Annotated in this window: 55 protein-coding genes (2 of these 55 cut by a window edge); 37 read left to right on the top strand and 18 right to left on the bottom strand. The window is 60.5% G+C overall.

The features are described from left to right. The 4 genes in view from CFA77_RS15015 to CFA77_RS15000 are tightly spaced (at most 38 nt apart) and all read right to left on the bottom strand, a layout consistent with a single transcriptional unit that may run on beyond the window. Positions 1 to 1,096: the start of a DUF4159 domain-containing protein gene (locus tag CFA77_RS15015; protein ID WP_206991376.1), read on the bottom strand. The gene continues 1,769 nt to the left of window position 1, outside the view; the window shows 1,096 of its 2,865 coding nt (coding positions 1-1,096); it begins with the start codon at positions 1,094 to 1,096; its stop codon lies off the left edge, out of view. Continuing rightward, entirely contained in the window at positions 1,093 to 1,953 is an 861-nt protein-coding gene (locus CFA77_RS15010) for a DUF58 domain-containing protein (RefSeq protein ID WP_242517401.1), read from the bottom strand. The genes CFA77_RS15015 and CFA77_RS15010 overlap by 4 nt, the downstream gene beginning before the upstream one ends. Next, positions 1,950 to 2,558 carry a hypothetical protein gene (locus CFA77_RS15005; RefSeq protein WP_206991374.1) on the bottom strand — a complete coding sequence of 203 codons (609 nt, stop codon included), beginning with the start codon at positions 2,556 to 2,558 and terminating at the stop codon, positions 1,950 to 1,952. The genes CFA77_RS15010 and CFA77_RS15005 overlap by 4 nt, the downstream gene beginning before the upstream one ends. Before the next feature lie 38 nt (positions 2,559 to 2,596). Next, a complete protein-coding gene (locus CFA77_RS15000) occupies positions 2,597 to 3,595 on the bottom strand; it encodes a MoxR family ATPase (RefSeq protein ID WP_206991373.1) in 999 nt (332 codons plus the stop codon). 74 nt (positions 3,596 to 3,669) lie between these two features. Here CFA77_RS15000 and CFA77_RS14995 point away from each other — a divergent pair, with 74 nt between their 5' ends. The 4 genes from CFA77_RS14995 (at position 3,670) to CFA77_RS14980 (ending at position 6,643) form a co-directional block, all read left to right on the top strand. Next, positions 3,670 to 4,257: a DUF1285 domain-containing protein gene (locus tag CFA77_RS14995; RefSeq protein WP_242517400.1), complete on the top strand. Its 588-nt coding sequence runs from the start codon at positions 3,670 to 3,672 to the stop codon at positions 4,255 to 4,257. Positions 4,258 to 4,263: 6 nt separating this feature from the next. Further along, the gene (locus CFA77_RS14990) at positions 4,264 to 4,884 is read left to right on the top strand and encodes a CoA pyrophosphatase (RefSeq protein ID WP_206991371.1); all 621 of its coding nucleotides are present in this window, start codon (positions 4,264 to 4,266) and stop codon (positions 4,882 to 4,884) included. A 75-nt stretch (positions 4,885 to 4,959) separates the two neighbouring features. Then, positions 4,960 to 5,445 (top strand): DUF6111 family protein, encoded by a 486-nt coding sequence (locus tag CFA77_RS14985; protein ID WP_034810463.1) that lies wholly within the window; start codon positions 4,960 to 4,962, stop codon positions 5,443 to 5,445. Beyond that, positions 5,432 to 6,643: a CCA tRNA nucleotidyltransferase gene (locus CFA77_RS14980; RefSeq protein ID WP_242517399.1), complete on the top strand. Its 1,212-nt coding sequence runs from the start codon at positions 5,432 to 5,434 to the stop codon at positions 6,641 to 6,643. The genes CFA77_RS14985 and CFA77_RS14980 overlap by 14 nt, the downstream gene beginning before the upstream one ends. On the opposite strand, the gene CFA77_RS14975 is transcribed toward CFA77_RS14980, so the two are convergent. From CFA77_RS14975 to CFA77_RS14965, 3 genes are all read right to left on the bottom strand, one after another. After that, a complete protein-coding gene (locus CFA77_RS14975) occupies positions 6,633 to 7,121 on the bottom strand; it encodes a TspO/MBR family protein (RefSeq protein WP_206991370.1) in 489 nt (162 codons plus the stop codon). The two genes, CFA77_RS14980 and CFA77_RS14975, sit on opposite strands and share 11 nt — an antisense overlap. 74 nt (positions 7,122 to 7,195) lie before the next feature. Further along, a complete protein-coding gene (locus CFA77_RS14970; protein WP_051607399.1) occupies positions 7,196 to 7,450 on the bottom strand; it encodes a helix-turn-helix transcriptional regulator in 255 nt (84 codons plus the stop codon). Next, positions 7,450 to 7,998, bottom strand: a complete 549-nt coding sequence (locus CFA77_RS14965) for a DUF2975 domain-containing protein (RefSeq protein ID WP_206991369.1) — start codon at positions 7,996 to 7,998, stop codon at positions 7,450 to 7,452. Before CFA77_RS14965 ends, CFA77_RS14970 begins: the two co-directional genes overlap by 1 nt. Positions 7,999 to 8,064: 66 nt before the next feature. On the opposite strand from CFA77_RS14965, the gene CFA77_RS14960 reads away from it, so the two are divergent. Together CFA77_RS14960 and CFA77_RS14955 are read left to right on the top strand one after the other, a co-directional pair. Continuing rightward, on the top strand, positions 8,065 to 8,346 hold the full coding sequence (locus CFA77_RS14960; protein ID WP_206991368.1) for a hypothetical protein: 282 nt from the start codon (positions 8,065 to 8,067) through the stop codon (positions 8,344 to 8,346). A gap of 23 nt (positions 8,347 to 8,369) precedes the next feature. Further along, a complete protein-coding gene (locus tag CFA77_RS14955; RefSeq protein ID WP_206991367.1) occupies positions 8,370 to 8,648 on the top strand; it encodes a hypothetical protein in 279 nt (92 codons plus the stop codon). Positions 8,649 to 8,652: 4 nt separating this feature from the next. On the opposite strand, the gene hemF is transcribed toward CFA77_RS14955, so the two are convergent. After that, the gene (gene hemF / locus CFA77_RS14950; protein WP_206991366.1) at positions 8,653 to 9,537 is read right to left on the bottom strand and encodes an oxygen-dependent coproporphyrinogen oxidase; all 885 of its coding nucleotides are present in this window, start codon (positions 9,535 to 9,537) and stop codon (positions 8,653 to 8,655) included. Positions 9,538 to 9,758: 221 nt separating this feature from the next. Here hemF and petA point away from each other — a divergent pair, with 221 nt between their 5' ends. From petA to CFA77_RS14925, 5 genes are all read left to right on the top strand, one after another. After that, the gene (petA, locus tag CFA77_RS14945) at positions 9,759 to 10,298 is read left to right on the top strand and encodes a ubiquinol-cytochrome c reductase iron-sulfur subunit (RefSeq protein ID WP_034810468.1); all 540 of its coding nucleotides are present in this window, start codon (positions 9,759 to 9,761) and stop codon (positions 10,296 to 10,298) included. A gap of 16 nt (positions 10,299 to 10,314) precedes the next feature. Next, the gene (locus CFA77_RS14940; protein ID WP_034810469.1) at positions 10,315 to 11,772 is read left to right on the top strand and encodes a cytochrome b N-terminal domain-containing protein; all 1,458 of its coding nucleotides are present in this window, start codon (positions 10,315 to 10,317) and stop codon (positions 11,770 to 11,772) included. Between the two features lie 18 nt (positions 11,773 to 11,790). Next, a complete protein-coding gene (locus tag CFA77_RS14935) occupies positions 11,791 to 12,783 on the top strand; it encodes a cytochrome c1 (protein WP_206991365.1) in 993 nt (330 codons plus the stop codon). Positions 12,784 to 12,863: 80 nt separating this feature from the next. Continuing rightward, complete coding sequence (locus CFA77_RS14930) at positions 12,864 to 13,742, top strand: S-methyl-5'-thioadenosine phosphorylase (RefSeq protein WP_206991364.1); 879 nt, start codon at positions 12,864 to 12,866, stop codon at positions 13,740 to 13,742. A gap of 74 nt (positions 13,743 to 13,816) precedes the next feature. After that, positions 13,817 to 14,728 carry a hypothetical protein gene (locus CFA77_RS14925; protein WP_206991363.1) on the top strand — a complete coding sequence of 304 codons (912 nt, stop codon included), beginning with the start codon at positions 13,817 to 13,819 and terminating at the stop codon, positions 14,726 to 14,728. Between the two features lie 6 nt (positions 14,729 to 14,734). On the opposite strand, the gene CFA77_RS14920 is transcribed toward CFA77_RS14925, so the two are convergent. After that, positions 14,735 to 16,258, bottom strand: coding sequence for a helicase HerA-like domain-containing protein (locus CFA77_RS14920; protein ID WP_206991362.1), 1,524 nt, complete (start codon positions 16,256 to 16,258; stop codon positions 14,735 to 14,737). A gap of 131 nt (positions 16,259 to 16,389) precedes the next feature. Between CFA77_RS14920 and CFA77_RS14915 the strand changes: the two genes are divergently transcribed. Next, complete coding sequence (locus tag CFA77_RS14915) at positions 16,390 to 17,517, top strand: AI-2E family transporter (RefSeq protein WP_206991361.1); 1,128 nt, start codon at positions 16,390 to 16,392, stop codon at positions 17,515 to 17,517. Positions 17,518 to 17,875: 358 nt separating this feature from the next. Then, positions 17,876 to 22,603, top strand: coding sequence for an NAD-glutamate dehydrogenase (locus CFA77_RS14910; RefSeq protein ID WP_206991360.1), 4,728 nt, complete (start codon positions 17,876 to 17,878; stop codon positions 22,601 to 22,603). A gap of 287 nt (positions 22,604 to 22,890) precedes the next feature. On the opposite strand, the gene CFA77_RS14905 is transcribed toward CFA77_RS14910, so the two are convergent. Next, a complete protein-coding gene (locus CFA77_RS14905; RefSeq protein ID WP_206991359.1) occupies positions 22,891 to 25,614 on the bottom strand; it encodes a M1 family metallopeptidase in 2,724 nt (907 codons plus the stop codon). Positions 25,615 to 25,738: 124 nt separating this feature from the next. On the opposite strand from CFA77_RS14905, the gene CFA77_RS14900 reads away from it, so the two are divergent. From CFA77_RS14900 to mtgA, 3 genes are read left to right on the top strand one after another with little or no spacing between them, the layout of a single operon-like run. Then, complete coding sequence (locus tag CFA77_RS14900; protein ID WP_206991358.1) at positions 25,739 to 26,413, top strand: glutathione S-transferase family protein; 675 nt, start codon at positions 25,739 to 25,741, stop codon at positions 26,411 to 26,413. A 3-nt stretch (positions 26,414 to 26,416) separates the two neighbouring features. Further along, the gene (queG, locus tag CFA77_RS14895; RefSeq protein WP_242517398.1) at positions 26,417 to 27,529 is read left to right on the top strand and encodes a tRNA epoxyqueuosine(34) reductase QueG; all 1,113 of its coding nucleotides are present in this window, start codon (positions 26,417 to 26,419) and stop codon (positions 27,527 to 27,529) included. After that, the gene (gene mtgA / locus CFA77_RS14890; protein ID WP_242517397.1) at positions 27,529 to 28,560 is read left to right on the top strand and encodes a monofunctional biosynthetic peptidoglycan transglycosylase; all 1,032 of its coding nucleotides are present in this window, start codon (positions 27,529 to 27,531) and stop codon (positions 28,558 to 28,560) included. The genes queG and mtgA overlap by 1 nt, the downstream gene beginning before the upstream one ends. Before the next feature lie 9 nt (positions 28,561 to 28,569). Here mtgA and CFA77_RS14885 read toward each other — a convergent pair whose 3' ends face one another. Together CFA77_RS14885 and CFA77_RS14880 are read right to left on the bottom strand one after the other, a co-directional pair. Continuing rightward, positions 28,570 to 30,138 carry a mechanosensitive ion channel domain-containing protein gene (locus CFA77_RS14885; RefSeq protein ID WP_206991356.1) on the bottom strand — a complete coding sequence of 523 codons (1,569 nt, stop codon included), beginning with the start codon at positions 30,136 to 30,138 and terminating at the stop codon, positions 28,570 to 28,572. An 11-nt stretch (positions 30,139 to 30,149) separates the two neighbouring features. Next, positions 30,150 to 31,067, bottom strand: coding sequence for an SDR family NAD(P)-dependent oxidoreductase (locus CFA77_RS14880; protein ID WP_206991355.1), 918 nt, complete (start codon positions 31,065 to 31,067; stop codon positions 30,150 to 30,152). Between the two features lie 102 nt (positions 31,068 to 31,169). Between CFA77_RS14880 and CFA77_RS14875 the strand changes: the two genes are divergently transcribed. The 5 genes from CFA77_RS14875 to CFA77_RS14855 all read left to right on the top strand — a co-directional run bounded on the left by CFA77_RS14875 (position 31,170) and on the right by CFA77_RS14855 (position 33,992). Further along, entirely contained in the window at positions 31,170 to 31,820 is a 651-nt protein-coding gene (locus CFA77_RS14875; RefSeq protein WP_206991354.1) for an HAD-IA family hydrolase, read from the top strand. Beyond that, positions 31,807 to 32,391: a hypothetical protein gene (locus tag CFA77_RS14870; protein WP_206991353.1), complete on the top strand. Its 585-nt coding sequence runs from the start codon at positions 31,807 to 31,809 to the stop codon at positions 32,389 to 32,391. The genes CFA77_RS14875 and CFA77_RS14870 overlap by 14 nt, the downstream gene beginning before the upstream one ends. Before the next feature lie 3 nt (positions 32,392 to 32,394). Beyond that, entirely contained in the window at positions 32,395 to 32,688 is a 294-nt protein-coding gene (locus CFA77_RS14865) for a 4a-hydroxytetrahydrobiopterin dehydratase (RefSeq protein ID WP_206991352.1), read from the top strand. 99 nt (positions 32,689 to 32,787) lie between these two features. After that, on the top strand, positions 32,788 to 33,558 hold the full coding sequence (locus CFA77_RS14860) for an SDR family oxidoreductase (RefSeq protein ID WP_206991351.1): 771 nt from the start codon (positions 32,788 to 32,790) through the stop codon (positions 33,556 to 33,558). A 62-nt stretch (positions 33,559 to 33,620) separates the two neighbouring features. Beyond that, positions 33,621 to 33,992 carry a VOC family protein gene (locus tag CFA77_RS14855; protein WP_034810488.1) on the top strand — a complete coding sequence of 124 codons (372 nt, stop codon included), beginning with the start codon at positions 33,621 to 33,623 and terminating at the stop codon, positions 33,990 to 33,992. Here CFA77_RS14855 and CFA77_RS14850 read toward each other — a convergent pair. Next, positions 33,979 to 35,223, bottom strand: coding sequence for an MFS transporter (locus CFA77_RS14850; RefSeq protein WP_242517396.1), 1,245 nt, complete (start codon positions 35,221 to 35,223; stop codon positions 33,979 to 33,981). The genes CFA77_RS14855 and CFA77_RS14850 overlap by 14 nt on opposite strands. Positions 35,224 to 35,382: 159 nt before the next feature. Between CFA77_RS14850 and CFA77_RS14845 the strand changes: the two genes are divergently transcribed. The 4 genes from CFA77_RS14845 to CFA77_RS17160 all read left to right on the top strand — a co-directional run bounded on the left by CFA77_RS14845 (position 35,383) and on the right by CFA77_RS17160 (position 37,096). Continuing rightward, positions 35,383 to 35,676: a YggT family protein gene (locus CFA77_RS14845; protein ID WP_034810489.1), complete on the top strand. Its 294-nt coding sequence runs from the start codon at positions 35,383 to 35,385 to the stop codon at positions 35,674 to 35,676. A 4-nt stretch (positions 35,677 to 35,680) separates the two neighbouring features. Next, positions 35,681 to 35,977 carry a DUF167 family protein gene (locus tag CFA77_RS14840; RefSeq protein WP_206991350.1) on the top strand — a complete coding sequence of 99 codons (297 nt, stop codon included), beginning with the start codon at positions 35,681 to 35,683 and terminating at the stop codon, positions 35,975 to 35,977. Continuing rightward, positions 35,958 to 36,845, top strand: coding sequence for a bifunctional methylenetetrahydrofolate dehydrogenase/methenyltetrahydrofolate cyclohydrolase FolD (gene folD, locus CFA77_RS14835; protein WP_206991349.1), 888 nt, complete (start codon positions 35,958 to 35,960; stop codon positions 36,843 to 36,845). Before CFA77_RS14840 ends, folD begins: the two co-directional genes overlap by 20 nt. A gap of 86 nt (positions 36,846 to 36,931) precedes the next feature. Continuing rightward, positions 36,932 to 37,096 (top strand): HNH endonuclease, encoded by a 165-nt coding sequence (locus CFA77_RS17160; protein WP_242517395.1) that lies wholly within the window; start codon positions 36,932 to 36,934, stop codon positions 37,094 to 37,096. Here CFA77_RS17160 and CFA77_RS14825 read toward each other — a convergent pair. Next, complete coding sequence (locus CFA77_RS14825; protein WP_206991347.1) at positions 37,093 to 37,833, bottom strand: LytTR family DNA-binding domain-containing protein; 741 nt, start codon at positions 37,831 to 37,833, stop codon at positions 37,093 to 37,095. The genes CFA77_RS17160 and CFA77_RS14825 overlap by 4 nt on opposite strands. Positions 37,834 to 37,996: 163 nt before the next feature. Between CFA77_RS14825 and CFA77_RS14820 the strand changes: the two genes are divergently transcribed. The 8 genes from CFA77_RS14820 (at position 37,997) to odhB (ending at position 48,481) form a co-directional block, all read left to right on the top strand. Beyond that, entirely contained in the window at positions 37,997 to 38,419 is a 423-nt protein-coding gene (locus CFA77_RS14820; RefSeq protein ID WP_206991346.1) for a DUF2141 domain-containing protein, read from the top strand. Positions 38,420 to 38,442: 23 nt separating this feature from the next. Continuing rightward, a complete protein-coding gene (locus tag CFA77_RS14815; protein WP_242517394.1) occupies positions 38,443 to 38,994 on the top strand; it encodes a DUF2306 domain-containing protein in 552 nt (183 codons plus the stop codon). 75 nt (positions 38,995 to 39,069) lie between these two features. Further along, a complete protein-coding gene (locus tag CFA77_RS14810; protein WP_206991345.1) occupies positions 39,070 to 40,242 on the top strand; it encodes an alkaline phosphatase D family protein in 1,173 nt (390 codons plus the stop codon). 37 nt (positions 40,243 to 40,279) lie between these two features. Continuing rightward, positions 40,280 to 41,530, top strand: a complete 1,251-nt coding sequence (locus tag CFA77_RS14805; protein ID WP_206991344.1) for an MFS transporter — start codon at positions 40,280 to 40,282, stop codon at positions 41,528 to 41,530. Between the two features lie 122 nt (positions 41,531 to 41,652). Continuing rightward, positions 41,653 to 42,849: an ADP-forming succinate--CoA ligase subunit beta gene (gene sucC / locus CFA77_RS14800; protein WP_206991343.1), complete on the top strand. Its 1,197-nt coding sequence runs from the start codon at positions 41,653 to 41,655 to the stop codon at positions 42,847 to 42,849. A gap of 6 nt (positions 42,850 to 42,855) precedes the next feature. Next, entirely contained in the window at positions 42,856 to 43,758 is a 903-nt protein-coding gene (gene sucD, locus CFA77_RS14795) for a succinate--CoA ligase subunit alpha (protein WP_034810499.1), read from the top strand. 164 nt (positions 43,759 to 43,922) lie between these two features. Then, positions 43,923 to 46,931, top strand: coding sequence for a 2-oxoglutarate dehydrogenase E1 component (locus tag CFA77_RS14790; protein ID WP_206991342.1), 3,009 nt, complete (start codon positions 43,923 to 43,925; stop codon positions 46,929 to 46,931). Between the two features lie 29 nt (positions 46,932 to 46,960). Next, positions 46,961 to 48,481, top strand: a complete 1,521-nt coding sequence (gene odhB / locus CFA77_RS14785) for a 2-oxoglutarate dehydrogenase complex dihydrolipoyllysine-residue succinyltransferase (protein WP_206991341.1) — start codon at positions 46,961 to 46,963, stop codon at positions 48,479 to 48,481. On the opposite strand, the gene CFA77_RS14780 is transcribed toward odhB, so the two are convergent. Continuing rightward, positions 48,478 to 49,179: a class I SAM-dependent methyltransferase gene (locus CFA77_RS14780; protein ID WP_206991340.1), complete on the bottom strand. Its 702-nt coding sequence runs from the start codon at positions 49,177 to 49,179 to the stop codon at positions 48,478 to 48,480. The two genes, odhB and CFA77_RS14780, sit on opposite strands and share 4 nt — an antisense overlap. A 520-nt stretch (positions 49,180 to 49,699) precedes the next feature. On the opposite strand from CFA77_RS14780, the gene CFA77_RS14775 reads away from it, so the two are divergent. After that, a complete protein-coding gene (locus CFA77_RS14775) occupies positions 49,700 to 50,887 on the top strand; it encodes a mechanosensitive ion channel (protein WP_034810502.1) in 1,188 nt (395 codons plus the stop codon). 151 nt (positions 50,888 to 51,038) lie between these two features. After that, a complete protein-coding gene (locus tag CFA77_RS14770) occupies positions 51,039 to 51,383 on the top strand; it encodes a chorismate mutase (RefSeq protein ID WP_051607406.1) in 345 nt (114 codons plus the stop codon). On the opposite strand, the gene CFA77_RS14765 is transcribed toward CFA77_RS14770, so the two are convergent. After that, a complete protein-coding gene (locus CFA77_RS14765) occupies positions 51,344 to 51,724 on the bottom strand; it encodes an Hpt domain-containing protein (protein WP_206991339.1) in 381 nt (126 codons plus the stop codon). The two genes, CFA77_RS14770 and CFA77_RS14765, sit on opposite strands and share 40 nt — an antisense overlap. Before the next feature lie 187 nt (positions 51,725 to 51,911). On the opposite strand from CFA77_RS14765, the gene CFA77_RS14760 reads away from it, so the two are divergent. Both CFA77_RS14760 and CFA77_RS14755 read left to right on the top strand, forming a co-directional pair. Continuing rightward, positions 51,912 to 52,055, top strand: a complete 144-nt coding sequence (locus CFA77_RS14760; protein ID WP_156947764.1) for a hypothetical protein — start codon at positions 51,912 to 51,914, stop codon at positions 52,053 to 52,055. A gap of 77 nt (positions 52,056 to 52,132) precedes the next feature. Further along, on the top strand, positions 52,133 to 54,238 hold the full coding sequence (locus CFA77_RS14755) for a hypothetical protein (protein ID WP_206991338.1): 2,106 nt from the start codon (positions 52,133 to 52,135) through the stop codon (positions 54,236 to 54,238). On the opposite strand, the gene CFA77_RS14750 is transcribed toward CFA77_RS14755, so the two are convergent. Next, entirely contained in the window at positions 54,239 to 55,132 is an 894-nt protein-coding gene (locus CFA77_RS14750; protein WP_206991337.1) for a DMT family transporter, read from the bottom strand. It lies immediately after the preceding gene. 33 nt (positions 55,133 to 55,165) lie between these two features. Continuing rightward, positions 55,166 to 56,488: the 3' portion of a 2-isopropylmalate synthase gene (locus CFA77_RS14745; protein WP_034810507.1), read on the bottom strand. It continues 219 nt past the right edge of the window; 1,323 of the gene's 1,542 nt are visible here — the last part of the coding sequence; its start codon lies off the right edge, out of view; the stop codon is at positions 55,166 to 55,168.

Genomic DNA, 56,488 nt, shown 5'->3' with positions numbered 1-56,488 from the left:
CACTCAAGATGATTGCATCCGGGGACGCGGCCACAAGGTTCTCGATACTGCCTTCGGATATCGTCGCGAAAGGCTCCAGCGCCTTGCGGATATAGTGCATGTCCGACAGCAGCGGCTGGGCCGTGCTGCCTGCATCGACGAGACCCACCCGGCGTGAGCGATCGGCGGAATCCCATAGCCAGACCGTACCTGCGCCTTGCTGGCCTGTGACGCTGAACCGGGCAACGCGGGCGAGTGCTGCGGCAGGGATGGTAAACTCGGCGGCCGCTTCGGTCTGCCCATCGGCAAATTCCAGGGGCGCAGTCGCCAGGGCTGAACCATCAATCGTCATGGCAGATACATATCCGGTTGCGATGCCGCGCGTGGAAGCGCGGCGGGCGGTCACGCTGACAGAATCTGTTTGCGACCGAATGCCGGAAATTACGATCGGGCCCGTCGGTGCTGCGGCATAGACGGTCAGCGGCGCGAGACTTGACAGCTCCGCGGCAAAGGCCTGGCCGTCCTTGCCCTGCAAGCCGTCGCTTGCCCAGAAGATGCGGTCAGGCTTGAAACCTGAGTCATTCAACCGCCGCAACGCATCGGAACGGTCAGGGGCCCAGGCCTGCGGCCTCAGCGAGGTCAGGCGCTTGCCCATGTCGGCGCGGGAAATACGCTCGGCCGGGTCGGGATTGAATTGTTGCGGCGCGGTCAGCAACAGATGGACCGGCGCGTCGCGATTGCCCGTGTCCAGTGTGGCGGTCGCGGCATTGACGAGGTCCGGCCAGCGCGGGGCGGACGGCCAGCCATTGTCGACCACAATCAGCAGGCTGCCGGTGCCTTCCACGGTCTCGGTCTGCGCGCCCGGTGCATAGACGGGTTGGGACAGGCCGAGGATCGCGGCGGCAATCGCCAGCGTACGGATCAGCCAGACCCACCAGGGCGTGCGCGCGGGCGTCTCTTCCTGCGGCTCGATCCCGTCGAGCAATTGTAGCGACGGCAATTCCGCATGACGTGGGGCAGGGGGCGTTGCCCGCAGGATCCACCAGATGATTGGCAGCGCGGCCAAAGCGGCAAGCGCCCACGGCGCGCCGAGCAGGAATGGGCCGAGCGAGGTCATGCCTTGGCCCCGAACGTCTCGACCTGCGCCTTCAGCCGGGCGGCGCCTTCAAGGCTGGACGTTCCGACTGTATGCGTCACCAGCCGCCAGCCCATTTGCGTGGCCAGTCTGCGCAATCCGTCCCGCTGTTCGGCAAAGCGGCGGAGGTAAGCCTCACGCATTGTCTCGGCCCGGCCAAGGATACGGTCGGACTCGGTGCCGGGGCGGCTGAGCTTGGTGCGGCCTTCAAACGGGAAGCTTTCCTCGATGGGTGCCGAGATCGCCAGCAGCACGCCTTCCGGGCATTTCGCGGCAAGCGGCGCAAGGCGGGCCTGCCAGTCTGCGAGCGGCGCGTAAAAGTCAGATGCCAGAATAATCGTTGCCGCTGATTTCGGCGGCGAGGGAAACTGGCCATGCGTGCCGCGCTCAAGGTCTTCGGCGAGCCGCGCCACGGCCTTTTTGCCAAAGCTGGCCGTCCGGCCCGCGCCCAGCATGCCGATGCGTTCGCCATCCTTCGACATCATGATGCCGATGGCCAGCATCAGGAGTTGGGCTTCTTCGGCCTTGGTGCGCAAATCGCCCTCGCCCTTCCAGCGGAAACCCGGTGCATCATCACTCCAGAACAGCACCGTGCGCGCGGTTTCCAGTTCTGTTTCGCGTACGAACAATTCCGTGCCCTTGGCGGAGCGGCGCCAGTCGACCCGGTCGGCGGCGTCTTCCTGCGCATAGCGGCGATACTGCCAGAAATGCTCGCCCGTGCCCGCACGGCGACGGCCTGCCGAGCCGATATGCGCAGCCTCGCTCGCCTCGGCCTTAAAGTTCAGGCCGGGCAATTGCCGGGCAAGGCTCTCGGCTTCTGAGCGAAGATCGGAACTCACAGGACCATTTCCTGCATGCATATGTCGGCTTCCAGAAGTTTGAACTTTTCTTCGCCTGTCCGGCGGTATTCTTCGACAAGCACATCGAGTTGCTTCTGCTCGAACTCTGTCAGCGTAGGTCCTGCAAGCGCAATAGTGTTGGCTCGGTGATTGTCGAATTCGACGCGCTTATCGTCGTTGGAGATTGCGCTTTCGCGAGTTTGCGCTGCTTGAACACGCTCAGTCTTCTCGTTTCGGAAGTTCTGAAACCGCTCGCTCCATGTTCGGGAGGTTCGGAAGTACTCCATTCTGCGCCGGAGCAGTTTTTTGGCCGCACAATCATATGTTGCCAGGCATCCTGTGATCGGAGAGTTGAGGTAAGGTGCACAGGGATCTGCCGTTGCTGAATATGCAGCAGAATCATTACAATTTGCCATTACCGAGAGCGTCAGGTCGCGCTCGATTCGTGAAGCTGTGCGCAGCTTCGTCAGGCAGGAGTCGATTTCTGGCAGTTTCTGTCTCGTTTGTCGTGAGTACATGGTTGAGAAGGCGATCCATTCGAACAGTCCGATGAGGCCCGCAACAAGTAAGCGGTCTTTCAAGAGCTTTCGGACGACAGAACCCATAACGAATTAAGGATGGACTGAGAGTGGATAGCGCTCCATCACGCCACCTTCCGGGCAAGGTCATTGATCAAATCGGTCAGGCTCGGTGCCTCGCCCGTCGGATCATAGCGCATTGCCATGCGGTGGCCGAGGCAGGGTTCTGCGAGCGCTTCGACATCCTCGATGCTCGGCGCAAGACGGCCCCTCAAGAGCGCGCGGCTCCGTGCAGCCAGCATCAGCGCCTGACCGGCACGGGGCGAAGGCCCCCAATCCACCAGCCGCTTGACGCGCTCGTCGCTTGTCTGTTCCGGCCGGGCATCTCGCACCAGGCCGAGGATCGCCGAGACGATCTTCTCGCCCACCGGCATCCGCCGCACGAGGCCTTGCAGCGCGATCAGCCGTTCGGCGTCCAGCGCCGGGCGCACCACGTCATCGTCGCCGGTCGTCGTCTCGATCAGGATGCGGCGCTCGGTGTCGAGGTCGGGATAGTTCACGTCGACCTTCAGCAGGAAGCGATCCAGCTGGGCTTCGGGCAGGGGGTAGGTGCCTTCCTGCTCGATCGGGTTCTGCGTCGCCAGAACATGGAAGGGCGCGGGCAGGTCATGGCGCACACCGGCCACGGTGACATGGCGCTCCTGCATCGACTGGAGCAGGGCAGACTGGGTACGAGGGCTGGCGCGGTTGATCTCGTCCGCCATCAGCAGCTGGGTGAAGATCGGCCCTTTGAGGAAGCGGAAGGTGCGCTGCCCGCTCGGGCTTTCGTCCAGCACTTCAGAGCCGATAATGTCTGAGGGCATCAGATCCGGCGTGAACTGGATGCGCTGGTTGGCGAGACCAAGCGCGGTGCCCATCGCCTCGACGAGGCGTGTCTTGGCCAAGCCGGGCGCGCCGATCAGCAGGGCATGGCCCCCGGCCAGTACGGCGGCGAGCGCCAACTCGACCACGCGGTCCTGTCCGAATACCGCCTTCGCAATTTCGGCTTTCACCTGCGCCAGCGTTTCGGCGGCGGATTCGGCTTCTGCGATGATTGCATCACTTACCTGGTCAGTATCGGCCATCAAAAGGGCGCCTCCGGGTTTTCGATCTGAATAAACAAACCTATGTCTAAGGCCGGATCATGGCGGAGCAAAACGTGAATTCCAGTGCCACAACCACAATCAGTCTCGAAGAGACGCTTAAAGCGATCCTTCCCGATGGCAAGGTAGATGGCAAACTGCCGCCGGTTCATCTGTGGAATCCTGAGCGCTCAGCTGACATCAACATGGAAATCCGCGCGGATGGTAGTTGGTGGCATGAAGGCGACCCAATTAATCGCGAGCGACTGGTGAAGCTGTTCTCGCGCATCCTGCGCAAGGATGAGGACGGTTCGGTCTGGCTCGTCACGCCCTACGAAAAAGTGATCGTGCATGTGGCCGATGCGCCTTTCCTTGCTGTGCGCGTCGAGCGGGCGGGCGAGGCCGGACCGCAACAGACACTGGCCTTCGTCACAAATCTGGGCGATGTGACGCTGGCAGGGCCGGACGCGCCGCTGCGCGTCGAGACCGATCCCGAGACCGGAGAGCCTTCCCCCTATGTATTGGTGCGCGGACAGCTCGAAGCCAAACTTGCCCGGCCGGTCTTCTACGAACTGGCCAATATGGCAGAACCTGCACCCGACGGATCAGATATGCTGGGCGTGTGGAGCCAGGGTGTCTTCTTTCCTCTCGGACCGGCGGCCTGATCCGGCATGAGCTGGAACGGGCTGGACGATTTCCTGACGCGGGTCTCAGACCGGCTTGACCCGCCCCATGGCGAAGGGCGGCTGACCGAATATGGCGACCTCGACTTCCTGACGCCAGAAGAACTGGCGGTAATCCGCCCGGCGGCGGTGCTGTTTGGTGTCATCCCGCGCAAATCCGGTCCGACCGCGCTGCTCACCCTGCGCCCGGACACGATGGCCAATCATGCCGGACAGGTTGCCTTTCCGGGCGGCAAGATCGATCCGATCGACGTGGACGAAGTCGCCGCCGCCCTGCGCGAGGCTGAGGAAGAAGTCGGCGTGAACCCGGCAGAGGTGGAGGTTCTGGGTCGCGGCGCGCCCTATGTCACCGGCACCATGTTTCGCATCACGCCGGTCGTGGGGATTCTGCCCGCCGATTTCGAGCCCAAACCCGACCCGACCGAAGTTGCGGACGTGTTCGAAACGCCCATCGATTTCCTGATGAATATCGCCAACCATCAGGTCGGCCGAGCTGTCTACAAGGGCAAGGAACGGCAATTTTACGAGATGCCGCATGGCGGCTTTCGCATCTGGGGCGTGACCGCCGGGATTATACGGAAACTGTATCATACACTGTACGACGATTGATCCGGCCCGGTTTTAGGGGTTTGTTCAATCCATCCACGCCTTATCTAAGGTGAAACAATCGGAGGGAACGACACCTTGGCCGGACGCATCGTCTTTGAGCTATTCATCTTCTCGATCCCGTTCATCGTGTTCGGGCTCTACCTGCTGGCAACGTCGAATGCAGAACAGGAGGGCAAACGCAAATGGCCCATCAATATCCTGTTCCTGTGCGGCATTGGCCTTGCGACCGTGGCCTGGTTCGTTCTGATCCTGATGGAGCCGAAAGAACGCGACATCTGCCACGAGCCGGCCCGTATGGAGAATGGCAAGCTGATCCCGGCACGCGACTATCCTTGCGTTCATGATGTCACCAATGTCGGCGTGCCGCGCGAGCGAGACAGTATCCGTTCCGCCACGGGCGCGACCGGGCCCGGCACGGATATCCATGATGCCGGAGAGATCCGCGCCACGGCGCCGGATACCGAAGATGCCGCGCGCCGGGAGGAAGAGCCGGTGATCCTGGCCCCGGACCCCGATGCCGACACACCGGAGATCGTGCGGCCGGACGATGACACGGACTGACCTGACGACCGCGCCCTGGCTGGACTGGCCGGGCACACGCGCCGTGATGGCTGCGCTGGAAGTGGCGCGCCCTGGTGGCGCGCGCTTCGTCGGCGGCTGTGTGCGCAACGAACTGCGCGGCGTGCCGGTCGATGACATAGACATCGCGACCCAATTAAAACCGGAGGAAACCCTCGCGGCGCTGGAAGCGGCCGGCATTCGCGCGATCCCGACCGGGCTGGAGCATGGCACCGTCACCGCCATCTATGACGGCCGCCCCTACGAGATCACCAGCCTGCGCCGCGATGTCGAGACAGATGGCCGCCGCGCCGTGGTCGCTTTCACCGAGGATTGGGCCGAGGATGCGGAGCGCCGTGATTTCCGGCTCAATGCTATCTACGCCGCCGCCGATGGCCGCCTGCATGAGATCGTGCCGAACTCGGTGCAGGATGCCATTGATGGGCGGGTGATCTTCATTGGCGACGCAGACCAGCGCCTGCGCGAGGACTATCTGCGCATCCTGCGCTTCTTCCGGTTCAATGCCTGGTATGGCGCGGGCATGGATGCCGACGGCCTTGCTGCATGTGAGCGGCAAAAGGATGGACTCGCAAAGATTGCTTCCGAGCGGATATGGAAGGAATTGAAACGCCTGATGGAAGCGCCCGATCCGTCCGAAGCCATGCTGGCCATGGAAGAGACGGGCGTGCTGGAAGCCGTGCTGCCCGGCGCGAGCGCATCGGAATTGCCATCTCTTGTTTCGGTGGAGCAGGGGGCCGGCCTTGCGCCAGATCCGTTGCAACGCTTGATGGCCATGCTTCCCCGTCGCGCCCGCGATGTGACCAGTGTCACGGCGCATCTGCGGCTATCCAATGTCGAGGCCAGCCGACTGGCCGAGTGGGCCGACCCTGCGCTAACTCATGTTCTTGACGTCCAACCGGACGCGCTGCGTCGTCTGTTTTACCACTTTGGCCCACGTGCTGTGCTGGACCGCGCCTTGATTGAGGCCGCGCAGGTTTCTGGAGCGGATGCCCTGACGACGATCAAGGCAGCGGCAGTCGACTGGCAGAAGCCGGACTTTCCGCTGGGCGGCGCAGATGCCCTTGCAGCAGGGCTTAGCGGTCCGGATGTCGGCGCAGTCCTGCGCGCGTTGGAGCAGAGCTGGGTGGCGTCGGATTTCAGTCTGACTCGAGACGAATTGGTTGCGCGCCTCAATTCGTGAACAGGATGTACGCGTTGAGGTATCCGGCGAAACTGATCCAGACCAGATAGGGGATTTGTAGCAAGGCGGCGAGGTGCGAATAGCGCCAGAAGTCCTGCATCATGGCCACGATCAACAGCCAAAGCGCCACCAGAATGCCGAGCGCCAGCGCGACCTCGTTCATGCCAAAGAATGCAAGGCTCCAGCCCGCATTGAACACCAGCATCGAATAGTACAGCCCGAGCGGGCTGACGGCACGTTCAAATGAACCGGCCCGGTCCAGCACCAGCAGGGCGCCTGCCGCCATCAGTACGAACAGAATTGGCCAGACAAGGGCAAACATGACGTCTGGTGGGGTGAGGAAAGGTTTGCTGAGCGCAGCGTACCAGGGGTCGGAACTGCCGCCCGAAATCACTGCTCCTGCTGCGGCGGCTGTCACCGTCGCTAGCAGGAGCAGTATCCCTGCCCCCCAGGGAAAGGCTTTCGCACTGGTGACCATCGACCACGCTTATACCTTCGAATGAAGTTTTCGTCATTTCCGAAACGTTAATTCGAGCCACAATGCTCTGATCGTCATCGCTTTTTTCCGTCGGTGCCCAAAATCCGGACGGGATTTCGCGACTGGTCCTCGTCCCGGTCCAGTATATCGCCCGGCTTGCAGTCCAGCGCGGCGCAGATCTTGTCCAGCGTCTCGAACCGTACGCCTTTGACGTGTCCCTGTCTTAGCTGCGACAGGTTCTGCTCGGAAATGCCGATTGCCGCGGCCAGTTCTTTGGACTTCATCTTGCGCAAGGCAAGCATCACATCGAGGCGGACTATGATGGCCATCAGATGAACTGCTCGTTTTCATGGGCGATGTCGGTCGCCTGAGTCAGGATCTGACCGATTACCAGGATCACCGCGCCAATCATCAACAAGATGACGGTATTGGAATTGATTCCAAGTGTGAGTGCCCGGTTGCCCGGTCCATTGTCATAGGTCAGGCCGAGCACCATCAGCGTAGGCAGGATCAGTTGCACGGCAGCAAACAGGAAAATGGTCAGGCCCAGGAAGCGCACTGCTCGGACAGCGGCGGGCGCAAATACCACGCCTTTCTGGAACACGCTGAAGACACGCGCAGCGCCGATGACGATCAGGGTGAGGCTGAAATAGCCGATCGCTGCCAGGACATGCAGGAGCAGTTTCTTTCCCCCGGAATAAGAGACGTCCTCCCGGACATGCGGCTGAAGGCCCTCCCAGGCCGAATCCAGGATGGAGGTTGAAACGTCCATCAGGAAATAGGCTGCCACCATCAGGACGAGGATGAGGAGTGCGAGCCATTTCAAGACGCGGCAGACGAGGCGTGTCCGGTCAGGCAGGAGTGTGGGAGTATTCATTATTCGTCCTTGCCAATTAAAAATTCATGTTTTACGTGAATAAGTTATTGAAAGAAGGGTATCTGCATGTTCGCCATTATCGCAAGGATTTTCGTCATCGGCGCAGGTGTTTTTCTGCCCATGGCCTGCGCAAGCGTGCCGGTGACCAGCCTGCCGAAACTCGCAGCGCTGGATCCGACGACCATGGATGCCAGCCAGGTCGAGGTCGCTGTGCGCGCGCCGGATGACTATGACTTGCCTGAGGACGCAGCAACGCTCGTTTTGTCAGTCTGGCAGGAAGAGGGGGACAAGACCCGGGAAGAGCTGTTCCACCTTGTCCCCGTGCCGGACGCGCAACCCGTTTCCTGAACAAGCGCGCAAAGGCAGGGTTCATGATCCATCGGCTGCATATCCACCCAAAGGACGCGCCGCGCATGGACGATTTCCGCGCGCATATGCTGAGCCTCAAGGAGGCACCCGGCCAGAAAAGCCTGTCCGTCAGCGTCACCACGAGGCCCTGCCTGAAGCCGGGTGCCAATCCCTTCAAGGACCCCCGTGTCGCCATCTATCTGCGCCCGGCACAGGATGAGGAATATTTCACCCTTGTGAAGGAGCGGAAAGTCTCGATTGAAATGCCGGATGGCGACGCACGTTATTGCGCGACAGACTAGGGCCTCACGGCCACTTCACGACAGGGGGCATGGAGGAGAGGATGCTCGTCACATTGCCGCCGGTCTTCAAGCCGAAGGTCGTGCCGCGGTCGTAGAGCAGATTGAACTCCACATAGCGGCCGCGCTGGATCAGCTGTTCCTCGCGTTGGGCTTCGCTCCAGGTCTGGTTCATGCGCCGGGCGACCAGTTTCGGGTAGATCTCCGCGAATTGCTTGCCGACTTCCTGTGTGAAGGCGAAATCGGCGTCCCAGTCGCCCGAATTGAAGCGGTCATAGAAAATGCCGCCCGTGCCGCGTGGCTCATCCCGGTGAGCGAGATGGAAATAGGTGTCGCAGGTCTCTTTCATCTGCGTGAAATCGGCGCCCGGATGCGTGTCGCAGGCGGATTTCATGGCGGCGTGGAAATCGACCGTGTCTTCGAAGTCTTGATCACGTTGATAATCGAGCAGGGGATTGAGATCTCCGCCGCCGCCGAACCAGGACTGGCTGGTCACCAGCATGCGGGTATTCATATGCGCGGCGGGCACTTTCGGATTGCGTGGATGCGCGATCAGCGAAATGCCCGAGGCCCAGAATCGGCCATCTGACTTGTCCGCGCCGGGGATTTGGGCAGCGAAGGCTTCAGAGAATGTGCCGTGGACTTCCGAGAAGTGGACCCCGACTTTTTCGAACACCTTGCCGCGCATCAGGCCCATACGGCCGCCGCCCAGGTCTTCGCTGCCATCGCCGCGTTTCCACTCGGTCAGTTCGAACCGTCCCGGTTCGCCTGAATAAAGGGGGCGTTCCGCCGCATTTTCCAGCGCTTCGAACCGCGCGCAGATGTCTTCCTGCAACACCCTGAACCAGTCGCGTGCGCGAGTCTTCTTCGTTTCGAGATCACCATCTGTCATGGCGCGACACATGGGGCGAGGACTGCGACACTTGCAAGCGCCCTGTTGTCACAGGCGCCAAGTCAGGATAACGCGCTGCCAATAGTAGTTTATGGGGAGGCACCCGCGCCCACTTGCCGCAATGTGCAAGGGGGCGGGCTCCTGTATGACGGGCCCAGATTTCTGCCTTCGCAAGGGACGGGATAAGCGTGACTGACACACCTGCACACGAACACGGCGAGATGATCGACGACGATCGCCGCAATTTCATTCACATCGCCACTGGAGCGGTCGCCTTTGGCGGCGCTGCCATGTTTGCCTGGGCCGCGGTTGACCAGTGGAACCCGGCCGCTGACACAAAGGCCGCTTCGGCGCTGGATGTCGATGTGTCCAAAATCCCTCTGGGCGGCGAGATCCGCGTCCTGATCGGCGGCAAGCCGTTCTTCGTGCGCCACCGCACAGCGGCTGAGATTGCTGCGGCCGATTCGGTGAATGTCGCGACATTGCGTGATCCCGAGACCGATGATGCGCGTCTGCGTCCCAAGGCTGACGGGTCGTTGAACCCGGCCATTCTGGTCACCTCGGGCTCTTGTACCCACCTTGGCTGTGTTCCAGTTGGTCCGGCGCAAGGCAATACAGGCGATTTCGGTGGCTGGTACTGCCCATGCCACGGCTCGCACTACGATACGTCTGGCCGTATCCGCAAAGGCCCGGCCCCCACAAACCTCCCGGTTCCGGACTACAATTACGTGTCCGACTCCGTGATCAACATTTCGCTTTAAGGGAAGGATACCGCAGATGAGTGGACACGAATCCTCCTACACGCCGACCAATGCCTTTACGAAATGGCTTGATACGCGTTTGCCGCTGGTCCGGTTTGCCCAGGACACGGCGATCAATTTCCCGACCCCGAAGAATTTGAACTACTGGTACACGTTCGGCGGCATCCTTGCCGTCTGTCTCGTGATTCAGATTCTGACCGGTATCATCCTGGCCATGCACTATGAGGCCAGTGTCGACGGCGCGTTTGCGTCTGTTGAGCGTATCATGCGCGATGTGCCGTATGGCTGGCTGCTCCGCTACATTCACGCCAATGGCGCGTCGATGTTCTTCCTTGCCGTCTATATTCACATGTTCCGCGGGCTCTATTACGGCTCCTACAAGGCGCCGCGCGAAGTGCTGTGGATCCTTGGCTGTGTCATCTACCTTCTGATGATGGCCACCGCCTTCCTCGGCTATATGTTGCCTTGGGGCCAGATGTCCTATCACGGCGCAAACGTCATTACGTCGCTGTTCGGCGCCATCCCGCTGATCGGCGAGAGCCTCCAGACCTGGATCCTCGGCGGACCATCGATTGGTAACCAGACACTGCAGCGCTTCTTCTCGCTGCACTATCTGCTGCCCTTCATGATCGCCGGCGCAGTCATCCTGCACGTCTGGGCGCTTCATGTGCCGGGCAACAACAACCCGACCGGTGTTGAGGTTCAGGACGTCGCGAAAGACACCGTGCCATTCCACCCGTATTACACGGTGAAGGACGCCTTCGCGATCGTGATCTTCCTGATCATGTTTGCCGTCTTCGTCTTCTACGCACCGAACGTGCTGGGCCATGCCGACAACTATATCGAGGCCAACCCGCTGGTGACGCCTGCGCACATCGTGCCGGAATGGTACCTGCTGCCATTCTACGCCATCCTGCGCGCCATCACGTTCGATCTCGGCCCGATCCCGGCCAAGCTGCTCGGCGTGATCTTCATGTTCGCAGCCATCGCGGTCCTGTTCATCCTGCCTTGGCTCGACACGTCGAAAGTGAAGTCCATGCGCTACCGTCCGGTGGCCAAGCAGTTCTTCTTCGGCTTTGTCGCCGTCTGCCTGCTGCTCGGCTGGTGCGGCGCGGCCAACCCGGACGATGCCGTCATCCCGGCGCTGCAGGGTGATCCGAAACTGGTGGTCAGCTATACGGCGGATGGTCAGGAAGCGACCAGCGAATACAAGGGTGGTGGCGAAGCCTATATCGACGCGAAACGGTTCATGGAGAGCCTGCCAGCTGACGCGAACCCGTCTCTGTCGGCTGTGCCGGCTCCGACCTTCATGTTCCGTCACTTCTCGCTGATCCTGACCTTCTGTTATTTCGGCTTCTTCGTTCTTCTGTTCTTCCTTGGTCTGACCGAGAAGCCGAAGGAATTGCCGGAATCGATCCATAAATCCGTGCTGAAGCGCCACAAGGCGTCAGCGTCGGCCGTGCCGGCTGAATAGGGAGCTTTGGGGAAAATCATGAAAGCGTTCCGCATTCTTACTGCCGGTTTTGCCGGTCTCATGATCGCCGCGTCAGCGCATGCTGCCGGCGGCGCTGCTCACCCGCACGAACCGGAAGAGGGCTGGCCCTTTGAAGGCGTGACGGGTCAGTTCGACCAGGCCTCGCTGCAGCGTGGCTATCAGGTGTACCAGGAAGTCTGTTCGTCCTGTCACTCCATGAAGCTGCTCAGCTACCGCAACCTCGGCGATCCGGGTGGCCCGTTCTATGACGAGGCCTATCCGAACCCGAACGACAACCCGTATGTGAAGGCTCTGGCCGCGCAGAACGAAATCCTCAGCCCGACGCCAAATGAAGTCGGTGACTATGATTTCCGTCCGGCGACGCCCGCCGACACATTCCGCAGCCCATATGCGAATGACAGTGCGGCCCGTGCGGCCAATGGCGGCGCTGTGCCACCAGACCTGTCAGTGATCTACAAGGCCCGCCATGATGGCGCGTCTTATGTGTACAGCCTGCTGGCAGGCTATCCGGACGAGGACGTATTCTCAGAGCGCGTTGTCGCTGAAGCATCTGACGGGGGCACGCCGGATGATCCGAGCGACGATACGCCTGCCGAAGTTCAGACCGTTATCGACGCGTCCAAGCTGCATATTGGTCATGGTGATGACCATTACGAAGGCTACCTGATCCAGAATGCCGGCCAGTACTACAATCCGTACATGCCGGGCGATACGGTTCCGCAATTCGAAGGCGATCCCCGCCATGCGCCTCCGGGTGGCTTCCTTGCCATGCCGCCGCAGCTCGTTCCGGGCCGCGTCGAGTATAGCGACGGCACCGAAGCGACCATCGACCAGATGGCCTATGATGTTGCGCAATTCCTCGCTTGGGCAGGTGAGCCGAAACAGACCAACCGCAAATCGCTTGGCCTTGCCGTGATGGTGTATTTTGGCATCCTCGCGATCCTGCTCTGGTTCTCCTACAAGCGCATCTGGCGCAACGTAGAGCACTAGGCAGTTCTGACAGAACCTTGAATTGACGACCCCGTCCCTGGCTGATCCAAGGGCGGGGTTTTCTTTTTCCGGAGCAGATCATGAGCAAATGGACCCTCGGCATTATCGGAGGCTCGGGCCTTTACGAAATTGACGACCTGGAAGACCGCCGCGAGGAACAGGTCGAGACTGCCTGGGGCAAGCCATCTGACGTGCTGGTGCGCGGCCGGATAGGGGAGGTGGAGCTGGTCTTCCTGCCGCGCCACGGAAGAGGTCACCGCATCACGCCGACCGAGGTGCCTTACCGCGCCAACATTGCTGCACTGAAGGCGGCGGGTGTGACGGACATCCTGTCAATTTCGGCTTGCGGCAGCCTGAAAGAGGAATACGCCCCCGGTGACTTCGTCGCCGCAGACCAGTTCATCGACCGCACCTTTGCGCGCGACAAAACCTTCTTCGCAGCCGGCATGGTGGCGCATGTCTCCATGGCCTACCCGGTCTGCCCGCGCCTGTCGGGGCTTGCAGCAGATGCGGCGGAGGCTGTCGGATCAAAGATGCATCGCGGCGGCACGTATCTGGCCATGGAGGGACCGCAATTCTCTTCGCTCGCGGAATCAAAACTCTATCGGCAATGGGGTTGCGACGTGATTGGCATGACCGCGATGCCGGAAGCCAAGCTCGCCCGAGAGGCCGAGTTGCCCTACGCTATTCTTTGCATGGTCACCGATTATGATTGCTGGCGGGCAGAAACCGAGGCGGTATCGGTGACGAATGTGCTGGAAATCATGGGCCAGAACAGCGCGGTGGCCCGTAAGGCTGTTGTCCGGCTTGCTGAAGCCCTGTCCGGAATGGAGCGTACGTCGGATCCGAACGGCACGGATACGTGTCTGGATTATGCGTTGATTACTGCGCCACAGGCGCGCGACCCGGATTTGCTCGACCGTCTTCAAGTGATTGCAGGACGTGCGCTCAAGGGCTAAGGTTTACCAACACTTAACCGGTCGCCATGCGGGGGAAGCATGGTTTACGGTGGACGCGTTGAGGGGATCTCAGAATGAGTGAAGCGCAATTCTACACATTCTTCACCGGCGGGCTCGGCCTGCTTATCGCAGCAGCATTGATGATCGCCTGGCAGCTTTGGCGGCTAAGGGATGAAGAACGCGATGGCGCGATCTCCGCCCTCGACGGCATCAGCCATGAGATGCGAATCAATCTCCAGCGCATGGTGAATGAGGTCGCCCAGATCGTCGACACGCAGGAAGCCGGACCAGATGTCCTGCTGCCGGTCCAGCATCCGCAGCTCGACGGTGTAAACGCTTCCCTGATCAAGACCAATCGCAATGCGATCGCCGTGATCGGCGCGACCTATCAGGAACTTGAGGCGCGCAAGATGGCATTGCGGGCGGTGCTGGCCCAGAAGCGCGATCTCAGCGCAACGCTCGACGACGCGATGGATGCGACGATCAACGGCATTGCGACGCTCTATATGTGGGAAGAGCACGCCGGTGTACGTCCTTCAGAGGCGGGCACTGTGCGCAGCTGGCACGTGCGCGACTGGATGAAAGCGCATGGCTTCTCGGCAAATTCCTTTCCGGGCATGCATCTGCGCGATGAAGTCGTTGAACGTCTGCGCCAGTACGGTCTGCACCTGACGCCGCGCCCGCTGACCCATACCGCCCATGAATATTACAGCATGCAGTATGACCGGAAAGCCGATCCGCATGCACCATTCTGGAAGCGCAAGCCGAAGACCGAGGAAGTCATGGCCGTCGCGGCAGCCGACGAAGCAGCTGAATATATCGATGAGGACTTCGAGGACACCTATGAGGGCGAAGCCGATATCACGCCGTCGGAAAACGTCGATGCCGCCCTGGCCGAGATTGAAGCGATGGACGACGACCTGCCGGAAGAGGACGAGGCCTATGCCGAGGAAGACTCCGACGAAGCCGGCCGCTTGCCCAACTGATCCCCGCTAGCGTTTGAACGTGCCCATGATGCCGCGCAGGATGTAACGGACGATCTCCCGGCTGGCCGTTCGGGCGGCCTGATTTCCCGCTTTCTCGAGCGAACTCATCCGGCGGGAGCTACGGCGCGTGGTCGTTTTCTTTTTCTTCTTGTCCAGCTCGGCCTGAGCCTTGGCCTCTTTCTTGGCAAGTTCCTCAGCTTCCTTTGCGGCTTTCACTTCGCGCGCTTCCAGCACTTCATAGGCCGACTCACGGTCAATCGACTTCTCGTACTTTCCGGCGACGGGACTGGCATTCTGGACCGATTTGCGCTCCGCGTCCGTTGCCGGGCCAAGTCGTGAGGCTGGTGGGCGGATCACGGTCCATTGTACCACGCTTGGCGCGCCCTTGGCGTCCAGCGTTGAGACCAGTGCCTCGCCAACGCCAAGCTGGGTGATGACTTCCTCTGTGTCAAAAGTCTCATTCTCGCGGAAGGACTGCGCCGCGGCGCGTACGCCTTTGCGTTCGGCGGGCGTATAGGCGCGCAGGGCATGCTGCAGCCGGTTGCCCAGTTGTGCGAGCACGCTTTCCGGCAGGTCGCGCGGGTTTTGGGTAACGAAATAGACGCCCACACCCTTGGAGCGGATCAGCCGCACGACCTGCTCGATCTTCTGCATCAACGCCGCAGGAGCGTCGTCGAACAACAGGTGGGCTTCATCAAAGAAGAAGACGAGGCGCGGCTTGTCCGGATCGCCAATCTCGGGAAGCTGCTCGAACAGTTCCGACAACAGCCAGAGCAGGAATGTGGAGTAGAGTTTTGGACTGTTGATCAGGCGGGTGGCATCCAGCACGTTCACGATGCCGCGCCCATCGGTATTGGTGCGCATCATGTCCGACAATTCCAGTGCGGGTTCGCCGAAGAAGAAATCGGCACCTTCGCGTTCCATGACGAGCAAGTTGCGTTGCACCGCGCCAAGCGACGCAGAGGCAATGTTGCCGTATTCCTTGCTGAGTTCGTCGCGGACCTCCTTGTCGCTCATATGAACGAGCAGTTTGCGCAGATCCTTCAGGTCAAGCAGCAGCAGGCCATTATCGTCGGCATATTCGAACGCGATGTTCAGCACGCCTTCCTGCGCGTCGGTGAGGTCCATCAGCCGCGAGAGGAGCAGGGGCCCCATTTCAGAAATCGTGGTGCGGATCGGATGGCCCTTCTCGCCGAACACGTCCCAGAACACGGTTGGCGCAGACGTGTACTCATACTCGCCGAGCCCGATCTTGTTGGCGCGTGCAACGAATTTGTCGTGCAGCTTGTGATCCGTGCTGCCGGGTATGCAGATGCCCGAAAGGTCACCTTTCACGTCCGCGCAGAAGACAGGAACGCCCGCATCGGAAAAGCCCTGAGCCAGGTTTTGCAGGGTGACTGTCTTGCCGGTGCCGGTTGCGCCCGCGATCAGGCCATGCCGGTTTGCGATTTTCAGCAACAGGTTCTGCGCCACATTTGGCGTGCCGGTGCCCTCGGCATCTGCGCCCCCGATAAAGATGGAATCCATCATCCTGTCCCCTTCATTCCTTACAGGCTGCGACGCTAGAGAATTCGCCGGATTCGGCAAGGGTGGAGGCGCAGGCTCTTGACGGCGCGCGAGGCTCTCCTCACCCTGTGGTAACCACAGCTCCGGGGGATATTATGGATCGCGCGACGAAGACCGGCATCTGGATCATCGCGACCGGCGTCATCCTGACCTTCCTTCATTTTGGCCGCAGCATCCTCGCGCCCTTTGCGCTGGCTGTGTTCCTGTTCCTCGTCATCGAGGGCTTTGCCACGATGATCGACAATTGGTCTCGCGCGCTCAAGATCGGGCACGCCCGGGTTTTCGCGGTCCTGATTGTTTTGGGTGGATTTTTCGGATTCATGGCGCTGCTCGCAAATGGCATCGCCGAATTTGGGCGCGACGCCGGAGAGTATGAAAACCGGATCAACGACATGATCGCGGACATGTATGAGGTGGTGCACATGTCGGGTGCGCCGACACTGCAGGAACTGCTGTTCAACGAAACCGGACAACGTTTTTTTGCGACCATCGCCAACGAAACCGGTGACCTGTCCGGCGATCTGGTCCTGATCCTGATCTATGTCGCCTTCCTGTTCTTGGCGCAGTCCAGTTGGACCCGGAAACTGGACAATATCTTCCCCGGTTTCGAGCAACGCGCGCAGGTGCGCCAAGTGGGCGATGAAGCGCGGCGCAGTATCGAAACCTATCTGTGGACCCAGACTGTGATCTCCGCCCTGATCACCGCATTGACCTATTTCTCATTGCTGGCCTTGGGGGTGCAAAATGCGCTCTTCCTGTCGGCTTTGATATTTGTGCTCAATTATATCCCGACTGTGGGGTCAATTGTTGCGGCACTGGTGCCCCCGCTGTTTGCCATCGTGCAGCCGGGACTTCCGGCCTGGGTGCCGGGCACACCACCGCAAGACAACTACATCTATGCGGCGATCGTGTTTGCGGCCGTCAGTTTCTGGCAGTTCTCGATCGGCAATTTCATCCAGCCGCGCATGATGGGGGAGTCGCTGAATTTGTCAGCTTTGGTCGTCCTGCTTTCCCTGGCCATCTGGGGTGCAATCTGGGGCATTCCCGGCATGTTCCTGTCGGCACCTTTGACGGTTCTGATGATGATATTCTTCGCGCAATCTTCCAGCACGAGATGGATTGCAATCCTGCTTTCTGCAGATGGTAATCCACAAGGCAAGGGTACCAATACGGAGCTGTCGGATGCAGTCAGCGCTGCTCAGACCTATGGTGAAAATCGATAAATTATGCGAAGTGTTAGGCAAGTTAATAATTGCGAATCCGGTTCAGAGCCCATACTCAATTATTGGTAACATCAGGCGCTGCTGACGAAGACTTGTATTCGGCACAGCGCTTGCAAATTTAGTGAGATCAGGCCCTCCGCGTGCGTCCCCCCACCCAGCCTGCGGAATAGGCCTGTAGGACCCGCCGGACACGTCCCCGTTCGGCGGGTCCGTTTATATCGGGCCCTGAGGGCCCAAGATTCGATCCCCCAAAGACCCGTCATGACGCTGGGGCAATTCATTTGCCCCTATGTGTTGTGCCGGTGTGCCAACGCAGTCTAGATGGGAACATCGTTAAGTTCTTTCGCGAGACACCCACATGACAGTAAATTCTGCTTCACATGAGCCGTTGGAGCAAGTTTTCGACCAGATTCAGCGGGAATCAGGGCACGAAGACCTCACCGGACTGACGGATGGCGACCTAAAATTTCTTGCGCGCCGCCATTGGGAATGGGCAGAGACGGTCGCTCCGGGAGAGCAGGATGTGCGCGTCCTGCTGGAGGTCGATGGGGAAAACGGGGACTCCCTGTCACGTACCATTCTAGAGACTGCCAGCCCGGACATGCCATTCCTCGTGGATTCGGTGCTTGGCGAGTGCGGCGCGCAGGGGTTTGAGGTCGCGGCCCTGTTTCATCCGATTGTCAAACGACAGGACGGGCGCAGCGTGTCCGTCATCCAGGTTCATTTGCCGATCCTGACCCATGATGAGGCGGCGCGCCTGAAAGCCGGAGTTCGCCTGGCGCTGGCGCACAATGCGGTTGCCGTATCGGACTTTGAGCCCATGCGGGCGCGCATGCAGCAGGAGATCGACCGGCTGAAGGGCGTCACGCATCTCAAAGAGATGGACCGCGACGAAGCAGTTGCCTTCCTGAAATGGCTTTCGCGGGAACATTTCGTGTTCCTCGGCTGCCGCGAATACGAATTCGAGACAAATGCCGATGGGCAAGTGCTGCCCGAAGAGCCGATCATGGTGGAGGGCTCCAATCTGGGCGTGCTGCGCGATGAAGAACTGAACGTTCTGTCTCGCGAGGCCGAACCCCTCGTGTTGACGCCTGAGATTGGCGCACATCTGTCGGAACCGTATCCGATCCTTGTTGCCAAATCGACGCTGACCAGCCTCGTGCACCGCCGGGTCGCTTGCGACTATGTCGGCGTGAAGAAATATGATGCGCAGGGCAGGGTGAATGGTGAAGTTCGCTTCCTCGGCCTTTTCACCGCCGAGGCCTATGACGAAACGGCCCGCTCGATCCCGCTGATCCGCCGTCGAATTGCCGCCATCCTCGAAGCTTCTGGCGCAACGCCCGGCGGACATACCGAAAAGGCGTTGACCAATCTGCTGGAAACCTGGCCGCGTGACGAGTTGTTTCAGACCTCTTCGAAAATCCTCCATCCGATCATTGTCGGCGCGCTGCATCTGATCGGGCGGCCACGCACGCGCCTGTTCGTGCAACAGGACCAATTTGACCGGTTTGTCACCGCAATCGTCTATGTGCCGCGTGAAGCCTATGACACCGCCATGCGCCAACGCATCACGCAGGAACTGGTCACCGCTTACAATGGGCACGTAACGCGCTTTCGTCCGTATTTTGATTCTGAAACCCTGGTTCGGGTCCATTTCGAAATCTGGCTGGGACAGGGCCATCCCTTGCCGGACCTTGCGGCGCTCGAGAAGCGTATCGTCCAGATCACGCGAACATGGGAGCAAGGCTTCCGGTCGGCGCTGGTCCAGTCTGACCTTGAACGCGCACATCAGGAAAATGCACGTTCCTTCATCGGGGCTTTCAATGCAGCCTATCGCGAAGCCTTCGGGCCTGACGAGGCGATGCGCGATGTTGCGGCGATGGCAAATTTGTCGGCCGGTCACCCCATCCTGACGCGCGCCTACCGGCTGGAAGGGGATTCCGACAACAAGATACGGGTCAAGATATACTCCCGCAATGGTTCGATCCCGCTGTCTGCCTGTGTGCCAATCTTCGAGCAAATGGGTTTCTTCGTGGATTTCGAGACCGGCTATCCGGTCCGTCCGACGGAAAAGCCAGCCGACGATGCGCCCGAGACCTACTGGATCCACGATGTTGTCATGTGCGCGACGGCCGGCGCAGCAATTGACCTCGATGCAATCCGAACCGCGCTGGAGGATGCGTTTGTTGCGGTCTGGAGCGGACGGGCCGAAAATGACGGCTTCAACCGGCTGGTGCTCAGCGCTGACGCAAGCTGGCGCGATGCGGCCCTGATCCGGGCGCTCGCCGGATATCGCCGCCAGAGCGGCATGGATCAACCGCAATATGTTCAGGAGACGGCGCTTTCGACTTATCCGGCGATTGCCCAGAAATTGCTGGACCTGTTCGCTATCCGCTTCGATCCGGCGCGCGATATGTCACTCGCCGAACGCACGCATGAAGCCGAGAAAATGCGCGCAGAGATCGAGGACGCATTACGCGACGTGTCGGCGCTGGCAGACGATCAGGTGCTGCGCCGTCTCGCTGATCTGATCCTGGCCGTTCAGCGGACCAATTTCTACCAGACCAATGGCGATGGCGCGCCCTACAGTTTTGTCAGCCTCAAGATTGCCAGCCGCGAACTGGAAGACCTGCCGGAGCCGAAACCCTTCCGCGAGATATATATGTCGAGCCCGCGGGTCGAGGGCGTGCATTTGCGCTTTGGCGCGGTTGCGCGCGGGGGGCTGCGCTGGTCGGACCGTGCATCAGACTATCGCACCGAAGTTCTGGGCCTTGTGAAAGCGCAGCAGGTGAAGAACGCGGTCATCGTGCCGGTCGGCTCCAAGGGTGGATTCTTGCCGAAACAATTGCCGGATCGTTCTGACCGCAACGCCTGGTTCGAGGCCGGACGGGATGCCTACAAGGAATTCATCCGGGCGTTGCTCGGTATCACGGACAATCTCGTGGAGGGGCAGGTCACCCACCCGGCGGACACGATTGTCTGGGATGGTGAAGACCCCTACCTCGTCGTGGCGGCGGACAAGGGCACGGCGACCTTCTCCGACACCGCCAATGCGATCAGTGAGGAGATGGGCCACTGGCTGGGCGATGCGTTCGCGTCGGGTGGTTCGGTTGGCTACGATCACAAGAAGATGGGTATTACTGCGCGGGGAGGCTGGGAAGCGGTCAAGCGTCACTTCCGCGAACTCGGCAAGAACATCCAGACCGAGCCTTTCACCGTGATCGGTGTGGGCGACATGAGTGGAGACGTGTTTGGCAATGGCATGTTGCTATCGCCGGAAATCCGGCTGATCGCGGCCTTCAACCACATGCACATCTTCATCGACCCGGACCCTCAGGACGCTGCCAAGAACCTGACTGAACGTCAGCGTCTGTTCGACAAGCCGCAATCGAGCTGGGCGGACTACAACAAAGGAATCCTGTCGAAAGGCGGCGGAATCTTCGAGCGCTCCGCCAAGTCGATCACGCTGAGCGATGAGATCAAGGCGCTGAGTGGCTTGTCAAAGGATGCGGTCACGCCCGACGAGTTGATCCACGCCCTGCTGAAGACGGATGCGGACTTGCTCTGGTTCGGCGGCATTGGCACCTATGTGAAGGCCGCGCATGAAACTCATGCGGCCGCCGGTGACCGTGCCAATGATGCGATCCGGGTTGATGCAAATCAGCTGAAGGTGAAAGTCATCGGGGAAGGGGCCAATCTGGGCGTCACCCAAGCCGGGCGAATCGAGTTTGCCCTGCATGGGGGACGGATCAATACGGACGCGATCGACAATTCCGCCGGCGTCGATTCGTCTGACCACGAAGTGAACATCAAGATTCTGGCTGCTGAGGCGGTTCGTGAGGGCGACCTCGATCCGGCAGACCGCAACGACCTTCTTGCGGAGATGACCAGTGACGTGGCGGCGCTTGTCCTGCGTCATAATTATACACAGACCTTTGCGCTGACCCTGGCCGAAACGACGGCCAAGGAAGACCATGATGCGCTTGAGCGCCTGATGGAGTATCTGGAAGACCGAGGCGTATTGAACCGCGCGCTGGAAACCTTGCCGGAGACCGGTGAGATGAAGGTGCGTGCCGAGCGCGGCCAGCCATTGACCCGGCCGGAATTAGCCGTCTTGCTCGCCTGGTCGAAGATCACCCTGTTCGACGATATTGTGGCCTCCGATATTCCGGACGATCCGTATTTCGAAGACCTGTTGGTCAATTACTTCCCGAGTCCGATCAACACCTATTCAAAGGCGATGTCGAACCATCGCCTGAAGCGGGAAATTATCGCGACGATCATTGCCAATCGTGTGCTGGACATGGCCGGGCCGGTGGCCCTGCTGCGTCTGCGCGAAGTGACCGGCGGCGACAATGCGCAAGTCGCGCGCGGGCTCGAAGCGGCGCGTGCCGTTTTGAACTTTGACGGCTTCCAGCGCGAGGTCGACCAGCTCGACACGATCGTGCCTGCGGATGTGCAAATCGATCTGCGTCTGCATGCGGCAAGCGCCATGGTCGATGCGGCGCTCTGGTTCATTGAAACCCATCCGGACCTGCATGTCGGTGACGCCGTGCAACATACCGAAGCGCCTCTGAACGAGTTCAAGGCCATTCTCGCCGGCATTCACTCGCCGTTCCCGGCTGCGCGCATCGAGCGCGAAGTGCGTAGCCTGATGAAGCGCGGCGCGTCGGAAGAGATTTCGCGATGGGCGGCTGCGATGGGCCAGTTTGCCCAAGGGCTGCTCGTGGTCGATCTGGCTGGCAAGGCGGGTGTCAGTGTGGAGGCGGCCGGCAAGGCTTTCTACACGATTGGCGACCAGCTGCGCATCGACCGGCTTCGCGCCATGGCGCGGGACAATCTGCTGCATGCAGATTATTGGGATCGCGTGGCGGGCCGTCGCCTGTTGAACGAACTGGTTCGGATGCAGGCGGATGCAACAGAGAAGGCTCTCGCCGGAGACGGGGCAGATGCCTGGCTCGCCGAGCGCAATGATGCGCGCAAGGCATTGCTCGCAGAGTTGCATACGCTGGGCAAGGATCGCAATTGGGCGTTTGCGCGATTTGCGCTTGCGGCCGACGCGTTGCGCCAGTTCATGCGCCACTGATCGTTGCACCAAGAGCCGGACAGGGCGTGTGCCCTTCCGGTTTCCTGTCATCCAAGGTCCTTGCGGACGGAAGGCGGCGCCTTCGGCAGGGACGGTATTCATATTGGTGTGGGAAGTCGTGCCCCTGCAGCGGGCCGCCTCCCATCCGCTGGCCGGGGCCTGAGCATACCCCGACCGGACCGCCGCTTCCCATTTGGGCAAGAAGCGACCCGGACAAGATACAAGCCGGAGATCTCAGACAAATTCGATCAGCGAAAATGCCCGTTATCCGGGCCGTGCCGGGCCGATTACTGTTGGAAGAAGTTGTTCACATCCAACGCTTTCTGAGCCCTTAGCGCGCTGCAGAGCGTTGCCTTCTCCGTGCCCTGGGCCAGGGATCGCTCATAGCCTGGGATCAGCTGCGCATTCTGTTGAAAGAAGTCTTCCGCCTCTGCGGCCTTTCTGACGCTGCAGAAATATCCCGTCAGGCCCGCGAGCTGCGGCTGACGGATTTCGGGCATGCGCTCCACAACCGTCTCGAAGTTTGTGGTTATCAAATCCCATGCGGTGTCTTGTGCTGCCGGGTTGGCCATGGCGCCATAGACAACCGTAAAGACTTCGTCTGTCGAGTTCGGGCCGTTCAGAACCGCCGAGAACAGGTCTGACACGACATCCTTGCTTCCGCGACTGGCCAACACTCTCAGGATTGTCGAGCGTTCATTCTGATTGGTTGCAGTGGTGACGTAGGCCTTGGCAGCTTCATAGAAGTCAGCGCCGCCATCCTCTATGCCGATGATCATGGCCGTGGAGAGATCCTCCGGCGCAAGCGCCGTCGCGTCCGGGCTGCCTTCGAGTCCGACATACTGCCGGGCACGGGCGAGCAGGGCGCGGCGCTCAGCGGGGCGCTCGCCATATTCCAGCAACAAGCCATATAGCCTGTCGCGCAAAAGCATCTCCTGCTGGCTCAGCGCCGTGGCCGGACGGGATTCCAGATATTCGGCCAACGGTCCATACGTGCGCTGGACCCACGCGCGAAGGCCCGCTTGCTCGGATGGCTCCAGCATGCGGTCGAGCGTGCCAATGATGCCGAACCCTTCAGAAACCGCACGCGGATGACCGCTTGAGGTTGCGGCCAGTCCAGCCATCAGGTCATCGGTGCTGATCCGCCCTGCACGGAAACCGGAGGTCAGTGCATCCGCAAACATGATCTGTTCGGCGTCAGACAAGCTGTCAAAGGTGGAAATCAGCGCCGTCAGGTTTTCCGCATTCGTATCGAAGCGCCAATAGCCCGTGCCGCCGGCATTTGGCATCACCCAGTCGGGGCAATCGCCATCCAGAGGAATCTCGGTGACCGGTGCGGTCAGCATCTGCCGGATCGTGCGATCACCCACAGGCCCTTTCAGGCGCGCAGCAAACGGCACGTTCCAGGTCTGAGCATTGGTATCAATATCAGAGCCAAGCGGCGCATAGCGCTTTTGAGTGACCGTGATCAGGCCCGCATCTGGAGCAGGGCAGGACACGGCGACATCCAGCGATGGGATGCCTGGCTGGTTGATATAGCTGGTGAAGGCTTCAACAATATCCGGCTGGCCGGACCCGTCGGCGAGGCTCTGCATGAAATCGTCGGCATCAGCGACGCCATCCTCGAAGCGACGCATGTGCAAGCGGATACCTTCGCGAAAGGCTTCTTCGCCCAGATAGGTCTCGAACATGTTCAACACGCTGCCGCCTTTGCGATAGGTAATGGAGTCGAACGCGTCGAGAATATCGCCATTGGTGTTGATCGGATTGCGAATCTGGCGCGCCGATTGAAGACTGTCGGCCCCCATCGCGCTGAGTCCTGCCAGGATTGGGCTGAGGCCCCACTCGCCGTCCGGGTCAACCCCGTCCATCGTCTTGTAACTGATCCAGGTCGCAAAGGCCTCGTTCAGCCAGATATCGTTCCACCATTTCGGCGTGACGAGATTGCCGAACCATTGATGGCCCAGTTCGTGGGCATGTGTCGTCAGGATGCGGCGGCGGCGTGACAGGCTGGTCTGTTCGTTCATCAGGAGGGCGGCTTCGCGATAGATGATTGCGCCGGCATTCTCCATCGCGCCATAGGCAAATTCCGGCGCGGCGATCAGGTCCAGTTTTCCATAGGGGTACGGATAGTCGAAATAGTCCTCCTGCCAGAGCAACATCTCGTCAGTGATGTCGAGTGCCTCGCTGAGCTGGTCTCTCTTGCCGCGGGCAGCAAAGCCGCGCAGGGGCACCGGCGCCTCGCGCAGGGCATTGGCCGGAATGGCCGGGGCGGGCCGCATCTCGTAAGGGCCGACTGCGAGGGCGACCAGATAGGACTGGATCGGGCGAGTTTCGGCAAAGACATGCCGGGTCCAACCGTCTTCGGCCGGTTCGGCGCTGATTCCCTCGCCATTGGATACGACCTGCATGCCTTCTGGCGCGGTGACGGTCACGCTCCACGGTGTCTTGAAGCGCGGTTCGTCAAATGAGGGTACCATCCGGCGCGCATCAATCGCTTCCATCTGGGTGGCAAGATAGTCCGTATCGGATTGAACCGCCTTGTAGAGACCGGCAAGGCCCATATTGTAGGGCGCTGTATAGCTGATTTCGAGCGTGGCCGTGCCCGCCGGGATCGGCGAGTCGAAGTCGAGCCTTGAAACTCCGCCCGGTGCCTGATTGCCAGTAAAAGTTGCCGGGATATGTGTTCCATCGTCCAGCACGGCCTTGGCCGACAACACCGTCTGATCCACCGAATGCAACCAGATGCGCGCATGCGGCGCTGTCAGGGCCACATCAATGGCTACATTACCCGAGAAACTGTCGGCATCTGGATCAGTTTTCAGCTCCAGCCGGTAGGCCAGCGGCGTAACATCCGTCGGCAACTGCCCTGCGGGCGGTACTTGAATCTGGACAGGCTGGGTCTGCGAACCGAGGCTTGCGTCAGAAGCGGAATTCGCATTTCCGCAGGCGTGAAGTGCAAGGAGAGAGACCGCGCCCGCCAAGGCAGCGCGAAACCGGGAATCGTGCATGAATGTGGTCCTGTAACGGTGGAAACAGTTTGAAGCCAAAAAACATAGGATACGGCCCAGCAAAAGCGACCAGATGCAGCTGAATTTAACACCCCTTTCAGTGATGCCATGAGAAGTTGAACCCATGAAACGGCTCTACCATTGGCCTCTTGATCCGGCCGGACGGCTGGTCCGCCTCGCCTTGGGCGAGAAAGACGAGGGATTCGAGGCGTTGGAATCGCCGCCCTGGTCAGCTCATCCGGACGTGCCCCGCCTCGCACATGGGGCTGTTGCGCCCGCTTTGGTTGAGATCGACAGCGAGCCGCGCATGTTTGCCTGCGGCACGCGCGCCATATGCGAGTATCTTGAAGAGACCTCCAGCGGACGGGGCCTGTTGCCATCAGATCCGGCGGCGCGCGCTGAAGTCCGACGCCTGTGGGCCTGGATTGAAGCTGCGTGTGAAGAGGTTACCGATACACTGCTGACCGAGCGCGTGATGCAATGGGTGCGCCGCGACCGGCACCCGGATTCAGCGCGTTTGCGCCGGGGGGCGCATGCGCTGCGCGGACGTCTGACCTTCCTGAATGGCCTGCTGGAGCTGAATGGCTATCTTGCCTGCCGGGAGCTCACCCTGGCCGATCTGGCTGCAGCGGCGCACTTGTCTGCCTATGACTATTTCGGCGATGTCGAATGGAATGCTGTGCCGGAGCTGAAAGACTGGTATGCCCGGATCAAGTCGCGTCCGAGCTTCAGGCCCTTGCTGGCCGACCGGTTGCAGGCGGTGCGGCCCGTAGCGCACTATACCGATTTGGATTTCTAGACCTTGCCTGATCCTCTCCACATCCGCGTCAAGCACCTCGCCCGGTCGCTTGGCTTTGATGACGTGGCGATAGCGCGGGCGGATGAGGCGTGGGACGCAGGCGACCGGCTGGAAGCATTCGTAGAAGCTGGCCATCATGGCAGCATGGACTGGATGGAGACGACGCTGGAGCGGCGCAAGGCGCCGACTGCGATGTGGCCGGATGCCAAATCTGCCGTCGTCGTCGCGCTCAATTACGGCCCGGACCATGATCCGCTCCACACTCTGGAACAGAAGGCGCTTGGTAACATCTCCGTCTACGCACGGGGGAGGGACTATCACGACACGTTGAAGAAGCGGCTGAAACAACTCGCCCGGGAGTTCGTGGCCGAGACCGGCGCTGAGGTGAAAGTCTTTGTCGATACCGCGCCTCTGATGGAAAAGCCGCTGGCCGAAAAGGCCGGGCTCGGCTGGCAGGGCAAGCACACCAATCTGGTCAGCCGCGAACTGGGGTCTTGGTTTTTCCTGGGTGTGATGCTGACCGCCGCGGAACTGGAACCTGATCAACCGGAGGCGGATCATTGCGGTTCGTGCCGCGCCTGTCAGGACATCTGCCCGACCAATGCGTTTCCCGCGCCCTATCAACTCGATGCGCGGCGCTGCATTTCCTATCTTACCATCGAGCATGCCGGGCCAATCCCGGCAGAGTTTCGCGCGGCGATGGGCAACCGCATCTATGGGTGTGATGATTGCCTTGCCATCTGTCCGTGGAACAAGTTTGCCGAAGCCGCCAGCGAGATCGCCTTCCATGCACGGCCCGAACTCAAGGCGCCGGGGCTGGATGAACTTGCCGCGCTGAACGATGCCACATTTCGGGAAGTGTTCTCCGGTTCGCCCATCAAGCGGATCGGGCGGGACCGGTTCGTGCGCAATGTCTGTATCGCCATCGGCAATTCAGGGGAGGGGGCGCTGGTCGCCAGCCTGCTGCCGCTGCTGGATGATCCGGCGTCGGTGGTACGTGGGTCTGCTATCTGGGCGCTCGCCCGCCTTGATCGTGCCCGATTTGCGACGGAAAAGGCCGTCCGGATGGAGCCGGAAACGGATCCGGGCGTTCTGGCGGAATGGATGACAGAGTGATGAGCGGTTTCTGGACCTTCCTGACATGGGCGGTGCGCATTCTGGCGGGCCTGTTTGTGGCGTTTCACCTCTATGCGCTGGCGCTGGTCTGGCTGCCCATTCCGGGCACGGTGCTGATGGTGCAGCGCGCGGCAGGTGGCGAGACGGTACGGCGCGATGCGGTGCCCTTGTCCGAGATTTCGCCTCACCTTGTGCGCGCGGTCATCGCGGCGGAGGATTCCCGCTTCTGCGAGCATAATGGAATTGACCGTGCCGCGATTGAAAAGGCGCTGGATGAACGCCGTCAGGGCAAGCGCACGCGCGGCGCCTCCACGATCACACAGCAGACCGCCAAGAATGTCTTCCTCTGGAATGGGGGCGGTGTGCCGCGCAAGCTGGGCGACATGTGGATGGGCGTCTTCATCGACAAGTTCTGGGGCAAGGCCCGGGTCATGGAAGCCTATCTGAATGTCGCCGAATGGGGCGATGGCCTGTTCGGTGCAGAGGCCGCCGCGCAGGCGCGGTTCGGCAAGTCCGCGGCAGACCTGAGCGAGCGCGAGGCCGCACTGCTGGCCGCCGTTCTGCCGAGCCCGAACAAATGGCGCGTCGATCCGCCGGGGCCATATGTCAACACACGCGCCGGCACGCTGCAGGCGCGCATGCGAGTGGTGCACAGCCAGGGCCTCGCGGCCTGTGTGCTGGGCGATACGCCGCCTCCGGCACGCCCGCAGCCACAACAGGGCCAGCCGGTCCCGCAGCCTGAGCCTTTGCCGGACCTGCCACCTGAACCGGAGACCGGGCCCGAGGCAATCGAGCCTGAAGAGGTGCAGACCGCGCCAGAAGATGACGAGTTCGATGCGTTTCTGGAAGGCGCGCAGGAACGGTTTGGCGAGGCCGGGCAATCTCCTGAACCCATCGAGGAAGAACCTGAGCCGTTGGAGCCCGAAGCCGCAGCGAGCCAGTCGGAAGCGCAGGATGGCGGGCCGACCGATCTGCGTCCGCGGTCTCTGGAGCCGGTTGAAGACCCGGCCAGTGAGGACTCCCCCGAGTAGCGCGCCGTCTTAATCGGCTTCCGGCGGTCGCGCTTTCGTTTCATCCTGTTTCATTGTGTTCGGTTCCGGCTCATTTTCCTCCGGTTCCGGTGCGGGGGCCGGATCAGGTGTACGCTTCGGGCGGGATATCTCGACCTTGAGCGCGGAGTCCGGTTCGATGAACAGCTCCTTGCGGCGCAGCGGCACGGACATGCCATTCTCGGTGAAGCGTTTCCAGACTTCGCGCAGGATGTTGGAGCCGACATTGGCCGTGCCATTTTCCGGGTCGATGATCCAGAAGCGCATCTCCAGAACAATGCACTCATCGGTGAAGTCTTTGACCAGGCAGACGGGTTGCGGCCAGCTGATCACGCGCTCGGTCGCCTTGGCGGCGGCGATGACGATGGCAATCGCCTCTTCCAGGTCGGACGTATAGTCGATGCGCAACTCCTTGTGGATGCGCACGCGCTTGTTGGAAAAGCTCCAATTGATCACCGTATCGGTCATCAGCTTTTCGTTCGGGATCAGGAATTCCTTGCCTTCCTGCGTCGTGATCGACGTGTAGCGCAGGCCGAGGGATTCCACGACGCCGAACGTCTCGCCGACCTCGATTACGTCCTGCGGCTTGATCGAGCGCTCCGAGAGCAGGACGATGCCGGAGACAAAGTTCGAGACAACTTTCTGCATACCAAAGGCAAAGCCAAGGCCGATGGCACCGGAGATGACCGTTAGCGCGCCGAGCGGAATGCCGAGCCCTGCGAGGGTGAGCAGGGCAGCCGCCACAATGAAGACAATCTGGATGGCATTGCCGATCAGGATACGGATCGAGGGCTCGACTTTGGGAATATGGTTGACCCGCCGCTTCATGGATTTCGCGGCTCGGTTGGCGATGAACAGCAAGACGGCAGCGGTCAGGATGGCCTGGAAGATGAAGACCGGGCTGATCCGCCGATTCCCGAAGGATGGACCAATACTCGAAAGCCAGTTCATGACATCCGGCAGGACGCCGAGGGCGAAGAATATCGCGAACGTCCATGTCAGGAATGATGCAAGACCGCGCAATTCTTCCGGCAGGAAGGTCATGGTCACGCGGATGGCAAGCCAGGCAATCGCGAGTGACAAGGCTGTCCGAACCAGGATCAGCGAGTGGTCAATGGAGCTGAGCAATGAGACCGCAAGCCCCAGAAGGATGGACCAGAGCGCCGGACGAACCGCCTTGTGCAAGACGTCCAGTCCTTCGCGGCGAGGCGGCTCGACAAAGCGTCGCAGCGTGACCGTGATCAGGCGCTTGAAGGGTGGGGTGAGCAGGGCGCCCAGCGCGAGCGCCAGGATGATACAGCCGAGCTGGATCAGGATGGGATAGAGAAATTCAGGCTGTTGCGCCTTTGTCTGAAGCCAGCCGGCTGGGTCGTCGAGAAAGGGTCGAGCAGGCTCTATCCATTTGAGTAGCGGATTAATGACGTCTTCTACCGGCGGAAGGATATCCTCCGATGGCGGAGTGGCTTGTCCGGTCGCTTCCGTCGCATCCACCGGACGGCAATAGGTTTCCCCATCACCGCCGGTGATGCATTTCTGGTAGGTGACGCCATCTTCCGCCAAGCGCTATCCGCCTAGACTGGGTCGTAGGGGAAGACACTGGCCGAGGCGCCCATGTCGAAGAAGTTGGCTTTCATGGCGGGCATGGCCTGTTCGAGCAGGCTTTCCGGCGTCCAGCCCTCCATACGCGCCAGCGACTTGACCGGACGCGGCTGGTCGAACAGCACGACTTCATTGCCGCGCACGGCAAAAATCTGTCCGGACACGTCATTGGCCTTGTCGGCGCAAAGGGCGACGGCGAGCTGTGCCACCTGGTCGGCCCGCATGCCCTGGCGCATCCGCTCGACACGCTCTGCGCCGGCTTCGTCCTTGACCGGGATGGAGGCGATCATGCGCGTCCAGGCAAATGGCGCGATGACATTGGAGCGGACATTCTTGCGCGCGCCTTCCATGGCGACGATGCGCGACAGGCCGACAATGCCCATCTTGGCGGCGGCATAGTTCGCCTGGCCGATATTGCCGATCAGGCCGGATGTGGAGGTGAAGAGGACGAAATTGCCGTCTTCCTTTTCGCGGAACAGTTCGATGGCCGCGCGGGTGACGTTGAAGCTGCCCCGCAGGTGCACGTCGATGACGCTGTCCCAATCATCTTCGCTCATCTTGTGGAACATGCCGTCCCGCAAGATGCCGGCCGGGTTGATGATCGAGTGCAGGGCGCCGAACTCGTCCTTGGCCTGTTCGATCATGCCTTGGACCGCTTTCATGTCGGTCACGCTTTCCGAGTTCGAGACAGCCTCGCCGCCCGCCTTGCGGATTTCCTGAGCCACGGTTTCGGCCGGGCCTGCACTGCCTTCATCGGCGCCGGTCAGGCTGCCGCCCAGATCGTTGACGACCACTTTTGCGCCCTCGCGCGCCGCCAGCAGCGCGGTTTCCTTGCCGATGCCATTACCACCGCCGGTCACGAGGACCACTTTGCCTTCCAGAACGCCCATCAGACGAAACTCCCTTTATATGTTGCAGTCGCCGCCACACTAGAACTCGGCCCGTAATGTTCAAGGTTTGAAATCGTCGCTGGTGCGGGTAGAGGTGCTGGCATGACAAAGACATTCCAAGCTGTAATCTGGGATTTCGGGGGCGTATTCACGACCTCTCCCTTCGACGCCTTCACCCGTTACGAGGCCGCGCATGGCCTGCCAAAGGATTTCATCCGCACGGTCAATGCCACCAATCCGCTGGACAATGCCTGGGCCAAGCTCGAGCAGAGCCTCGTCACGGCGGCAGAGTTCGACGGCATGTTCCGCGAGGAATCAAAGGCGATGGGGCATGAGGTGCCCGGTGGGGAAGTGCTGGCGCTGTTGTCCGGCTCGCTGCGGCCACGCGTGGTCAAGGCGCTGAGCGTCTGCAAGACCAAGGGCAAGGTTGGCTGCATCACCAATAATGCGCCGGTCGGCAAAGGCGCCTCGATGACCAATGACGAGGCAAAAGCACGCGACGTGGCCAAGGTCTTCGACATGTTCGACCATGTGATCGAAAGCTCCAAGCTCGGCATTCGCAAGCCCGATCCGCGAATCTATGCTCTGATGTGCGAGACGCTCGATGTTGATCCGGCAAGCTGTGTCTATCTGGATGATCTCGGGCATAATCTGAAACCGGCCCGCGATATGGGCATGACAACGATCAAGGTGCTCAATGAAGACCAATTGCTGTCAGACCTTCAGGCGGCGACCGGGTATGAACTGGGCTAGCGCCCTCGTCGGCGCGCTGGGGGCCGCGCTCCTGGCGGCGTGCTCGCCTGCGGCCGAGCCGGAACGGCCATTGGTGCCGGATGAATCCCTGATGCAGCCGCCACAGGTGCCTGAGCCGGTCGTGCTGACTGAAGAAGCAGAGGCGATGCGGGACCAGCTATTGTCGCATGCGAAAGCCGGATCGCTCAGCCGTTTGTCGCGGGTGGCCAATGCGAATGACGGCTTTGTCTCCAATCTGGGCGGTACGCCGCATCGGCAGTATTGGGATCTGATGCGCCGGATTGGCGCCGATCCGAACCGCAGCTTGCGCAAATTGTTCGAACTGCCTCCTGGCATGCGCGAGATTGATGGCGAAGTCTGGTATGTCTGGCCAGACCTTGCCGCGCGTGACGCTGAGGACCTGATCCCGGAAAAACTGTCCTTCCAGGACCGGCGACGCCTCATGGAACTGATTGGCGAAGAGGGAATTGAACGGATACGGCAGGGCGAAGGCTATCCTGGCATGCGCACCGCCATCGCGGGCAATGGCCGATGGGTCTATTATGTACTCGGTCAGGATGCAGAGGACTGAGCTATGACAGACAGGATTGGCGCAGATGCAGCGCTCTCAAAACTGGACGGCTGGGCAAAAGGTGCCGGCGATCGCGACACGATCGAGAAGACGTTCAAGCTGGCCGATTTCAAGACGGCCTGGAGCTTCATGTCGGCTGTCGCACTGAAAGCCGAGCAGATGGACCATCATCCTGAATGGTTCAATGTCTACAACAAGGTCGAGGTTACGCTGACGACGCATGATGTGGACGGTGTGTCTGAAAAGGACGTTGAACTGGCCCGGTTCATGGACGAACTGGCAGCGAAACTTTCCTGATCCTCCTGGCAGGACTGTCGCTTCTCCCAAGGTCAAGCTGGCCCGGTTTCGAGTGCACTGTTACGGGTAGGAAAACCTGAAACAGTGGAGGAGACAGGCATGGGTCGCGTACAGGGCAAGAAGGCATTTATCACCGGCGGTGCGCAGGGGCTGGGCGAGGCAACGGCTCGCATGATGGCTCGCGAAGGCGCCAAGGTGACCGTCACGGATGTGAACGGGGCAGGGGCCGAAGCTGTCGCCGCCTCGATCAATGACGAACATGGCGCAGGCACGGCCTTTGCCTGGCAGCATGACGTGACCAATGAGGCGCAATGGCAGGAAGTGCTGCAAGCGGCGCATGATGCGATGGGCGGCCTGAACGTGCTGGTCAACAATGCCGGCATCGGTTCGCTCGGCTCGGTCGAAGACGAAAACTACGACATGTTCAAGAAGGTGCAGACCGTCGATGTCGATTCCATTTTTCTCGGCTGCAAGTACGCCATTCCGCTGATGCGCGCGCACGGGCTTGGTTCGATCATCAACATCTCGTCCATTGCCGGTATCATCGCGAGTGCGAACTACGTCTCCTACAACACCGCCAAGGCGGCCGTGCGGCATATCTCGAAATCCATCGCGTTGCATTGCGCCAAGGGCGGCCAGATCCGCTGTAACTCGGTGCATCCGGTCTTCATCAATACGCCGATCCTGGATCGGACGAAGGAAATGTTCGGCGAGGAAGAAGCGCTCGCCAAGCTCGGTCGCCAGATCCCGCTCGGCAAGGTCGGTGAGCCGGACGATATCGCCTATGCGGTGCTCTATCTCGCATCGGATGAGTCGAAGCTCGTCACCGGAATCGAGCTGAAAGTGGATGGTGGCATCTCGGCCATGTAAAGGCTTGTCGCTCCCGATTGTTCATGTTATGTTCCATTCTGTCCAATTGATGGGAGGGACTTATGATCGGGTATGTAACAGTCGGGACGTCAGACCTGCAGCGCGCGGCGAAATTCTATGATGCCATTGCGGCCGAGATGGGCACTGGGCGGATGATGGATTTCGACACATTCATCGCCTGGGGCACGCCCGGCGGTGCAGCAGGCGTGGCGGCGACCCTGCCATTCGACAAACAGCCTGCCACTGTCGGCAATGGCACGATGGTGGCGCTGCAGGCCAGGGACAAGGATCAGGTGCACAAGCTGTATGAGATCGCGCTGGCAAATGGCGGCAGTGATGAAGGCGCACCCGGACCGCGTGGCGATGAAGGGTTCTATGCCGCTTACTTCCGGGATCCGGATGGCAACAAGCTCAATGCTTTCACGATGGTGTAAGCGGGCGTTTCGACGTCACGATCACGGCATAGACGGCGAGTGTGCCGACCAGGCCTGCCGATACGTAGAGCGGGAGTTCCGGCATGAATGAGTACAGCATAGCCCCGATAAGGGGGCCGAAGATGAAGCCGGCCGGGGGCGCTGCCGCGAGCAGCGCTGCCGCTGAGCCTTGCTCCTCGCGAGAGACCGAAAGGCTGCCCAGCGCATTGGCGGCGGGCACGGCCAGCGCCGCACCACACCCAACAGCAAAGAAGCTGAGTGCGAGCGACCAGAACGGGAAGAAGAGGTCGGCTGAAACATAGCCCATGGCCACAATGGCGAGGCCGATGGGCAGGATGCGTCGCGGATCGGGTTTGCGCGGCTGAACAAAGCCGAACTGCACCATGATCATGCCCGCGGCGATGCAGGCGAAGGCAATCCCTGAATGAAGCACGACGGCTTCGCCAGCAGAGCGGCTGGCTGTGTCCACAAACTGGTAGCGATCTTCGATGAACCAGCTGATCGTCTGCTGTACGATTCCGATTCCGATGAAATAGGTGAACAGGAAAAGCAGGTGCGGGAAGACGCGCGGGTCGCGCACCGCGAGTGGGGTGGGGCGTTTGGCTGATTTCGGGCGCGGCCTGGTCGGGGGCAGAACCACTGCCAGAACAAGCGCTACGATCAGATTGAAGGCGATAGTCCCCCAGATCGGCATCAGCGCCCCAAACGGGGCGAGCACGGTGGCACCTGCCGGGCCGAGGATGGATCCGATGCTCATACAGGCGCCAAGCATGCCGAGTCCGCCGGCCCGGTCGAGCGGCGTGGTGGCGTCCGTCATCGCGGCCATGGCGGCTGGTTGCAGACCGGGCGACAACAGGCCGAACCAGAGGCGCACGAAGACAAGTGTGAAAAAGGCGGTCAGCCCGGTCAGGACTCCTGCCAGCGCGGCGCTCAGGGCGAACACGAAGATCATGTTGGTCAGGCCCATGGCCGCCAGCGAGAAGACCATGACGCGTTTGCGGCCGAACCGGTCAGCCAGCCGGCCCCAGGTTGGAATGAGCAGCGCATAGACGGCCGCAGACAGGGTCAGGATACCCGCGACCTGAATTTCGGTCAGGCCAGCCTTGCGGGCGAGGGGGGCAACGACCACGAAGTTGATGCTCATGCCGGCGCCCATGGCCACCATGGCAATGCCGATCATCGCTTTCTGGACCCCGGTGAGCGGAAGCAGCGGCCTGTCCGGATCTGTCATGCAAGCGGGCTCCCTCGGCAATTGTTATAATTGTTTGTGTTTGCCCGCCTTGCCAAACGGAATGTGTTCCCAACTGGCAAAGCTAGAGAGAACGCCTTGCACAAGCTAGGGGCATCACCCTAAGTGAAGGCAACAACAGAAAAATCGGAGCGTTGCCCCATGGCCGCCATTCTTGATCTCATCATGGTCGTTCTGCGGATCGCCACATTCATCATCATCATTCAGGCTGTCTTGTCCTGGCTGGTCGGTTTCAATGTGCTGAGCCTCCAGAACCCCACCGTACGCAGTGTCTGGGGTGGATTGCAGCGTATTACCGAGCCGGTTTACCGCCCGATCCGCAATATCTTGCCGCCCATGGGTGGGCTGGACCTGACGCCTATGGTGGTTCTGCTGATCATTTTCTTCCTCGAGCGTGTGATCGCGCGCTACGGCTACGGCATCGTCCCGTTCTGATCGCATGCACAGGCTGATCGTTCGCGTTCAGCCGAACGCCTCGGCCGACCGGGTCGAAACATGGGAAACAGACGCTGCGGGCCGGACCTATTTGAAGGTTCGTGTGCGCGCCGTGCCGGAAGGCGGAAAGGCCAATGCGGCGGTTGAAAAACTGATCGCGAAATGGCTGGGCGTGCCAAAGTCTGCGGTCAGGGTGGTGACGGGCCCAAAGAACCGGTTAAAAGGCCTCGACATTGACGGGCCGCCCGATCTGGCGGCGAAACTGGCCGGGGATCAGGGCAATGAGCGCGCAGGTAATTGACGGAAAATCGGTTGCGGCAGATGTCCGCGCAGACGTGGCAAAGGCGGTCAGCCAATTGCCCGGACAGCCTTCACTAGCTGTGGTCCTAGTGGGGGAAGACCCTGCGAGCCAGGTCTATGTGCGCAACAAGGTGCGCCAGACCGAAGAGGTTGGCATGGTCTCCGTGCACCACCGCCTGCCGGATACGGCCAGCCAGGCCGATGTCGAGACCCTGATTGCAACCCTGAATGCCGATCAAAGCGTCGATGGCATCCTGCTGCAGTTGCCGCTGCCCAAGGGTCTCGATGCTGATGCGGCGATCGAGAAGATCGACCCCGACAAGGATGTCGACGGACTGACCGAAGTGTCTGCTGGTCGCCTGACGCTCGGCAAGCCGGGCCTGCGCCCGTGCACACCGACCGGCTGTGTGATCCTGGCCAAGCGCGCGCTGGGCAGTGACCTCTCCGGCAAACATGTCGTCGTGATTGGTCGCTCTATTCTCGTCGGCAAGCCGGCCGCGCTATTGTTCCTGGCCGAGAACTGCACGGTCACCATCGCGCACAGCCGCACAAAGGACCTGCCGGCCATGTGCCGCGAGGCCGACATTCTCGTGCCTGCCGTCGGACGTCCGCAAATGGTCAAGGCCGATTGGGTGAAGCCGGGCGCGACCATTATCGATGTCGGGATCAACCGGATCGACGCGCCCGAAAAGGGCGAGGGGAAGACCCGTCTGGTGGGCGATGCCGACTATGCCGCCAGCGCGGAAGTTGCGGGTCACATCACGCCCGTGCCGGGCGGGGTCGGGCCCATGACCATTGCCTGCCTGTTGCGCAACACGGTGCTGGCCGCCTGCGCCCGGCGTGGCTGGCCTGTTCCAGACGGTCTGTGAGCCAGTCCTTTTCCCCGCCGGACACGCCGCGATTTCGGCAACTTTGGCAAGATCAGGACGGCCTCTGCGCCCTGTGTGGAAAGCCCATGCCCCCCAGCCGGGCCGATGTGGCGCATTCCACGCTCTGGAAGAAATGGCGGCCGACATTCGACCATATCATACCGCGCGCGCATGAGGGGTCGGACGAGATCAGCAATCTCCGTCTTGCCCATGCCATTTGCAACAAACGCCGAGGCACCGGAAAGGGCTAGGCGAGGCCTGCAGCCCGGACATTCGGCTGGAAGGTACGCGAAACCGGTGCTTCCTGACCGGATTTTAGGATGAGAACCAGTTTGCCATTGGTGCGCCGCGTATCGGCGACGCCATTGTGCGAGACCCACCATGAGCGATGAGTCTGCAGGCCGTTGTCTTCGCCCAGTTCTCGCATCGCATCGGCCAGCCGCATCAGGATCAGTTCTTCTCCCCGGTCTGTATGAACGCGCAGATAGTGATCTTCCGAGGAGATGGCCCAAAGATCTGCCCCCCGATATCGCACTGGCAGGCGCGACAGGAAGCCCGCGACCCGGTCTTCCGGTTCGGCGTCTTCCAGCTCGGCCAGTTGGCGGGCCCGATCAATGAGGAAACCACCCGTCGTGATGACGAGCGAGATCGCCAGCACATAGGCGAATTGGATGGGGATTTGCGCCAGGGAAATGGACGCGCCCAGAAAAGCCAGGAAAATACAGAGTGAGATCGTGACCGGAATTGCAAGCAGGACGGCCGCGGCCACAATTCTCAGGGCCGGGTGGGACGTCTTCATGTGCGTTTGGAAGACAAAGGGTACGACCCAATAGGATGCGACCGACCCGACCAGCATTGTGACGAACCACATCAGGAATCGGAGTTTGAGTGAGCCGCCGGTGCCATAGACTCCGAACCATGTGAAGCCAGCCGCCAGCAGGGTGACTATGCCGAGTGTTTTTCCAATATCCTTCAGGGCTGATGCCATCGTGTCATCCCGTGCATTTCGCGCTTCGTGAATGGGTTTGCAGGTATTTGGCGAAGGATTCCAGCCCGTCCGCGCAATCTGCGTAGCGCCGATCCGGCCCGCGCCACACCCTGTCTTCATCACCCGCCACGGGGCGACCGCCCCCACACTATGGAGACATCAAATGAACATCAACCACACACTCGTATCGATCCTGGCCGCCATTGCCATTGTGCCTGTTTCGGCGTCTGCCGCTGACCTGACACTCAAGGTGGAGAATGTCGGCGAGAATACCGGGGCGCTGCGCATTGCGATCTTCGACGCAGGCGGCTGGTCCGGGAATGACGCTGTTGCGGCGGACAGTGTCGACGTTTCAGAAGGCGCTGATTCCGTCGTCTTCGAAGGGCTGGAGCCCGGCACATACGGTGTGAAGCTGTTTCACGACGTAGATGGCGACGGCGAACTGGCGCGTGGAAACTTCGGTATTCCGACAGAACCCTATGGTTTCTCCAATGACGCGCCGGTTCGCTTTGGCCCGCCAAGCTTCGGCGATGCCGCGTTCGCCCTGCCGACCGATGGCGCCGTCCACACAGTCACGCTGCGCTAAGCCTGTCGCCAAGGAGACCTGCCATGAAAAGCCCTGCCTTTGCCCTGCCATCCGGACTGCCCCGCCTGTCGCTGGGACGGCCCAGCAACCGCACCGTGATCCTGATCGGCCTTGCCGCCTATGCGGTGATCAGCTGGATGATCCTGAAAAGCGCGGACAATCCTCCGATCCGGTTCAGGCTGGATGCCGCGCGTCTGGTCGAGTCGCCGGTCGTGCTAAAAATGCACCTGGCGGGAGCGCTCAGCGCGTTTGGTATCGGCACGGCTTTGATGATGGGCGTGAAGGGCAGGGGGCTGCACAAGCGGCTTGGCTATGCCTGGGTTGTGGCGATGGCGATCACGGCGATCAGTTCCTTCTTCCTGACAGGCCTCAATGGCAACAGCTTCAGTTGGATCCATGGCCTGTCAGCCTGGACAATCATCGGCCTGCCCATGGGCATCGCTGCAGCGCGCCGAAAGGACATTGCGAAGCACCGCAAGGAAATGACCGGAATGTTCACAGGGGGCATGTTGGTTGCCGGCCTGTTTGCCTTCCTGCCGGGCCGCATGATGTGGTCGATCTTCTTCGGCGTTTGACCGGAATAAGCCTCTTACCGACCCCTCCAAAGACCGCTACACCTATTGCAGGTAGAGGTACCTTGGAGGGGTAGAATGAAACGTATTGTCAGTGCGATTGTCGTTGCAGGGCTCGCGGCGTGTCAGGCGCCGGGGCCGATCACCATTCCGGGCATAACGCGCGCGCCGCAGAGTGCCGAAGACGCGCTCGACGCCTATTACCGCACATTGCCGGAAGAGTTTTATCCGACCGCGCCCGCCGGATTGCCGCTGCCTTCGAAAGACTCTGTCCTGTCGCGCGTGCTGGTTGGCTCTTGTCATGATGAGGAAGAAGCCGGACCGTCCGATACATTGCAGCGCATCGCCGCCGAAGACGCGGACCTTTTCCTGATGATTGGCGACAATGTCTATGGCGACAAGGACGGCATGAGCTATGCCACCAACCAGGCTGAACTCGACGAACTTCGCGAGAGTTTTGCCGATCTCGCCGCCCGTAGCGACTTTCAGGCCGTGCGGGCAAGGCATCCGATGATGGTGGCATGGGACGACCATGACTATGGCGCCAATGATGCGGGCCGAGAATTTCCGTTCCGTCGTCTTGCCGAGCGCGTGCACGAACGCTTCTGGGGGATCGAGAACATGGATGTCGGCGCCTGGCCCGGCACCTATTATGCGCGCAGCTTTGGCCCGGAAGGCCAGCGCACCCAGATCATCATGCTGGATACCCGCTTCTTCCGGTCGCCGCTGACCGCGACAGACGAGTATGGCGTGACCGGCAAGGAGCGTTATATCCAGTCTTCCGATCCCAATCAGGACATGCTGGGCAATGACCAGTGGACCTGGCTGGAGAACCAGTTGCAAAAGCCGGCGGATTTGCGCCTGATCGTCTCGTCGATCCAGGTCTTGCCGACCGATGGGCATGGCTGGGAAAGCTGGTCGCGCCTGCCAGCCGAACAGCAGCGCCTCTACAGTCTGATCAGTGAGACAGGTGCGAACGGCGTGGTGTTCGTGTCAGGCGACCGGCACGCATCCTTCCTCTATCGCAGTGAGACGGCGCTGCCATACCCGGCCTATGAGCTGACGGCGTCATCGCTGAATGTGTCGTTCCAGGATACGACGGACGAGATGGACTCAGCACAGGTCCGCGAAGGTTATTCGCAGGACAATTATGGTGCAATCGGCATTGATTGGGCCGCTGGGTCTGTCGATCTTGAGATAAAAAACGCCGCAGGCGAGACGGTTCGTCAAACAACCGCCCAATTCCGGTAGCTATGCCACGCGGCAACGGAAAGGCCGCCTGTAGATTATGACCGATACCCGCAATGTCTTCGCCCTCATCCTGGCGGTGATGATCCTGCAAATTGCGGGCGGCTTGTTGAGCATGTTGACCCCGCTTGGGCTCGAAGCGCTGGGCACGGCGCCCCAATTCATCGGTGGCATCGCCGCGCTCTATGCGACGGGCTTCATGCTGGGGGCATGGACCGCACCTGCAGCGCTTGCCTCCTTTGGCAACATCCGCCTGTTCGCGGCTGCCGCAGCAGTCACTTCGGCGGGGTCCATTGCCTTGTCCCTGTGGTATGAGCCCGGCTTCTGGGCCATCGTACGCATCGTACAGGGTGTCAGTTTTGCCTATATGTTCACGAGCGTGGAGAGCTGGTTGGGTCAGGCCGTGCCGGACAAGTCGCGCGGCAATGTCATGGGCCTGTATCACATGGGCGCGAAACTCTCGCTGATGATTGGTCCGTTCTTCGTGGCGGGCCTGTCGCCGCTCGACAGCCGCGCCTATAGCTGGGCCGCATTGTTTCTGACCTTGGCGCTCGTGCCGATCTGCCTCACACAGCAGGAACAGCCGGAAGCGCCGGATCGCAAGGCAATGCCGATTGGGCGCCTGTACAAACTGGCTCCGGCGGCTGTCATCGGGGTGATGCTGGCGGGCGTGATCAATACCGGTACGCTCGCTTTGCTGCCGATCTATTTTGAAAGCTTCTCCATTGGCGGGGGAGGGACGGCGGCTGCCGCAACCGCCCTGGCGGCTGCGTGGCTGGGCGGCTTCATCATTCAATGGCCTGCAGGGCGGTTGTCCGACCGAATCGAGCGCCGATTGGTGATCGCGGTATTGTGCGCCATTTCGGGCATGGCTGCGATGGTGATCGCGATATTCGGACGCAGCCTCGGAGAGGTTGGCGTGATGATGGTGCTGGTCGTGTGGGGCGCCGGTGCGTTGACGTTTTTTGGATTATGCGTGGCCCACGCCATTGACCGAACCCCCAAGGGAAAGATTCCGCAGGTCATGTCCGGTCTGCTTTTCATTTGGGCCGGTGGATCAATTGTGGGGCCACTATTGTCGGGTATCGCCATGCGCGGTGCAGGTGCGACAGGCCTGTTCGGTCTATCTGGCTTGTTGCTCATCCTGTTGGCGTTGATCATGGTCTGGCGGGTTTCCGCAAGGGCAGCTCCGGAAGAGCACCAGCAAGAGGATTGGAGCCCGATCCTGCCAACGCCTCTGGCCAGCGTGGAACTCGATCCGCGCAATCCGGACCGGGAAGCCGAAACCTGAGTCCAGACTTGAGTACTCAGCTGGTTTACGGGCCTGCCAAGACTGTTATATAGCGCGGACGATCAAACGGGCCGGCTTGTGCCGGCTCTTTCCGCAAGCCAGGGCAGACAAGGCAAGTTTCCATGAACATACACGAATACCAGGCCAAGGCCGTGCTGAAATCTTTCGGCGCTCCAGTGGCAGAAGGCGTACCCGTTCTTTCTCTCGATGATGTGCAAAAGGCGGTCGATACGCTGCCGGGGCCGCTCTGGGTCGTGAAGTCCCAAATTCATGCCGGTGGACGCGGCAAGGGCAAGTTCATCGAAGCCGCAGCTGGCGAAAAGGGCGGTGTTCGCCTCGCCTTCTCCAAGGAAGACGTTCTGGAGCACGCCAAGGCGATGCTGGGCAATCACCTCGTCACAGCGCAGACCAGCGATGCTGGCAAACAGGTCAACCGCCTCTACATCGAAGACGGCGCCGACATTGACCGCGAACTCTATCTCTCCCTTCTGGTCGACCGCGCCACAGGCCGCCCGGCCTTTGTTGCCTCCACCGAAGGCGGCATGGACATCGAGGAAGTTGCGCACGAGACGCCTGAGAAAATCCTCACCCTGCCAATCGACCCGACGGCTGGTGTGACCGAAGCCGATGCGGCGCAGCTCTGCGACGCGCTGAAGCTGGACGGTGCGGCCCGCGAAGACGGCATGAAGCTCTTCCCGATCCTCTACAAGGCCTTCATCGAGAAGGACATGGCGATGCTCGAGATCAACCCGCTGATCGTCATGGAAAATGGCCGTCTGCGCGTGCTCGACGCCAAGGTCAGCTTTGACGGCAACGCCCTGTTCCGCCACCCTGACATTGTCGAGCTGCGGGACACGACCGAGGAAGACGAAAAAGAGATCGAGGCCTCCGAATGGGACCTCGCCTATATCGCCCTCGACGGCACGATCGGTTGCATGGTCAACGGCGCGGGCCTCGCCATGGCGACGATGGACATCATCAAGCTGTACGGTGAAGAGCCAGCCAACTTCTGTGACGTTGGCGGCGGTGCAAACGCCGAGAAGGTCGCTGCGGCCTTCAAGATCATCATGAAGGACCCGAACGTGAAGGGCATCCTCGTGAACATCTTTGGCGGCATCATGAAGTGCGACGTCATCGCCGAGGGCGTGATCGCCGCGGTGAAAGAGACCAACCTCGCTGTGCCGCTGGTTGTGCGCCTCGAAGGTACGAACGTCGAAATGGGCAAGGAAATCATCAAGAATTCCGGCCTGAACGTCATCCCCGCCGATGACCTCGACGACGCCGCCCAGAAAATTGTTGCCGCTGTTAAAGAGGCCTAAGGAAACATGTCCATTCTCATCGACAAGAATACCAAAGTCATCGTCCAGGGCCTGACCGGCAATACGGGCTCTTTCCACACCAATCAGGCGCTGGAGTATTACGGCACGCAAATGGTTGCCGGTACGCACCCGAAGAAGGCTGGCCAGAAATGGACCGCTGACAACGGCACCGAACTGCCGATCTTCGCCAATGCCGGTGAAGCCGCCAAGGCAACCGGCGCCAATGCGTCCGTGATCTACGTGCCGCCAGTCGGCGCCGCCGCCGCCATCGAAGAAGCCATCGATGCGGAAATCCCGCTGATCGTCTGCATCACCGAGGGCGTTCCTGTGCTCGACATGGTGCGTGTGAAGGCGAAACTGGAAAAATCCAAGTCACGCCTGATCGGTCCGAACTGCCCCGGCCTGTTGACGCCGGAACAGTGCAAAATCGGCATCATGCCCGGCAAGATCTTCCAGAAGGGCACTGTTGGCGTTGTGTCGCGCTCCGGTACGCTGACCTATGAAGCCGTGTACCAGACCTCTCAGGCGGGCCTCGGCCAGACATCTGCAGTCGGTATCGGCGGTGACCCGGTCAAAGGCACCGAGTTCATCGACGTGCTGGACATGTTCCTGTCCGATGATGAGACCCAATCGATCATCATGATCGGTGAAATTGGCGGCAGTGCCGAAGAGGAAGCTGCGCAATTCCTGATCGACGAAGCCAAAAAAGGCCGGAAAAAACCGATGGTCGGCTTTATTGCGGGTCGGACTGCGCCGAAGGGGCGCACGATGGGCCATGCCGGTGCTATCGTTTCAGGTGGCCAAGGCGATGCCGAGAGCAAGATTGCGGCGATGGAAGAGGCGGGTATTCGCGTTTCCCCGTCACCTGCACGTCTCGGGACAACCATGGTCGACGTGTTGAAGGGTTAGCGCCCGGATATACATCTAAGCCAGGACGGCCCGTCCGGGCCAGTCTGGCGAGGCCAGCATCTGTCCCCGCACAGGCCGTCCTGGAGAACTTCAGTCCCGGTAGGAACCGGGCAAGTATTTTGTTTCTTAATGTCAGGGAACAGGTCCCAAAGGACGGATTGAAAATGGCAGATGATGGCAGCCCGGTAGACGGCTCGCGCGGCGCAGGTAACAGCGCCATGCTGGAAACAGCGTTCCTGTATGGCGGCTCGGCCCAGTGGCTGGAGCAGATGCAGGCCGCATATGCGAAGAATCCCGCGTCAGTTCCTGAGAGCTGGCGCGAATTCTTTGCAGAATTGGGCGATGATTCGGGCGACGCCGCGCGCAATGCCGGGGGCGCCAGCTGGAAACGGGGCGACTGGCCCCGTCCGGTCAGCGACGAACAGGTCGCGGCTTTCGATGGCAACTGGGCGCTGGTCGAGCCGAAGCTCGAGAAAAAGCTGAAATCTGCCAAGCCGGGCGCCTCTGCCGAGGAAATCGCGCAGAACGTCAAGGATTCGATCCGCGCGATCATGATGATCCGGGCCTACCGCATGCGCGGCCACCTGGCCGCCCAGCTGGACCCGCTTTCGCTCGACACGCCCGAAAAACAGCCTGAACTGGACCCGGCCAGCTATGGCTTCGGTGCAGAAGACATGGGCCGCAAGATCTTCATCGATGGCTATCTTGGTCTGGACCATGCGACGGTCAGCGAGATGCTCGATATCCTGCAGCGGACCTATTGTTCGACCATCGGCATCGAGTTCATGCATATTTCCGATCCGGAAGAGAAGGCCTGGCTTCAGGAGCGGATCGAAGGCCCGGACAAGGGCGTTGCGTTCACGGATCAGGGCAAGAAGGCGATTCTCGCCAAGCTGATCGAAGCGGAAACCTTCGAACGCTTCCTGCACAAACGGTATCCAGGCACGAAGCGCTTTGGCCTTGATGGCGGTGAAGCGGCGGTGCCGGCGCTGGAACAGATCATCAAGCGCGGCGGCGCGCTTGGCGTGCGCGAGATCGTTGTCGGCATGCCGCACCGTGGTCGCCTCAACATGTTGGCCGCTGTGATGGGCAAGCCCTACGAGCAGATCTTCCACGAATTCCAGGGCGGTAACACGCAAGGCGCGGGCGAGTTTGGCTCGGGCGATGTGAAATACCATCTCGGCGCGTCGTCTGACCGCGAGTTCGACGGCAATGAAGTTCACCTCTCGATGAACGCCAACCCGTCCCACCTGGAAGCGGTGGATCCGGTTGTACTGGGCAAGTCGCGCTCCAAGCAGGAAATGCTGCATCGTGAGAGCGGGACGCTGGACCGCTCGACTGTGCTGCCATTGCTGCTGCACGGCGACGCCGCCTTTGCGGGGCAGGGCGTCGTGTCGGAATGTTTCGCATTGTCGGGCCTGTCGGGCTATCGCACAGGCGGGACGATCCACTTCATCGTGAACAACCAGATCGGCTTTACGACAAGCCCTATCTATTCGCGGTCTTCTCCGTACCCGTCGGATGTCGCCCTGATGGTTCAGGCACCGATCTTCCACGTCAATGGGGATGATCCGGAAGCGGTCACCTATGCGGCCAAGATCGCGACCGAGTACCGCCAGAAATTCGGCAAGGACGTTGTCATCGACATGTTCTGCTATCGTCGCTTCGGGCACAATGAGGGCGACGAGCCCATGTTCACCCAACCGGTGATGTACACCAAGATCAAAGGTCATGCCTCGACCCGTGAGATCTATGCGGAACGCCTCGTCAAGGAAGGCATTCTGACGGCTGAGCAGGTCGAACAGCAAGTCGTCGATTTCGAAGCCTATCTCGACCGCGAATTCGAAGCCGGCAAGACATTCGAAGCCAAGAAGGCAGACTGGCTGGACGGCGAGTGGAAAGGTCTCGGCCTGCCCGATGATGACGAGCGCCGTGGCAAGACCGGCGTGGCCAAGAAACGCCTGCAAGCGCTTGGTCAGACCATCACCACAGTGCCCGAGGGCGTTGACATTCACCGCACGCTTGCGCGCGTCATTGATGCACGGGCGACGGCCATCTCAAAAGGGAAGGGGCTCGATTGGGCGACGGCGGAGCATCTGGCTTTCGCGACCTTGCTGGATGAGGGCTTCCCGGTCCGTCTGTCCGGTCAGGATTGCGGTCGCGGGACGTTCTCCCAGCGCCACAGCCACATCATCGACCAGACCAATGGTGATCGCTACACGCCGCTGAACAATATCAACGACAAGCAGGCCCATTACGAAGTGATCGACTCGCTTCTGTCGGAAGAAGCTGTTGTCGGATACGAGTACGGATATTCGCTGGCCGACCCGAACACGCTGACCATGTGGGAAGCCCAGTTCGGGGACTTCTCGAACGGTGCGCAGGTCTTCTTCGACCAGTTCATTTCGTCGGCTGAGCGCAAATGGCTCCGCATGTCGGGCCTGGTCCTGCTCCTGCCGCATGGCTATGAAGGTCAGGGTCCGGAGCATTCCTCGGCCCGGCTCGAGCGCTTCCTGCAAATGTGCGCGGAAGACAATTGGCAAGTCTGCAATTTGACGACGCCGGCGAACTATTTCCACGCCCTGCGCCGCCAGATCCATCGCGACTTCCGCAAGCCGCTAATCATCATGACGCCGAAATCCCTTCTGCGTCACAAGCTGGCAACGTCCAGTCTGGACGATCTGAGCACGAAGTCATCCTTCCACCGCATCTTGTGGGATGATGCCGAGACGCCAGGCCGTGAAGGCAAGGTGAAACTCGTCAAGGACAACAAGGTGCGCCGCGTCGTGCTCTGTTCGGGCAAGGTCTATTATGATCTGTTCGAGGCGCGCGAGGAAAGCGGTGTGGACGATGTCTATCTGCTGCGCGTCGAGCAATTCTATCCGGTGCCACGCAAGTCGCTGATCCATGAGTTGAAGCGCTTCCCGCAGGCCGAGATTGTCTGGTGTCAGGAAGAGCCACGCAACATGGGTGGCTGGACATTCATTCGGGACGAGCTGGAATGGTGTGCGAACCAGGCTGGATCATCCTCTCCGCGTCCGTCCTATGCGGGTCGTCCGCCATCTGCTGCTACGGCAACAGGTTTGCTGTCCAAGCACAAAGCTGAGCAGGATTCCCTGATCTCAACAGCCCTTGGCAAAGACCCTGTAGCTGACAACATCGTCGCCACCTGATTCTGATTTATTACAAACGGACTGATTTCATGACCGATATCACAGTGCCTACTCTCGGCGAGAGCATCACCGAAGCCACAGTTGGCCAATGGCTGAAAGCCAAAGGCGACGCTGTGAAGAAAGATGAAGTGCTTGTCGAACTCGAAACAGACAAAGTGTCTGTCGAGGTCTCCGCCACCGAAGACGGCGTCTTGTCCGAGATTCTCGCCAATGAAGGCGACACGGTCGAAATCGGCGCGCTGTTGGGCAAGCTTGGTGGTGGGTCCGGCGCATCGGCGAAGTCCGAAACGGCTGCGGCGGCACTGCCGGCACATGGCGGTCCGAAGGATCCGGGCGGCGTTCCGGGCAAGGCCGACAAGGGCGAACTGATGGATGTCGAAGTGCCGACCATGGGCGAAAGCGTCGCCGAAGGCACGCTGTCTACATTCCTCAAGGCACCAGGCGATGCGGTCAAGAAAGACGAGACAATCGCCGAGATCGAAACCGACAAGGTTGCACTGGAAGTACCTTCACCCGCTGACGGCATTGTCGCCGAACTGCTGGTTGGTGAGGGGGACTCGGTTACGCCGGGATCTGTTATTGCGCGCATCAGCGCGGGCGGGTCGGCTGCGGCCGCTGCGCCGGCGGCGTCGAAACCTGCAGCCACCACATCGGCTCCTGCCGCAACGGGCGAGCGCCCTGTCTCTCCATCCGTGCGCCGCATTTCATCAGAAGCCGGCGTGAACCCCGCTGATATTCCAGGCTCAGGCCGTGATGGCCGCGCGACAAAGGCTGACGCGATGAATTATGTGAACAGCACGCCGAAGGCTGCTTCGGCTCCGGCAGAAGCCAAGGCACCGCGCGACATGGGTCCGCGGGAAGAGCGCGTCCGCATGACGCGCCTGCGCCAGACAATCGCTCGCCGCCTGAAAGAGGCTCAGGACAATGCGGCCATGCTGACGACATTCAATGATGTCGACATGGGCGCGATCATGGACCTCCGGAAAAAGCATCAGGAAGCTTTCGTTGCCAAACACGGCATCAAGCTGGGCTTCATGAGCTTCTTCGTGAAAGCGTGCGTCAACGCACTGAAGGAAGTGCCTGCGGTGAACGCCGAGATCGATGGCACGGACATTATCTACAAGAACTATTATGACATCGGCGTCGCGGTCGGCACCGACAAGGGCCTTGTTGTGCCAGTTGTGCGCGACTCCGATGACCTGTCTCTGGCTGGCATTGAGAAGTCTATCGCAGACCTTGGCAAACGCGCCCGCGATGGCTCGCTGACGATTGGCGACATGCAGGGCGGTACGTTCACCATCTCCAATGGCGGGATCTATGGCTCGCTGATGTCGACCCCGATCCTGAACCCCCCACAGTCCGGCGTGCTTGGCATGCACCGGATCGAACAGCGCCCTGTGGCCATCAATGGCGAAGTCAAGATTCGCCCCATGATGTATCTGGCGCTGTCCTATGACCACCGGATCGTGGATGGCAAGGAGGCCGTGACCTTCCTCGTCCGCGTCAAGGAAGCTCTGGAAGACCCAGAGCGGATGCTGCTCGAAGTCTAGGCCTTCGCGGTCAGCCAGCCTCGGATAAGTCCTGCCTGCATGCACTGTGCGGGCAGGGCAAATCCGGCACTCTCCATCATGTGTTCAACCTTTGCCGGTCCGTGGCAGGCAAACTGTGAGCCGAACATCTGCTGGTAGTGAGCCCGACCCTCCGGAGTCATGCCCGTACGGGACAAGAGGTTCAGCCAAAGCTCCATCACCATCGGGAAGTCGGGCGCGTTCATGTTGGCGCACAAGTCGGCATTGAAGAGCGGTGCACCGGGGCGCAAGCGATCCGCGATGGAACGGAAGTAAGCGGTCCGCGAGTCTGCCTGGGTCAGGAAGTGCGAGACGAGCAGACTGGTTGCGCCATCAAAGTCGAATGCTTCGACCTCCGAGACATAAGCATTGTGAAACGTGCAGCGCGCCGCGAAGCCTTCAGCCTCCGCATGCCGGCGAGCGACATCCAACATGGCGCTGGAAGGATCAATGAGCGCAAACTGCCATTTGGGAAATCGTGTGGCGAGGTAGCGGACTTCAGCGCCGGTCCCGGCCCCGGCGACAAGAATGCGTGCATTGTCCGGCAGTTTTCCCAAACCGGTTTCGAGTATCAGATGCAGCAGCCCCTTGATGGCCTGCAATTCTTCAAACTGATTGTCATATGCTGCGGCATGATCCGGGCCGAAGGCTTCAGACAAAGCGAACTTGTCTTGCGACATGGGAAGCTCTCCATACATGTTATTTTGTAACATTAACGTTTGACCCATGTGACCGCAACCGGAAAAACGGTCGAGAATGCCTTTGCGGGGTTTTTTGCGAAATTGACGTGCGGGTTCACGAAAAAGGGCAGGCGCGTTTCTGCACCTGCCCATTCGCGTCGTCCCCTTATCGCGGCCTGCCAGGGGGGCGTCTCCCCACCCTCCGCGATGTGTTGTATTTATTACGCGTCACAACACAGGTTATGTACATAAGGGGGGCTGATTGAATGGTTCCCCAATGCCTTGTTATTTCACGTTCATTTGATCCGAGGTAGCAAAAGCGGTACGCTTTGGTGCGCTCCGTGGTCGAAATCGACTTCAATCCCTAGTGTGGGTGAGCGCACACAAACGGAGGCGGTGGGCATGTGCTGGGCTGGCATTTTCCAAGCGAAATTTGTCGGCACGCGCAACCAGGGGCTCCCCCAATGCGTATCTGATTGAGCCTCAACTGGCGCAACACAACTAAAGGGGACTAACTTCAATGGACGAATTCTGGCGAAATACGGTCGATCAGGCGCAGGCCTATGGTCCACAGCTGATCAAGGCCGCCTTGGTCATGATTGCCTTCATCATCGGCGCTTTCATCGTGCGCTGGCTGATTGCGGCAGCCATCGACCGGACAGGTCTGGCCAAGAAAGCCAACGCATCAACGGCCACCAGTGACAGCAAATCGCTTGGCACCAGCCTTGCGCAAGCGGCATTCTGGGTCACGATCCTGATAGGTTTGATGCAAGCGCTCGCGATCGCAGGCGCAACGCAGATTTCGAGCGCGCTACATGGCGTGATCGATCCGATCCTGTCCTATCTGCCAAATGTCATCGGTGCGGCACTGATCTTCGGCATTTTCATCATTATTGCCAATGTCGTGCGTGAGACGCTGAAAGCCGTACTTGTATTCGGTGACGGCATGCCGGAACGCTTCGGCTTGGCGACCGGACGCGTAAACATCTCCGGCATTGTGGCATCCGTGGCATTCGCCGTTCTGGTGATCATCGGCGCTATCATGGCGTTTGATGTGCTGGCCATCGAGGCGATCTCCGCCCCGGCAAATGAGCTGCTGACCGACATTATCGGCATTATCCCGAATGTACTGGCCGCTGGCGTGATCCTCGCAATCTTCGTGCTGATCGGCCGATTTGTTGCCAATCTGGTGCTGAAGACGCTGCCAGGTACAGGCGTGGATTCGGCTGTTTCCGAACTTGGCCTGCTCAAGGGCGCAGATGGCGGGCTGACTGCCAGCACGGTAATTGCCCGGGTTGCGATGTTCCTGATCGTGCTGCTTGGTCTGGTGGCTGCGCTGAACGCGCTGGGAATTGAGTCGCTGACCTATGCGATGAATGTTGTGCTCGATATGGGCGTCCAGATCATCTTTGGCGCGCTGATCATCTTCGCAGGCGTGTTCATTGCCAAGCTTGTGAGCTCGGCCATGGATTCCACTGGGGCAGGGGCAACGGATGTCACTGCACGCGTTATGAAATGGATCATCATCGTGCTTGCCGTGATCCTCGGCATCTCCCGCATGGGCCTCGACCCTACGGGTGGCGTGTTCATTCTGGAAGTGGCCAAATGGATTGTCATCGGCGGTGCCGCAGCCTTTGCCATCGCCTTTGGCTGGGGTGGCCGCGAATGGGCCGCCCGGATCCTCGAATCCTGGCGCAGCACACGCTAGACAGCGCTCAACCCATAAAACAGGGGCCGCTCGAAAGGGCGGCCCTTTTTCATGTCCATGTGGTCTGGAGGCGCTTCGTCGCAGCTGCTTTGTTGCGGTGGCGATTGGGGTCATATATGCGCAAACCTCTCGGCAACAGGGCATATTCCGCATGACCACCTACACTTCCGATCAGCGACGTCACTCATCCGAGACGGCTGAAACCATGTCCGATGTTCGTTATGAGATCGACCGGATTGATCGTCTGCTCGTCGAAATCCTGGCAGAGCGCCAATCCTTCATGGATGCTGCGGCGCGTATCAAGCCGGACCGGTCGAAAGTGCATGACAGCGCGCGGATCGAAGATGTCGTGACAAAGGTTAAGGCTGCTTGCGAAGGCGCGGGCTTGTCGCCGGCCATCGCCGAGCCGGTCTGGCGGACCTTGATTGACCGTTGCATTGCGTATGAGTTCGGCAGCTATGACGCGCGGCGTGGCGGCGACGACGTAAACTCGTAAAGCACCTGGGCGACCTCTTCGAGCGTGTCCCCCAGCGCATCCTTGATATCGCTGATCATGACTGCAGCGGCCGTGACGCTGGGCGGGGTCTCTGACCGGCCGGCTTTTTCGGCTTTTTCACATTTCGACGCCAACAGGATGGCACCAATACCAAGGCTGGCGCCCTTGAGCGTGTGGGCGGCGTCGGCCCATTGGCTCGCCTCGGCGTGCGGATCCAGCATACGTGACCAGATTTCGGCCTGATGCCGGAAGATTTCGATGACTTCCACGGCGAGATCATTGTCGCCTCCGGTCATTGCTTTGAGGTGCTCGCGATCGAGTAAGGCAAAGGTCTCGGTCATGTCAGGCGTCTCCCACAGAATTTGACCGTGACACGAGGCTGCTGCCCAATCGTTAATGATTTTAGCTTTTCAGAGAATCTTTGATCGGGCTGAATTTATCGATTGTCGAAAAGGCAAACTTGAATTATTATTCATCTGTGCCGAGTTTTGACGTGGCACAATTCGTATTTGGCTCTGGGGAATTGCGATGTTGGATTTCGTCGTGTTGGTTCGTAATCTGGTTTTGGCAGCTGCTTTGGCGTGGCTGGGACTGGAATTTGCGCCGGAGCAGGATGACAATTCCGAAGCAGCCCGTCAGGACTCTGTGGTTACGGCCCTGCTGGCCCGTTAACGCATTCGGCCTTCCAAACCTAGAAATGCACACATTCTGGTCTCGCGCCGGTCGAATTGTCGCGGTATACTCCGGCTATGACCGAGCCGTCTGCCGCTCGCCCGTCTGGCCGCGATCTGCTTGTCAGGCAAGAGGCGTCTGAAAACTTCGAGCTCGCCCGCAGTGGTGGCAGCTGGATGGTTGTGACCGGTTTTGTCGTTGCAATTTTCTGGATATTCGGCGCGGCTGCGATGGCAGTTGGCCTTTGGGGTGTTGATGGCCTGAAGGAATTACAACCATTGGTCTTGGTCGGCGGAGCCATGGCATTGGTCGTCCCGGCGCTGCTGATGATCATGGCGGGCTATATGGGGCGCACCAATCGTCGCTCTTCTGCTTCGAATGCGCTGGTGATGGAAGCCGCCGTTCGCCTGATGGCTCCGGCGCGTGAAGCTGGCACCGAGGGCATCACTTTTGCCGAACAGATGAAACAGGCCGCAGCTGAAGTGGATCGCGCCATGGCGCATGCGCTGTCAGCGATGAAGGCCATGGCGGGAGAGATCGGAGACGAGCGCCTGCGGTTGGAATCGGTGGCTTATGCCAGCGCGGACAATGCCCGCGACCTGACCGAACGGCTTGGCCAGGAAAGACAAGCTCTGGAAGGACTCGCTCGAGACCTGCGCACGCATATGCAATCTCTGAACGAAGCCATCCCGCGACAGGCCCAGATGATGGTGAGTGCCACGCGTGAAGCCAGCGAAGAGGTTTCCCGCGCCGATGAAGCGCTGGCGCGCCGTCTGGAAGCCATGCAGGTGGCGGGTCGCACATTGTCTGAGAAGCTGATCGAGCTGGATGCGCTCGCAGGTGATGCTGCCACGCGCACCGAAACGCTTACCTTTGCGGTCACACGCGTCGAGGAAAAGCTCGACCAGTCCCGCCGCACGGTTGACGCCGCTGTGCGGGCAGGGGAGATCGCTGCAGCTGCCGCAATGACAACCGGCGACGCCTTGAAAGATGCCGTATCTTCAGCCTTGGATGGTGCTCGCCGGGCGAACAACGAAATCAATACTTCTACGCGCGAGGCCGCCGAAAACGCGGCGCGCGCATTGGCCCGGCTGCGCGAAGCCGGCGAGGAAGCTGCCGCAGCTATCCGCTCGGCGGAGTATGCCGCCAAGGCCGACACGGTCCGGATGGACCACAAGACACGTGAAGCTGCGTCTCTGGCGTTGGCGAGGGATGATCTTGCGAAACCGGTCGTGCCTGAGCGCGCGCCTGAGCCGGAGCCAAAACCCAGCATCATTCCCGCTTCCGCACACCAGTCCGACGAGTTCCACGACGATGACGGTCTACATGATGACGAAGCGTTCGAGCCAATGCCTGTCCGCAATGGCAATGGGCAAACGAATGGTTTCCATCTTGAGGACCGCAACGGCCACACGCCAGAAATGCCTGAGACCCCCGTCGCGCCAAAACCCAAGCCTGCGCCACGTGCCAGCATGGATGACGAACTGTTCGATGCGGCGGCCGACGCCTTGGCCAGCGCTGCGCTGACGGACAAGCCGGACACATCGGCGCAGGACGACACCTGGGATCTGAGCCGCGCCCTCGAAGAGAAGACACCTGAACCGGTGACGCAGCCCCTCCGCCGCCGCCATGATGACACACCCGCCGTTACCGAAAGCCCATTCGATGAAACGCCGCGCCGGCGCGCAACAGACTTGGTCCCTGACGAATCTGATATTCTGGAGCCCGAGCCAGTAGACGAGCCGATGCCGCTCGTACCTGTGCGGCCGTCCTCGCCGTCATCGGGTGCGGAAATGGGCTGGCGCGACATCATTTCGGATATGAGCCGCGAGGACAAACCCCTGCGCGACCGTGAAGATGTCGCCGACGAACTGATCGACCGGCTGCAGACGTCCGGTATCGTCCTGCCCGAGGCAATCCGCCCCAAAGCCAAACGCAAGATTGCCGAAGCCGCCCGGCGCGGCGACAAGGAGCGCAAGTCTGCAATCCTGTCCCAGGCGGGTCGCCAGGTGGAGCGCGTCACACAACGCCTGCGCAATGACCGCGACCTGATGGATCTGGCGCGGGACTTCCTCGATATGGAAGCTGACGACGCGTTGCACGCGCTGGAGCAAACGCAGAAGACTGGCCGCAATGCCAGCGCCCGGCTTGCCGCTTATCTGCTGCTTGATGCGGCACTCTGATCAGCCGCCAAGCAATACAATCCCAATCACACCCGAAGCCACGAGCAGGATACCTGCCAGTTCGCGCGCCGTGATGCGCTCGCGAAAGACCACATGTGATGCAATCAGGGTAAACAGGATTTCGACCTGACCGACAGCCTTTACGCTGGCAGCGTCCTTGAGCGTGAACGCCATGACCCATGCCATTGATCCGAGGAAGCCGATCAGGCCAACCCATCCGGCTTGTCGCCATGCCCCGAATAGCTTGGCGACCTGGCCGGGCTCGCGCAGTCCGAGCCAGCCGAGCAACATGACCGACTGGATTATCGTGACGAAGGCGAGCGTGGTTGTGGTGCTGAGCAGCAGGCCGACCTCGCCAAGCGACAAGGATGCGCCGCGAAGCGACACGGACGATACGGCGAAACAGGCTCCCGACAACAGCCCGATCCAGAGCGAACCGTCCGGCGTCCATTTGTGCCCGTCAGCTTTGGAAAGCGAGATCAGGATGATCCCCAAAATGCTGGCAATGATCGCCAGAAGGGCGGGCAAGGTGAGGGTATCGCCGAGCAGGATAATGCCGACGAGCGCAGCCTGAACCGGTTCGGTCTTGGTAAAGGCCGTGGCAGCCGCGAAATTGGCCTTGGAGAACAGATGGATCAGTAGTCCGGTCGCGAGCACCTGACTGATTCCGCCTATAATCGCATAAGCAAAGAAGGCAGCGGGCGGCGCGGGCAGGGGCGTGCCCCGCCCGATGGTCAACACCGCCAGCAGGCCGACTGCCAGCGGCGCTGCATAGACGAAACGTGAGGCCGTCGCGCCCCATGTGCTCAGCGTCTGCTTCAGCTGTTTCTGAAGCGCTGAGCGACCATTCTGGCAGAATGCAGCCGCCAGCGTCATGGGAATCCAGAGATCCATGCAGCAATACTCTTTGAGAGAAGACGGGGCTTGCTAGGCGGCCTGCGACCGCTTCGCTTTGCGCGCTTCCAACTTGTTCACGGCGTGGAGGTAGGCTTTTGCACTCGCGACAAGCGTGTCCGGATCCGAGGAACGACCGGTCGACATGATGCCGTCGCTGTTGAGACGAACAGACACGGTCGCCTGGGCATCGGTGCCGCCAGTGACGGCGTGGACCTGATAAAGCTCCAGCTTGCCTTCATGCGGCACGATCTCGCGAATGGCGTTGAACACCGCATCCACTGGGCCATTACCGCGGGCGATGGCGAATTTCTCTTCGCCGTCCACAACGAGATCAATCTCGGCCGTTTGAGGGGCGTCTGTTCCTGCAACCACACGCAACCGCTTGAACGCGATCCGTTCGCCTTCTGCAGCCAACTGGTCATCGACCAGTGCGATAATGTCATCATCGAAGACGTGCTTCTTGCGGTCGGCAAGGGCCTTGAAGCGCTTGAACGCATCATTCAAGGGATCGCCTTCCATCGTGTATCCGAGCGCTTCCAGCTTGTCGCGGAAGGCGTGACGACCGGAATGCTTGCCCATGACCAGTGATGTCTTGGCAACGCCGACATCTTCGGGCCGCATGATTTCATAGGTCTCGGCATTCTTCAGCATGCCATCCTGATGGATGCCGCTTTCATGCGCGAAGGCGTTCTTGCCCACGATCGCCTTGTTGTACTGGACCGGGAAGCCGGTGATGCGGCTGACCATGGCAGAGGCACGGGAGAGATAGGCGGGCTTGATGTCAGTCTCGAAGGGCAGCGTATCGCTGCGCACTTTCATGGCCATGACAATCTCTTCCAGCGCGGCATTGCCGGCACGTTCGCCGAGACCGTTGATGGCGCATTCCACCTGACGCGCGCCATTGGCGACGGCATTGATGGAGTTCGCGACAGCCAAGCCAAGGTCATTGTGGCAGTGGGCCGACCAGATGACCTTGTCAGAGTTCGGGATTGTCTCGATCACACGGCGGAACAGGGCGCCATACTCATCCGGATGTGAGTATCCGACCGTGTCAGGCAGGTTGATTGTGGTTGCACCGCTGGCAATGGCCACGTCGATACATTTGCACAGGAAGTCGAAATCGGTGCGCGTGGCGTCTTCGGCGCTCCATTCAACATCGTCAGTATGGTTGCGGGCCTGGGCGACCGAGCGGCCTACCGCTTCGAGCACGGCATTCGGCCCCATTTTCAGCTTGTGCTTCATATGGACCGGGCTGGTCGAGATGAAGGTGTGAATGCGTGGGCGGGCCGATTTCTTCACGGCTTCGGCGCAGCGCTCGATATCGTTCGGCGTCGAGCGGGCAAGGCCGCAGAT

This window comes from Hyphomonas sp. KY3, from assembly GCF_017309975.1.
Lineage (GTDB): Bacteria > Pseudomonadota > Alphaproteobacteria > Caulobacterales > Hyphomonadaceae > Hyphomonas.
The sequence above is the reverse complement of the archived record's forward strand: the minus strand, read 5'-3'. Positions and strand labels throughout refer to the sequence as shown.

Coding starts and splice junctions, on each gene's coding strand:
- CFA77_RS14860 (WP_206991351.1), top strand. CDS start 32,788: ATGGGTCGCGTACAGGGCAAGAAGGCATTTATCACCGGCGGTGCGCAG.
- CFA77_RS14865 (WP_206991352.1), top strand. CDS start 32,395: ATGACAGACAGGATTGGCGCAGATGCAGCGCTCTCAAAACTGGACGGC.
- CFA77_RS14815 (WP_242517394.1), top strand. CDS start 38,443: ATGAAAAGCCCTGCCTTTGCCCTGCCATCCGGACTGCCCCGCCTGTCG.
- CFA77_RS14750 (WP_206991337.1), bottom strand. CDS start 55,132: ATGGATCTCTGGATTCCCATGACGCTGGCGGCTGCATTCTGCCAGAAT.
- CFA77_RS14765 (WP_206991339.1), bottom strand. CDS start 51,724: ATGACCGAGACCTTTGCCTTACTCGATCGCGAGCACCTCAAAGCAATG.
- CFA77_RS14930 (WP_206991364.1), top strand. CDS start 12,864: ATGAGCAAATGGACCCTCGGCATTATCGGAGGCTCGGGCCTTTACGAA.
- CFA77_RS14965 (WP_206991369.1), bottom strand. CDS start 7,998: ATGAATACTCCCACACTCCTGCCTGACCGGACACGCCTCGTCTGCCGC.
- CFA77_RS14840 (WP_206991350.1), top strand. CDS start 35,681: ATGCACAGGCTGATCGTTCGCGTTCAGCCGAACGCCTCGGCCGACCGG.
- CFA77_RS14755 (WP_206991338.1), top strand. CDS start 52,133: ATGACCGAGCCGTCTGCCGCTCGCCCGTCTGGCCGCGATCTGCTTGTC.
- sucC (WP_206991343.1), top strand. CDS start 41,653: ATGAACATACACGAATACCAGGCCAAGGCCGTGCTGAAATCTTTCGGC.
- CFA77_RS14825 (WP_206991347.1), bottom strand. CDS start 37,833: ATGGCATCAGCCCTGAAGGATATTGGAAAAACACTCGGCATAGTCACC.
- petA (WP_034810468.1), top strand. CDS start 9,759: ATGATCGACGACGATCGCCGCAATTTCATTCACATCGCCACTGGAGCG.
- CFA77_RS14920 (WP_206991362.1), bottom strand. CDS start 16,258: ATGATGGATTCCATCTTTATCGGGGGCGCAGATGCCGAGGGCACCGGC.
- CFA77_RS14910 (WP_206991360.1), top strand. CDS start 17,876: ATGACAGTAAATTCTGCTTCACATGAGCCGTTGGAGCAAGTTTTCGAC.
- CFA77_RS14770 (WP_051607406.1), top strand. CDS start 51,039: ATGACCACCTACACTTCCGATCAGCGACGTCACTCATCCGAGACGGCT.
- odhB (WP_206991341.1), top strand. CDS start 46,961: ATGACCGATATCACAGTGCCTACTCTCGGCGAGAGCATCACCGAAGCC.
- CFA77_RS14905 (WP_206991359.1), bottom strand. CDS start 25,614: ATGCACGATTCCCGGTTTCGCGCTGCCTTGGCGGGCGCGGTCTCTCTC.
- CFA77_RS14915 (WP_206991361.1), top strand. CDS start 16,390: ATGGATCGCGCGACGAAGACCGGCATCTGGATCATCGCGACCGGCGTC.
- CFA77_RS14975 (WP_206991370.1), bottom strand. CDS start 7,121: ATGGTCACCAGTGCGAAAGCCTTTCCCTGGGGGGCAGGGATACTGCTC.
- CFA77_RS14955 (WP_206991367.1), top strand. CDS start 8,370: ATGATCCATCGGCTGCATATCCACCCAAAGGACGCGCCGCGCATGGAC.
- CFA77_RS14850 (WP_242517396.1), bottom strand. CDS start 35,223: ATGACAGATCCGGACAGGCCGCTGCTTCCGCTCACCGGGGTCCAGAAA.
- hemF (WP_206991366.1), bottom strand. CDS start 9,537: ATGACAGATGGTGATCTCGAAACGAAGAAGACTCGCGCACGCGACTGG.
- CFA77_RS14820 (WP_206991346.1), top strand. CDS start 37,997: ATGAACATCAACCACACACTCGTATCGATCCTGGCCGCCATTGCCATT.
- CFA77_RS17160 (WP_242517395.1), top strand. CDS start 36,932: ATGCCCCCCAGCCGGGCCGATGTGGCGCATTCCACGCTCTGGAAGAAA.
- CFA77_RS14775 (WP_034810502.1), top strand. CDS start 49,700: ATGGACGAATTCTGGCGAAATACGGTCGATCAGGCGCAGGCCTATGGT.
- sucD (WP_034810499.1), top strand. CDS start 42,856: ATGTCCATTCTCATCGACAAGAATACCAAAGTCATCGTCCAGGGCCTG.
- CFA77_RS14925 (WP_206991363.1), top strand. CDS start 13,817: ATGAGTGAAGCGCAATTCTACACATTCTTCACCGGCGGGCTCGGCCTG.
- CFA77_RS14760 (WP_156947764.1), top strand. CDS start 51,912: ATGTTGGATTTCGTCGTGTTGGTTCGTAATCTGGTTTTGGCAGCTGCT.
- CFA77_RS14870 (WP_206991353.1), top strand. CDS start 31,807: ATGAACTGGGCTAGCGCCCTCGTCGGCGCGCTGGGGGCCGCGCTCCTG.
- CFA77_RS14780 (WP_206991340.1), bottom strand. CDS start 49,179: ATGTCGCAAGACAAGTTCGCTTTGTCTGAAGCCTTCGGCCCGGATCAT.
- CFA77_RS14880 (WP_206991355.1), bottom strand. CDS start 31,067: ATGGGCGTTCTGGAAGGCAAAGTGGTCCTCGTGACCGGCGGTGGTAAT.
- CFA77_RS14960 (WP_206991368.1), top strand. CDS start 8,065: ATGTTCGCCATTATCGCAAGGATTTTCGTCATCGGCGCAGGTGTTTTT.
- CFA77_RS15005 (WP_206991374.1), bottom strand. CDS start 2,558: ATGGGTTCTGTCGTCCGAAAGCTCTTGAAAGACCGCTTACTTGTTGCG.
- CFA77_RS14900 (WP_206991358.1), top strand. CDS start 25,739: ATGAAACGGCTCTACCATTGGCCTCTTGATCCGGCCGGACGGCTGGTC.
- CFA77_RS14970 (WP_051607399.1), bottom strand. CDS start 7,450: ATGGCCATCATAGTCCGCCTCGATGTGATGCTTGCCTTGCGCAAGATG.
- folD (WP_206991349.1), top strand. CDS start 35,958: ATGAGCGCGCAGGTAATTGACGGAAAATCGGTTGCGGCAGATGTCCGC.
- CFA77_RS14790 (WP_206991342.1), top strand. CDS start 43,923: ATGGCAGATGATGGCAGCCCGGTAGACGGCTCGCGCGGCGCAGGTAAC.
- CFA77_RS14935 (WP_206991365.1), top strand. CDS start 11,791: ATGAAAGCGTTCCGCATTCTTACTGCCGGTTTTGCCGGTCTCATGATC.
- CFA77_RS14980 (WP_242517399.1), top strand. CDS start 5,432: ATGACACGGACTGACCTGACGACCGCGCCCTGGCTGGACTGGCCGGGC.
- CFA77_RS15000 (WP_206991373.1), bottom strand. CDS start 3,595: ATGGCCGATACTGACCAGGTAAGTGATGCAATCATCGCAGAAGCCGAA.
- CFA77_RS14875 (WP_206991354.1), top strand. CDS start 31,170: ATGACAAAGACATTCCAAGCTGTAATCTGGGATTTCGGGGGCGTATTC.
- CFA77_RS14810 (WP_206991345.1), top strand. CDS start 39,070: ATGAAACGTATTGTCAGTGCGATTGTCGTTGCAGGGCTCGCGGCGTGT.
- CFA77_RS14855 (WP_034810488.1), top strand. CDS start 33,621: ATGATCGGGTATGTAACAGTCGGGACGTCAGACCTGCAGCGCGCGGCG.
- CFA77_RS14845 (WP_034810489.1), top strand. CDS start 35,383: ATGGCCGCCATTCTTGATCTCATCATGGTCGTTCTGCGGATCGCCACA.
- CFA77_RS14940 (WP_034810469.1), top strand. CDS start 10,315: ATGAGTGGACACGAATCCTCCTACACGCCGACCAATGCCTTTACGAAA.
- mtgA (WP_242517397.1), top strand. CDS start 27,529: ATGAGCGGTTTCTGGACCTTCCTGACATGGGCGGTGCGCATTCTGGCG.
- CFA77_RS14990 (WP_206991371.1), top strand. CDS start 4,264: ATGAGCTGGAACGGGCTGGACGATTTCCTGACGCGGGTCTCAGACCGG.
- CFA77_RS14805 (WP_206991344.1), top strand. CDS start 40,280: ATGACCGATACCCGCAATGTCTTCGCCCTCATCCTGGCGGTGATGATC.